This is a genomic window from Streptomyces sp. NPDC002328, from assembly GCF_042890065.1.
Classification (GTDB): Bacteria; Actinomycetota; Actinomycetes; order Streptomycetales; family Streptomycetaceae; genus Streptomyces.
The window spans coordinates 57,672-114,305 of record NZ_JBIARQ010000019.1 but is presented as its reverse complement, the minus strand read 5'-3'; the positions used below and the strand labels follow the sequence as shown (position 1 = coordinate 114,305).

At 72.1% G+C, this 56,634-nt stretch carries 50 protein-coding genes (2 of these 50 running past the window's edge); 21 read left to right on the top strand and 29 right to left on the bottom strand.

Annotated elements, in window-relative coordinates:
- On the top strand, positions 1-478 hold the 3' portion of the coding sequence (locus ACFYX4_RS33865; RefSeq protein WP_389341569.1) for a PH domain-containing protein. Its footprint begins 56 nt before the window's first position; 478 of the gene's 534 nt are visible here — the last part of the coding sequence; its start codon lies beyond the left edge, outside the window; it ends in the stop codon at positions 476-478.
- The gene (locus tag ACFYX4_RS33860; RefSeq protein ID WP_389341566.1) at positions 475-1,824 is read left to right on the top strand and encodes a PH domain-containing protein; all 1,350 of its coding nucleotides are present in this window, start codon (positions 475-477) and stop codon (positions 1,822-1,824) included. The genes ACFYX4_RS33865 and ACFYX4_RS33860 overlap by 4 nt, the downstream gene beginning before the upstream one ends.
- Before the next feature lie 87 nt (positions 1,825-1,911).
- Here ACFYX4_RS33860 and ACFYX4_RS33855 read toward each other — a convergent pair whose 3' ends face one another.
- Both ACFYX4_RS33855 and ACFYX4_RS33850 read right to left on the bottom strand, forming a co-directional pair.
- Positions 1,912-3,456: a hypothetical protein gene (locus tag ACFYX4_RS33855; protein WP_389341563.1), complete on the bottom strand. Its 1,545-nt coding sequence runs from the start codon at positions 3,454-3,456 to the stop codon at positions 1,912-1,914.
- Positions 3,457-3,611: 155 nt separating this feature from the next.
- The gene (locus ACFYX4_RS33850; RefSeq protein WP_389341560.1) at positions 3,612-4,733 is read right to left on the bottom strand and encodes an alpha/beta hydrolase; all 1,122 of its coding nucleotides are present in this window, start codon (positions 4,731-4,733) and stop codon (positions 3,612-3,614) included.
- 231 nt (positions 4,734-4,964) lie between these two features.
- Between ACFYX4_RS33850 and ACFYX4_RS33845 the strand changes: the two genes are divergently transcribed.
- The 6 genes from ACFYX4_RS33845 to ACFYX4_RS33820 all read left to right on the top strand — a co-directional run bounded on the left by ACFYX4_RS33845 (position 4,965) and on the right by ACFYX4_RS33820 (position 10,111).
- Complete coding sequence (locus ACFYX4_RS33845) at positions 4,965-6,788, top strand: phosphatidylglycerol lysyltransferase domain-containing protein (RefSeq protein ID WP_389341557.1); 1,824 nt, start codon at positions 4,965-4,967, stop codon at positions 6,786-6,788.
- 153 nt (positions 6,789-6,941) lie between these two features.
- Positions 6,942-7,835 (top strand): dihydropteroate synthase, encoded by an 894-nt coding sequence (folP, locus tag ACFYX4_RS33840; protein ID WP_389341554.1) that lies wholly within the window; start codon positions 6,942-6,944, stop codon positions 7,833-7,835.
- Positions 7,832-8,335: a nuclear transport factor 2 family protein gene (locus ACFYX4_RS33835; RefSeq protein ID WP_389341551.1), complete on the top strand. Its 504-nt coding sequence runs from the start codon at positions 7,832-7,834 to the stop codon at positions 8,333-8,335. The genes folP and ACFYX4_RS33835 overlap by 4 nt, the downstream gene beginning before the upstream one ends.
- 249 nt (positions 8,336-8,584) lie before the next feature.
- Positions 8,585-8,944, top strand: coding sequence for a dihydroneopterin aldolase (gene folB, locus ACFYX4_RS33830; protein WP_389341548.1), 360 nt, complete (start codon positions 8,585-8,587; stop codon positions 8,942-8,944).
- On the top strand, positions 8,941-9,552 hold the full coding sequence (folK, locus tag ACFYX4_RS33825) for a 2-amino-4-hydroxy-6-hydroxymethyldihydropteridine diphosphokinase (RefSeq protein WP_389341545.1): 612 nt from the start codon (positions 8,941-8,943) through the stop codon (positions 9,550-9,552). The genes folB and folK overlap by 4 nt, the downstream gene beginning before the upstream one ends.
- Before the next feature lie 73 nt (positions 9,553-9,625).
- The gene (locus ACFYX4_RS33820; protein WP_389341542.1) at positions 9,626-10,111 is read left to right on the top strand and encodes a DUF3180 domain-containing protein; all 486 of its coding nucleotides are present in this window, start codon (positions 9,626-9,628) and stop codon (positions 10,109-10,111) included.
- A gap of 35 nt (positions 10,112-10,146) precedes the next feature.
- Here the strand turns inward: ACFYX4_RS33820 and folE are convergent, their stop codons facing one another.
- From folE to dacB, 6 genes are all read right to left on the bottom strand, one after another.
- Positions 10,147-10,752 (bottom strand): GTP cyclohydrolase I FolE, encoded by a 606-nt coding sequence (gene folE, locus ACFYX4_RS33815; protein WP_389341539.1) that lies wholly within the window; start codon positions 10,750-10,752, stop codon positions 10,147-10,149.
- A gap of 122 nt (positions 10,753-10,874) precedes the next feature.
- The gene (ftsH, locus tag ACFYX4_RS33810) at positions 10,875-12,914 is read right to left on the bottom strand and encodes an ATP-dependent zinc metalloprotease FtsH (RefSeq protein ID WP_389341536.1); all 2,040 of its coding nucleotides are present in this window, start codon (positions 12,912-12,914) and stop codon (positions 10,875-10,877) included.
- A gap of 206 nt (positions 12,915-13,120) precedes the next feature.
- Positions 13,121-13,681 carry a hypoxanthine phosphoribosyltransferase gene (gene hpt, locus ACFYX4_RS33805; protein ID WP_389341715.1) on the bottom strand — a complete coding sequence of 187 codons (561 nt, stop codon included), beginning with the start codon at positions 13,679-13,681 and terminating at the stop codon, positions 13,121-13,123.
- A gap of 59 nt (positions 13,682-13,740) precedes the next feature.
- On the bottom strand, positions 13,741-14,799 hold the full coding sequence (gene tilS / locus ACFYX4_RS33800) for a tRNA lysidine(34) synthetase TilS (RefSeq protein ID WP_389341533.1): 1,059 nt from the start codon (positions 14,797-14,799) through the stop codon (positions 13,741-13,743).
- 172 nt (positions 14,800-14,971) lie between these two features.
- Positions 14,972-16,105, bottom strand: a complete 1,134-nt coding sequence (locus tag ACFYX4_RS33795) for a zinc-dependent metalloprotease (protein WP_389341530.1) — start codon at positions 16,103-16,105, stop codon at positions 14,972-14,974.
- Between the two features lie 100 nt (positions 16,106-16,205).
- A complete protein-coding gene (gene dacB / locus ACFYX4_RS33790) occupies positions 16,206-17,897 on the bottom strand; it encodes a D-alanyl-D-alanine carboxypeptidase/D-alanyl-D-alanine-endopeptidase (RefSeq protein WP_389341527.1) in 1,692 nt (563 codons plus the stop codon).
- Positions 17,898-17,976: 79 nt separating this feature from the next.
- Here dacB and ACFYX4_RS33785 point away from each other — a divergent pair, with 79 nt between their 5' ends.
- Together ACFYX4_RS33785 and ACFYX4_RS33780 are read left to right on the top strand one after the other, a co-directional pair.
- Complete coding sequence (locus tag ACFYX4_RS33785) at positions 17,977-18,468, top strand: inorganic diphosphatase (RefSeq protein ID WP_055637912.1); 492 nt, start codon at positions 17,977-17,979, stop codon at positions 18,466-18,468.
- A 147-nt stretch (positions 18,469-18,615) separates the two neighbouring features.
- The gene (locus ACFYX4_RS33780) at positions 18,616-20,280 is read left to right on the top strand and encodes a threonine/serine exporter ThrE family protein (protein WP_389341524.1); all 1,665 of its coding nucleotides are present in this window, start codon (positions 18,616-18,618) and stop codon (positions 20,278-20,280) included.
- 137 nt (positions 20,281-20,417) lie between these two features.
- Here ACFYX4_RS33780 and ACFYX4_RS33775 read toward each other — a convergent pair whose 3' ends face one another.
- Positions 20,418-21,302, bottom strand: coding sequence for a DedA family protein (locus ACFYX4_RS33775; protein WP_389341521.1), 885 nt, complete (start codon positions 21,300-21,302; stop codon positions 20,418-20,420).
- A 143-nt stretch (positions 21,303-21,445) separates the two neighbouring features.
- Between ACFYX4_RS33775 and ACFYX4_RS33770 the strand changes: the two genes are divergently transcribed.
- Positions 21,446-21,811 carry a YbjQ family protein gene (locus tag ACFYX4_RS33770; RefSeq protein WP_389341518.1) on the top strand — a complete coding sequence of 122 codons (366 nt, stop codon included), beginning with the start codon at positions 21,446-21,448 and terminating at the stop codon, positions 21,809-21,811.
- A 15-nt stretch (positions 21,812-21,826) separates the two neighbouring features.
- On the opposite strand, the gene ACFYX4_RS33765 is transcribed toward ACFYX4_RS33770, so the two are convergent.
- A complete protein-coding gene (locus ACFYX4_RS33765) occupies positions 21,827-22,600 on the bottom strand; it encodes a MerR family transcriptional regulator (RefSeq protein WP_389341515.1) in 774 nt (257 codons plus the stop codon).
- Positions 22,601-22,772: 172 nt separating this feature from the next.
- On the opposite strand from ACFYX4_RS33765, the gene ACFYX4_RS33760 reads away from it, so the two are divergent.
- The gene (locus ACFYX4_RS33760; protein ID WP_389341512.1) at positions 22,773-24,059 is read left to right on the top strand and encodes an ion channel protein; all 1,287 of its coding nucleotides are present in this window, start codon (positions 22,773-22,775) and stop codon (positions 24,057-24,059) included.
- A 69-nt stretch (positions 24,060-24,128) separates the two neighbouring features.
- Positions 24,129-25,526, top strand: coding sequence for a glutamate decarboxylase (locus tag ACFYX4_RS33755; protein WP_389341509.1), 1,398 nt, complete (start codon positions 24,129-24,131; stop codon positions 25,524-25,526).
- Positions 25,527-25,561: 35 nt separating this feature from the next.
- On the opposite strand, the gene ACFYX4_RS33750 is transcribed toward ACFYX4_RS33755, so the two are convergent.
- The 5 genes from ACFYX4_RS33750 to ACFYX4_RS33730 form a co-directional block, all read right to left on the bottom strand.
- Positions 25,562-26,323, bottom strand: a complete 762-nt coding sequence (locus ACFYX4_RS33750) for an ABC transporter permease (RefSeq protein ID WP_389341506.1) — start codon at positions 26,321-26,323, stop codon at positions 25,562-25,564.
- The gene (locus tag ACFYX4_RS33745) at positions 26,320-27,300 is read right to left on the bottom strand and encodes an ATP-binding cassette domain-containing protein (RefSeq protein ID WP_389341503.1); all 981 of its coding nucleotides are present in this window, start codon (positions 27,298-27,300) and stop codon (positions 26,320-26,322) included. Before ACFYX4_RS33745 ends, ACFYX4_RS33750 begins: the two co-directional genes overlap by 4 nt.
- 119 nt (positions 27,301-27,419) lie before the next feature.
- Positions 27,420-28,061, bottom strand: coding sequence for a PadR family transcriptional regulator (locus tag ACFYX4_RS33740; RefSeq protein WP_389341500.1), 642 nt, complete (start codon positions 28,059-28,061; stop codon positions 27,420-27,422).
- A 48-nt stretch (positions 28,062-28,109) separates the two neighbouring features.
- A complete protein-coding gene (locus ACFYX4_RS33735) occupies positions 28,110-29,570 on the bottom strand; it encodes an aldehyde dehydrogenase family protein (RefSeq protein ID WP_389341496.1) in 1,461 nt (486 codons plus the stop codon).
- Positions 29,571-29,699: 129 nt separating this feature from the next.
- Positions 29,700-30,524: a helix-turn-helix domain-containing protein gene (locus ACFYX4_RS33730; protein ID WP_389341712.1), complete on the bottom strand. Its 825-nt coding sequence runs from the start codon at positions 30,522-30,524 to the stop codon at positions 29,700-29,702.
- Between the two features lie 374 nt (positions 30,525-30,898).
- Here ACFYX4_RS33730 and ACFYX4_RS33725 point away from each other — a divergent pair, with 374 nt between their 5' ends.
- Positions 30,899-31,396: an ATP-binding protein gene (locus ACFYX4_RS33725; protein ID WP_389341493.1), complete on the top strand. Its 498-nt coding sequence runs from the start codon at positions 30,899-30,901 to the stop codon at positions 31,394-31,396.
- Between the two features lie 90 nt (positions 31,397-31,486).
- Here ACFYX4_RS33725 and ACFYX4_RS33720 read toward each other — a convergent pair whose 3' ends face one another.
- From ACFYX4_RS33720 to rpmG, 5 genes are all read right to left on the bottom strand, one after another.
- A complete protein-coding gene (locus ACFYX4_RS33720) occupies positions 31,487-31,747 on the bottom strand; it encodes a DUF397 domain-containing protein (protein ID WP_389341490.1) in 261 nt (86 codons plus the stop codon).
- 833 nt (positions 31,748-32,580) lie between these two features.
- On the bottom strand, positions 32,581-32,850 hold the full coding sequence (rpsR, locus tag ACFYX4_RS33715; protein WP_389341487.1) for a 30S ribosomal protein S18: 270 nt from the start codon (positions 32,848-32,850) through the stop codon (positions 32,581-32,583).
- 4 nt (positions 32,851-32,854) lie between these two features.
- Positions 32,855-34,159, bottom strand: a complete 1,305-nt coding sequence (locus ACFYX4_RS33710) for a GTP-binding protein (RefSeq protein WP_389341484.1) — start codon at positions 34,157-34,159, stop codon at positions 32,855-32,857.
- A complete protein-coding gene (locus ACFYX4_RS33705) occupies positions 34,156-34,419 on the bottom strand; it encodes a type B 50S ribosomal protein L31 (RefSeq protein WP_389341481.1) in 264 nt (87 codons plus the stop codon). The genes ACFYX4_RS33710 and ACFYX4_RS33705 overlap by 4 nt, the downstream gene beginning before the upstream one ends.
- A gap of 9 nt (positions 34,420-34,428) precedes the next feature.
- Positions 34,429-34,593, bottom strand: a complete 165-nt coding sequence (gene rpmG / locus ACFYX4_RS33700; protein WP_015658813.1) for a 50S ribosomal protein L33 — start codon at positions 34,591-34,593, stop codon at positions 34,429-34,431.
- Between the two features lie 62 nt (positions 34,594-34,655).
- On the opposite strand from rpmG, the gene rpmB reads away from it, so the two are divergent.
- The 4 genes from rpmB (at position 34,656) to ACFYX4_RS33680 (ending at position 36,983) form a co-directional block, all read left to right on the top strand.
- Complete coding sequence (gene rpmB, locus ACFYX4_RS33695) at positions 34,656-34,892, top strand: 50S ribosomal protein L28 (protein WP_389341477.1); 237 nt, start codon at positions 34,656-34,658, stop codon at positions 34,890-34,892.
- Complete coding sequence (gene rpsN / locus ACFYX4_RS33690; protein WP_389341474.1) at positions 34,892-35,197, top strand: 30S ribosomal protein S14; 306 nt, start codon at positions 34,892-34,894, stop codon at positions 35,195-35,197. Before rpmB ends, rpsN begins: the two co-directional genes overlap by 1 nt.
- Positions 35,198-35,795: 598 nt before the next feature.
- A complete protein-coding gene (locus tag ACFYX4_RS33685) occupies positions 35,796-36,359 on the top strand; it encodes a hypothetical protein (RefSeq protein ID WP_389341471.1) in 564 nt (187 codons plus the stop codon).
- An 87-nt stretch (positions 36,360-36,446) separates the two neighbouring features.
- Positions 36,447-36,983 (top strand): DUF4232 domain-containing protein, encoded by a 537-nt coding sequence (locus ACFYX4_RS33680; RefSeq protein WP_389341468.1) that lies wholly within the window; start codon positions 36,447-36,449, stop codon positions 36,981-36,983.
- Between the two features lie 88 nt (positions 36,984-37,071).
- Here ACFYX4_RS33680 and ACFYX4_RS33675 read toward each other — a convergent pair whose 3' ends face one another.
- Complete coding sequence (locus tag ACFYX4_RS33675; RefSeq protein ID WP_389341465.1) at positions 37,072-38,190, bottom strand: DUF2786 domain-containing protein; 1,119 nt, start codon at positions 38,188-38,190, stop codon at positions 37,072-37,074.
- Positions 38,191-38,298: 108 nt separating this feature from the next.
- Between ACFYX4_RS33675 and ACFYX4_RS33670 the strand changes: the two genes are divergently transcribed.
- Positions 38,299-39,033: a Clp protease N-terminal domain-containing protein gene (locus ACFYX4_RS33670; RefSeq protein ID WP_389341462.1), complete on the top strand. Its 735-nt coding sequence runs from the start codon at positions 38,299-38,301 to the stop codon at positions 39,031-39,033.
- Positions 39,034-39,135: 102 nt separating this feature from the next.
- Positions 39,136-40,821 carry a bifunctional 3'-5' exonuclease/DNA polymerase gene (locus ACFYX4_RS33665; RefSeq protein ID WP_389341459.1) on the top strand — a complete coding sequence of 562 codons (1,686 nt, stop codon included), beginning with the start codon at positions 39,136-39,138 and terminating at the stop codon, positions 40,819-40,821.
- A gap of 27 nt (positions 40,822-40,848) precedes the next feature.
- Here ACFYX4_RS33665 and ACFYX4_RS33660 read toward each other — a convergent pair whose 3' ends face one another.
- Positions 40,849-44,559, bottom strand: a complete 3,711-nt coding sequence (locus ACFYX4_RS33660; protein ID WP_389341456.1) for a BTAD domain-containing putative transcriptional regulator — start codon at positions 44,557-44,559, stop codon at positions 40,849-40,851.
- A 416-nt stretch (positions 44,560-44,975) separates the two neighbouring features.
- Positions 44,976-45,869, bottom strand: a complete 894-nt coding sequence (locus tag ACFYX4_RS33655) for a glycosyltransferase family 2 protein (RefSeq protein WP_389341454.1) — start codon at positions 45,867-45,869, stop codon at positions 44,976-44,978.
- A 241-nt stretch (positions 45,870-46,110) separates the two neighbouring features.
- On the opposite strand from ACFYX4_RS33655, the gene ACFYX4_RS33650 reads away from it, so the two are divergent.
- Complete coding sequence (locus tag ACFYX4_RS33650) at positions 46,111-47,076, top strand: D-2-hydroxyacid dehydrogenase family protein (RefSeq protein WP_389341452.1); 966 nt, start codon at positions 46,111-46,113, stop codon at positions 47,074-47,076.
- A gap of 39 nt (positions 47,077-47,115) precedes the next feature.
- Here the strand turns inward: ACFYX4_RS33650 and ACFYX4_RS33645 are convergent, their stop codons facing one another.
- From ACFYX4_RS33645 to ACFYX4_RS33620, 6 genes are all read right to left on the bottom strand, one after another.
- On the bottom strand, positions 47,116-48,375 hold the full coding sequence (locus ACFYX4_RS33645) for a UDP-glucose dehydrogenase family protein (RefSeq protein ID WP_389341709.1): 1,260 nt from the start codon (positions 48,373-48,375) through the stop codon (positions 47,116-47,118).
- Positions 48,376-48,609: 234 nt separating this feature from the next.
- Entirely contained in the window at positions 48,610-50,097 is a 1,488-nt protein-coding gene (locus ACFYX4_RS33640) for a hypothetical protein (protein ID WP_389341449.1), read from the bottom strand.
- A gap of 156 nt (positions 50,098-50,253) precedes the next feature.
- Entirely contained in the window at positions 50,254-52,188 is a 1,935-nt protein-coding gene (locus ACFYX4_RS33635; protein WP_389341446.1) for a right-handed parallel beta-helix repeat-containing protein, read from the bottom strand.
- Positions 52,185-53,531 (bottom strand): glycosyltransferase family 2 protein, encoded by a 1,347-nt coding sequence (locus tag ACFYX4_RS33630; protein WP_389341443.1) that lies wholly within the window; start codon positions 53,529-53,531, stop codon positions 52,185-52,187. Before ACFYX4_RS33630 ends, ACFYX4_RS33635 begins: the two co-directional genes overlap by 4 nt.
- A 453-nt stretch (positions 53,532-53,984) precedes the next feature.
- The gene (locus ACFYX4_RS33625) at positions 53,985-54,734 is read right to left on the bottom strand and encodes a hypothetical protein (RefSeq protein ID WP_389341440.1); all 750 of its coding nucleotides are present in this window, start codon (positions 54,732-54,734) and stop codon (positions 53,985-53,987) included.
- Positions 54,735-55,435: 701 nt separating this feature from the next.
- On the bottom strand, positions 55,436-56,634 hold the 3' portion of the coding sequence (locus tag ACFYX4_RS33620) for an MFS transporter (RefSeq protein WP_389341437.1). Its footprint extends 265 nt past the window's final position; only the last 1,199 of its 1,464 coding nucleotides appear in the window; its start codon lies beyond the right edge, outside the window — the gene reads right to left on this strand; its stop codon occupies positions 55,436-55,438.

Genomic DNA, 56,634 nt, shown 5'->3' with positions numbered 1-56,634 from the left:
CGGGCCGACGGAGACCGGCACGGCGTGGATCGGGCTGCCGCCCGGACTGCTGCGGATGCGACGGCTGTTGCTGGTGGTGTGGCTGGGACTGGCGGCCGTGGGCCTGGGCGTGCTGCTCGGCCTGTTGGCCGGGCCCGCGTGGGCCGCGTTCGCGCTGCTGCCCACGGCGGGGATCGCCTGGGGCTGGGTCATGCTCGGCCGCAACTGGCGCTCCTGGCGCTACGCCGAACGCGCCGACGACCTGCTGATCAGCCGGGGCGTGCTGTGGCGCGAGGAGACGGTCGTGCCGTACGGGCGCATGCAGCTCGTCGAGGTGACCTCCGGCCCCGTCGAGCGGCACTTCGGGCTGGCCAGCGTCCAGCTGCACACCGCGGCCGCCGCGACCGACGCGACGATCCCGGGCCTGGACCCGGACGAGGCGGAACGGCTGCGCGACCGGCTCACCGAGCTCGGCGAGGCCCGATCGGCGGGGCTGTGACGACCCCGCGCGTCGAGGACGGCGTAACCGGCGCCCCGCCCGCGCGGGTCGTCGTCGAGCGCCGGCTGCATCCCGTGACGCCGTTCCGGCGGGCGTGGGCGCCCGTGGCGGTGGTCGCCGGCTGGGCGGTGCACGATCCGAACCAGGCCCAGCAGCAGCTGACGCGGCTCACCACGACGACCCTGCTGATCGCGCTCGCCGTCGTCGTCCCGGCAGCCGCCCTCTACGGCTTTCTGAGCTGGTGGTTCACCCACTTCTCGGTGACGGACAGCGAACTGCGCATACGGACCGGCCTGGTGTTCCGGCGCACCGCGCACATCCGGCTGGAACGCATCCAGGCGATCGACGTCACCCGGCCGCTGCTCGCGCGGATCGCCGGCGTCGCCAAGCTGCGGCTCGACGTCGTCGGCGCCGACAAGAAGGACGAACTCGCCTTCCTCGGCGAGGAAGAGGCCCGCGTGCTGCGGGCCGAACTCCTCGCGCGCGCGGCGGGCTTCGCACCGGAGACGGCGCACGAGGTCGGCGAAGCGCCGGCGCACGAGCTGCTGCGCGTACCGGCGCGCGGGCTGGCGATCGCGCTGCTGCTGACCGGCGCGACCTGGGGCACGCTGATCGCCGCGCTCGTCGTGCTCCCGGTGCTGTGGCTGGTCACGGAGAGCGTGTGGACGGTCCTCGCGACGGGTGTGCCGCTGCTCGGCGCGGCGGGCGCGAGCAGTGTGGGGCGCTTCGTCGCGGAGTTCGACTGGACCGTCGGCGAGTCGCCGGACGGGCTGCGGATCGACCACGGCCTGCTGGACCGCGCGCACGAGACGGTGCCGCCCGGGCGGGTGCAGACGGTCCGGATCGTCGAGCCGCTGCTGTGGCGTCGGCGCGGATGGGTGCGCGTGGAGCTGGACGTGGCCGGCTCGGCCAACTCCGTGCTCGTCCCGGTCGCCCCGCGCGAGGCCGCGGAGGCCGTCATCGCGCGCGTGCTGCCCGGCGTCGCCGTCCCCGCCGCGTCCGCCCTCGCGCGCCCGCCGCGCCGGGCCGGGCGGTGCTTCCCGCTCTGGTGGCGGGGCTACGGCATCGCCGTCGACGACACCGTCTTCGCCTCCCGGCACGGGCTGCTGCGCCGCAGCCTCGCGCTCGTCCCGCACGCCAAGGTGCAGAGCGTGCGGCTCACGCAAGGGCCCTGGCAGCGGCTGTGGCGCGTCGCCGACGTCCATGTGGACACGGGAGCCGACAAGACCGTCACAGCGCGCCTGCGGGACGCCCAGGAGGCCGCGGAACTGCTGCGCGGTCAGGCGGAACGGTCACGCACCGGGCGGCTGGACGCACGGCCCGACCGGTGGATGGCGCAGGCGTAGGAGTGGGAGTGGGCGCACGGCGAGGGCCCGCCCCGACGCCGGTCAGTAGTCGGCGTTCGGAGGGGCGGGCCCTGGCGGATCGGTCGTTCAGGAGACGGCGCTGCGCAGTCGGTGCAGGTCGATCTGCTCGGTCTCGTCGTGCGCGGTCAGGTCGATCACCTGGCCGACGCCGCGCGTCTCCTCGTCGGCGGGCTTGAACTCCGCCTCGGTCTCGGCCTTGTGCAGCGCGAGCGCCTCCTGACCGACGACGTCGGCGAGGTCCTCGTTCTGCACGGCCTCCAGGGCCTCGTCGGACGCCGACGCCTCCTTCGTGCCGAAGAAGTCGAACCCGCCCTCCGCCGTCGGCGGACGCACCGGTTGCGGCGTCGGCGCGACGGCCACGGCGGTCGGCACCGTGAAGTGCCCGGAGGGGTGCCGCACGGGAGCGGAGGCTCGGGGGGTTTCCGCGGCTTCCAGGGTGTCCGGGGCGTTCGAGGCATCCGCGGTGTGCGGGTCCTCCTCCGCCGGGGTCTCGTCCGGATCGGCGTCCAAGTGGGCGGCGGCCACGCGCGTGTGCTCGTCGACCGCCTCGGGCTTCCCCTTCGCCTCGTCCTCCTGCGCGGCCTCCTTGTCGCCGCCGGCCTCCGAGGAGGTGGCCGGCGCGGGCTGCACTTCGGCGGGCTCGGCCGGCTCGGCAGGCTTGAGGAACTCGACGGACTTGAGGGGCTTGACGACGCCGGAAGGCTTCCCGGGCTTCGCGGTATCCGCGAGCTTGACGGGCTTGACGGCCTCGGCGGGCTTCGCGTCCTCGGCGGCGGGCTTCGCGTCCTCGGCCGACTTGTCGGCGGCGGCTGCCTCGGCGGCCCCAGCGGACTCGGCACGCTTGTCGGCGTCGAAGCGAGCGAGCGCGGACAGCGCCCGCAGGAACAGCTTGGAGCCGTCGGGAGAGAAGACGGCGGGAGTCTCGGGCTCGTCCGACTCGGACTCGGACTCGGACTCGGCAGCCTGCGCGCCCTTCACGGCAGCGCCGGCCTCCGAAGCCTCAGCGCCCTCCGCACCGCCGGCGGCGGTCTCCACGTCCTCGGCGATCTCCTCGGCGTCGACAGCCCCCGCCCCGACGGCCTCGGTGCCGGTCGCGGTCTCGGTCCCCGCCTCGCCCTCCGCACCCCGCGCCGGCGGCAGCGCGTTCGCCGGGGGCGCGCTCTCTATCTCCAGCAGGCGGCGGCCCTCCAGGGCGCTCGCCCGCTCGGTCTCGGCGGTGGCGTAGCGGCGCAGCAGGGCCGCGTGCTCGTTGCGCAGGCCGGCGAGTTCGGCGCGCTTGGCGCGCAGCCGCTGCTCCAGCTTGATCCGCAGCTCACGCGATTCGTCGAGGTCGCTCTCCAGCTCGGCGACGCGTTCCTCGAAGCGCCACTCGTCGCCCGCACGCGCGCGCGTGAGGTCGGCGACCTGCTTGCCGGCATGGATGTCCCAGCGGCGCATGACGACCGCGCCGACGATCGCCGTCGCCGCGGCGGCGGCGGCCAGACCTCGGAGCACGTTCGGCTCCGTGAACACCCATGGCCCGAGGGCGCAGACAAGGGAGACGCCTGCGATCGCCGACGGGGGCAGCAGCCTGTGCAATGGCGGTGAATGGCGGTGTCGTCCACGTGGCATGGCCAGAAACTTACCGCGCGTAGACGATTGTTGGCGCCCCGCCCCGTAAAAACTCAGCCGTCCCGAAGTCTTCACAGGGCATCAGCAATCAGAGTCGTCGTCGAATTCGACAACAAACAAGATCATTTCCGCTCGGGGACCGACGTCGCCCGACGTCACCGGCTGCTCAGCCGCCCGCTGACCCACTGCAACGTCGCCGGGATCTCACGCCGCCAGGTGTTGAAGTTGTGCCCGCCGCTTTCGAGGATGATCGACGAGATCCTGGTCTTGTTCGTCGCCTTCACCTCTTCTATGAACTTCAGCGTGGGCTTGTAGTTGGATTCTCCAACCTTGCTGCTGGTGACGAGCAGCGAGGTGTCGGGCGCGGGCCGGTGCTTCAGGAACCAGCGCAGGTCGGCCTCGTTGCGCAGCTTCTTGTCACCGTGGAAGAGGTCGCCGGTCGTCGGGTCGGTCGGCGCCGTGTAGTACGGCGACAGGCCCGCGCCCGCCGCGAAGACCCCGGGGTGGTGCATCGCCAGCTTCAACGCGCAGTAACCGCCGGTGGAGTTGCCGATGACGCCCCAGCTCCCCGGCTTCTTGTTCACCCGGTAGTGCTCCGCCACCGCCGCCGGCAGATCCTTGGCGAAGAACGACTCGGTCTTCGGGCCGCCCGGGATGTCCACGCACTCCGTGTCCCGCGGCGGCGCCACCGTCGGCCGCAGCATCACCAGGATCGTCGGCTCCATACGGCCGTCCTTGGCGAGCTCCCGCGCGGTGCGCGGGTACTGCAACTTGTCGACGAGCGCCTTGGCCGTCCCGGGGTAGCCCGTGAGAATGACGACCGCCGGGAACGTACGCGTGCGCTGCTGCGGGTCGAAGTACTCCGGCGGCAGGTACACGTACGCGGGCGAGTCGATGCCCGTCGTCCGGCCGGCTATGGCGACCTGCTGGATCTGCCCGATGACGCGCGGGTGCCCCGCGCCCGCCAGGCGGGTCGTCTCGACGACTCTCAACGGCCCCGCCGGACGGCCGTCTTCCGCGTGGTCGACGACGACGCCCTGGTCCTTCTCCTGACCGAACAGGTCGGACCAGCTCGCGTAGAAGCCGAACGCCTGGTTGGCGGCGAGCCCGACCGCCGCGAAGAGCGCCAACTGCGTCGCGAACAGCAGGCCTACGCGCCCGCTGACGGCCCGCCAGCCGCGCCCGGCCAGGCGCGGCCACTGCCACACCGTGCCGGCGAACAGCAGTACGGCGGCGAGGACCGCCAACGACAGCGTTGTGTTGCTCGTGAGACCCATGAGGTGTTCCTGCCTGCGCTCTCCGCCCGGGGTTCCCGTGGCTCCGCTCCGTCGCGAAGGCTTGTCCCGGACTTTCCTTGACCTTTTCAGTGGCTTTGAGGAGGCGAGTGAACCTCTCTCCCCGAGACACCGTCCTAGAGGGCGCAATGTCGCCGGATGCCCGATCGGGCCCGGATCTCAATGTCTCTCGCGGAACTACGGGATGCGATGTCTGTCAGGGAAGATGGGGAAATGTCGGGCGGGGTTCCGCGCCGATCGAGCCGGGTGCGCCAGCTGATCCGGGGCCCTCGCCCCGAGTCCGTGCCCCGTCTCGTCGGCAGGGCGTGCGCCCTCGTGGGTCTGCTGGACGTCGCCGCAGGCGTCTTCCCGCGGTTCCGGCACAGCCGGATGCACACCATCGCCGAGGTGCTGCCGGGGGCGTTCGGCCCCTTCGCGGCGGCGCTGTCGCTGAGCGCCGGCGTCCTGCTGCTGCTCCTCGCGCACGGCCTCAAGCGCGGCAAGCGGCGCGCCTGGCGCGCGGCCGTCGTGCTCCTCCCGGCGGGCGCGGTCGCGCAGTTCACCTACCGGCACTCCGTCGTCGGCGTGTTGATCTCCCTGGCGCTGCTGATACCGCTGCTCGTCCACCGCGACCAGTTCGCCGCGCTGCCCGACCCGCGCAGCCGCTGGCGGGCGCTCGCCAACTTCTTCCTCATGGGCGCAGGTTCGCTCATGCTGGGCATGGTCATCGTCAGCGCCCACCCCGGGCGCCTGATCGGCGACCCCAGCCTGGCCGACCGCATCACCCACGTCCTGTACGGCCTGTTCGGATTCGAAGGCCCCGTCGCCTACCAGGGCAACACCTCCTGGACGGTCGCCTTCTCCCTCGGCGCCCTCGGCTGGATCACCGCGGTCACCACCGTCTACCTCGCCTTCCGGCCCGAACACCCCGCCGCCCGCCTCACCGAGGAGGACGAGGCCCGGCTGCGCACCCTGCTCGACCGGCACGGCGCCCGGGACTCCCTCGGCCACTTCGCCCTGCGCCGCGACAAGGCCGTCGTGTTCTCCCCCAGCGGCAAGGCGGCCGTGACCTACCGCGTCGTCTCCGGCGTGATGCTCGCCAGCGGCGACCCCATCGGCGACGTCGAGGCCTGGCCGGGCGCCATCGAGCGGTTCATGGACGAGGCCAAGGCCCACTCCTGGACCCCCGCCGTCATGGGCTGCTCCGAGACGGGCGGCGAGGTGTGGACCCGCGAGACCGGACTGGACGCCCTGGAGCTGGGCGACGAGGCGGTGGTGGACGTCGCGGATTTCTCGCTCACCGGCCGCGCGATGCGCAACGTGCGCCAGATGGTCAAGCGCATCGAGCGCGCCGGTTACGAAACCCGGGTCCGTCGTGTCCGTGACCTCGGCGACGCCGAACTGGAGCGCATCCGGTGCGCCGCCGAGGACTGGCGCGGCACCGACACCGAGCGCGGCTTCTCCATGGCCCTGGGCCGCGTGGGCGACCCCGCCGACGGGGACTGCCTCATCGCCACCGCCCACAAGGCCGACCCCGAGCCCGGCGAGTACGGCGACCTGAAGGCGATCCTGCACTTCGTGCCCTGGGGCACCGACGGCGCCTCCCTCGACCTGATGCGCCGCGACCGCTCGGCCGACCCGGGCATGAACGAACTGCTGATCGTCGCCGCCCTCCAGGCCGCCCCGAAGTTCGGCATCGCGCGCGTGTCCCTCAACTTCGCCATGTTCCGCTCCGCGCTGGCACGCGGCGAGAAGATCGGCGCGGGCCCCGTGCTGCGCGCCTGGCGCGGACTGCTGGTGTTCCTCTCGCGCTGGTTCCAGATCGAGTCGCTGTACAAGTTCAACGCCAAGTTCCAGCCGCGCTGGGAGCCCCGCTTCGTCGTCTACCGGGCCTCCGCCGACCTGCCCCGCATCGGCTTCGCCGCCATGCAGGCCGAGGGCTTCGTCAACCTCGCCCTCCCCCTGCCCCGCTTCCTGCGCCGCCGCACCACCGCCCCGCGCGCGTGCGCGCACGTCGTGCCGGACCGGGTGCGCGAGCGGGACATGCGGGCCGCCTGACCCGGCAGCCCCTCCCGCCATCGGCCCGGCCTGGAGGGCCAGAACAGCCGGGCTGACCGAGACCGGCCCGGGCGGACGCCCCACCCCTCAGCCCAGGGGCGTCCGCCCGGGCCTCACACCGTCCCCGAGCCCTCCTGGGCCTACGCTGAACGTATGAGCAAGCAGAGCGGACGCGGGCACGTCGACGGCCTTCCGGAGTGGGACCGCTGCGCGGTCATGGGCGTCGTCAACGTGACCCCCGACTCCTTCTCCGACGGCGGCCGCTTCTTCGACACGACGACCGCCGTCAAGCACGGCCTCCAGCTGGTCTCCGAGGGCGCGGACCTCGTCGACGTCGGCGGCGAGTCCACCCGCCCCCACGCGGCCCGCGTCGACGAGGCCGAGGAACTGCGCCGCGTCATCCCCGTCGTCCGCGGACTGGCCTCCGAAGGCGTCACCGTCTCCGTCGACACCATGCGCGCCTCCGTCGCCGCCCGCGCCCTCGCCGTCGGCGCCGCCCTCGTCAACGACGTCAGCGGCGGCCTCGCCGACCCCGAGATGATCCCGGTCGTCGCCGACGCCGGCGCCCCCTTCGTCGTCATGCACTGGCGCGGCTTCCTGGAAGGCGGCAACGTCAGGGGCGACTACGACGACGTCGTCCGCGAAGTCGTCGACGAACTCCACGCGCGCGTGGACGCCGTCGTCGCCGGCGGCGTCCACCCCGACCGCGTCGTCCTCGACCCCGGCCTCGGCTTCTCCAAGGAGGCCGACCACGACCTCTCCCTGCTGGCCCGCCTCGACCGACTGCACGTCCTCGGCCGCCCCCTGCTCGTCGCCGCCTCCCGCAAGCGGTTCCTCGGCCGCGTGCTGGCCGGCCCGCAGGGCGCGCCGCCCCCCGCGCGCGAGCGCGACGCCGCCACCGCCGCCGTCTCCGCCCTCGCCGCGCACGCGGGCGCGTGGGCGGTCCGCGTCCACGAGGTGCGGGCGACGGCGGACGCCGTACGGGTCGCGCGCGCCGTCGAGGGAGCACGGACGGACACGCCGAACGGCGCAGAGGGAAACCGGTGAGCGCCCCGCACACCGACGTCGAGCAGGTCGAGGCCGCCAACACCGCTTTCTACGAGGCGCTGGAGCAGGGCGACTTCGAGACGGTGTCCTCGTTCTGGCTCACCCCGTCCGACCTGGGCGTCGACGAGGAGTACCACGACCCGGCGGACACCGGCGTGATCTCCTGCGTGCACCCTGGCTGGCCCGTGCTCACCGGCCGCGGCGAGGTGCTCCGGTCGTACGCGCTGATCATGGCGAACACCGACTACATCCAGTTCTTCCTCACCGACGTGCACGTGTCCGTGACCGGCGACACCGCCCTGGTGACCTGCACCGAGAACATCCTCAGCGGCGGCCCCGCGCCGGAGGCCGGGGAGGAGCTCGGCCCCCTCGTGGGCCAACTGGTCGTCGCCACGAACGTGTTCCGCCGCACCTCCGAGGGCTGGAAGCTGTGGTCGCACCACGCCTCCCCGGTCCTGGCCGAAACCGACGAGGACGAGGACGAGGAGACCCCCACCTGAGTGGGTAGGCGGGCCCACGGGGACCAAGAAGTGGTTGGAATCACGAACCCGCGGGTAAGGGCGGCTATCAGCCCGCGAGCCACCGGGTTCCCCAGGGGAAACGCACGGTGAACCTCTGGCGTCCGGGCCGGCGCCACAGGTCCCCGTGGCCCGGCCCTGACAGTGCTCGCAGGTAGATTCGACCGAGGCCGGTGTGCCGCCCGCACACGGACGGACCGGCCGTCACCGACGATTGCAGGAGTGATTCGCGTGGATCGTGTCGCGCTGCGCGGCCTGAAGGCCCGCGGGTACCACGGCGTGTTCCCCAGGGAACGCGAGGAGGGCCAGACCTTCATTGTGGACATCGCCCTCGGCCTGGACACCCGTCCGGCCGCGGCCGACGACGACCTGGCGAAGACCGTGCACTACGGCATCGTGGCGGAGGAGGTCGTCGCCATCGTCGAGGGCGACCCCGTCGACCTCGTCGAGACGCTCGCCGAGCGCATCGCCCAGGCCTGTCTGAAGCACGAAGGAGTCCAGGAGGTCGAGGTCTGCGTCCACAAGCCGGACGCGCCGATCACGGTCCCCTTCGACGACGTGACCGTCACCATCACCCGGAGCCGAGTATGACCGCATCTTTCACCGAAGGTCACAGCGACCCGACCGTACAGCCGGTGCCCGCCTCCGTCGTCGAGAGGGTCGACGCCGCCGACACCACGCTCCACAACCCGAAACGGGCCGTCGTCGCCATCGGCTCCAACCTGGGCAACCGCCTGGAGACCCTCCAGGGCGCCATCGACGCCCTGGAGGACACCCCGGGCGTGCGCGTGAAGGCCGTCTCCCCCGTGTACGAGACGGAGCCGTGGGGCGTCGAGCCCGGCAGCCAGCCCTCCTACTTCAACGCGGTCGTCGTCCTGAAGACGACCCTCCCGCCGTCCTCCCTGCTGGAGCGGGCGCACGCGGTCGAGGAGGCGTTCCACCGCGTGCGCGACGAGCGCTGGGGCGCGCGCACGCTGGACGTCGACATCGTCGCGTACGCCGACGTCGTCTCCGACGACCCGCACCTGACGCTCCCGCACCCGCGCGCCCACGAACGCGCCTTCGTCCTCGCGCCGTGGCACGACGTGGACCCCGAGGCCCTGGTGCCCGGCCGGGGCGCGGTCGCCGAGCTGCTCGACGTCGTCACACGTGACGGCGTGGAAGCCCGCAAGGACCTGGAACTCAGGCTGCCCGAATAGTCGTTAAGGTCAACGACACGACCACAGTCGCATCACCACAGCCCGTGGGATCCGGGGGAACCGAAGGGACATCGTGACAGAGCTGCGCATCAGGACGCTGGCGGGCGTCTTCGTCGTCGCCGGTGTCCTGTCCTGGGCGGGCGCCCGCCTCTGGAACTCGATCGGGACGCTCCCCAGCGTCCCGCTGGCCGCGCCCATCGTCCTCGCCGTGATCGCCGCGGTCCTGCTGGCCACGGCGCTCTCCCTGCGCGCCCGCCTCAAGGCCCAGCGCGAGCGCCGTCCCGAGGCCAAGGGCGTCGACCCCCTCATGGCGGCGCGCGCGGTCGTCTTCGGCCACGCCAGCGCCCTGGTCGCCGCCCTCGTCGCCGGCATGTACGGCGGCACGGGCGTCTTCCTCCTGGAGTCCCTGGAGATCCCCGCCCGCCGCGACCAGGCCCTCTACGCCGCCTTCTCGGTCCTGGCCGGCCTCGCCGTCATAACGGCGGCCGTCTTCCTGGAACGCGTCTGCAAACTCCCGGAGGACGACGACAACAACACGGGAGCCACGTCGACGGCGTGAGCCGGCGCTGAGTCCGGCGGCCGGGGCCGCGGGGCTCAGCGCGCCATGATCAGGCTCATCGCCTCGTTGCGCGTGGCCGCGTCCCGCAACTGCCCGCGAACCGCCGAGGTGAGGGTCTTCGCGCCCGGCTTGCGGATGCCCCGCATCGACATGCACATGTGCTCGCACTCCACGACGACGATCACACCGCGCGGCTCCAGGATGTCCATCAGGGAGTCCGCTATCTGCGTGGTGAGCCGTTCCTGCACCTGCGGACGCCGGGCGTAGACGTCCACGAGACGGGCCAGCTTCGACAGCCCGGTGATCTTGCCGGTGGTGGCCGGGATGTACCCGACGTGAGCGACGCCCCTGAACGGCACCAGATGATGCTCACAGGTGCTGTAGACCTCGATGTCCTTCACGAGGACCATCTCGTCGTGCCCCAGGTCGAACGTGGTCGTCAGCACGTCCTCCGGCTGCTGCCACAACCCCGCGAAGATCTCCTTGTACGCCCGCGCCACCCGTCCCGGCGTCTCGCGCAGGCCCTCTCGGTCCGGGTCCTCGCCGACCGCGATCAGGAGTTCTCGTACGGCGTTCTCGGCTCGCTTCTCGTCGAACTCGCCGATCGGGCCCTCGCCGGCCAGGGTCACGGGGTCGGTCATGTGGGTGTCTCGTTCCTGTGCGGATCGCGCGTGGGTCACGCGCCTGAACTGCGGGCATACGGAAACGCCGCGCCCCCCAGGCTAGAACCATGGGGGGCGCGGCATCCATTCCGGGCGCAGCGTCAGTTTTCGGGACGCTCCTCGGGGGCCGGCTCGGCCACCGGGGCCGGCTCCGCCGCGGTGGACTTCGCGGTGGTGATCGCGGGCGTCGCGCCGTTCGCGCCGTTGGTCAGTGCGAGCTCCTTGGGGGAGAGCACCGGCGGGCGGGTGGACGGCGTGCGCCGCGAGGAGCCGGTCCAGGCGGGCCGCGGCGGGCGCTTGACGATGGGGGCGAAGATCTCGGCGATCTCCTCCTTGCCCAGCGTCTCGCGCTCCAGCAGCTGGAGCACCAGGTTGTCGAGGACGTCGCGGTTCTCGACCAGGATCTCCCAGGCCTCGTTGTGCGCGTTCTCGATGAGCTTCTTGACTTCCTCGTCCACCAGCGCGGCGACCTCTTCCGAGTAGTCGCGCTGGTGAGCCATCTCACGGCCGAGGAAGGGCTCGGTGTTGTCGCCGCCGAACTTGATGGCGCCGAGCCGCTCGGTCATGCCGTACTGCGTGACCATCGCGCGGGCCGTGGTGGTGGCCTTCTCGATGTCGTTCGCGGCGCCCGTGGTCGGGTCGTGGAAGACCAGTTCCTCGGCCGCCCGGCCGCCCAGCATGTAGGCGAGCTGGTCGAGCATCTCGTTGCGGGTGGTCGAGTACTTGTCCTCGTCCGGGAGCACCATCGTGTAGCCGAGGGCACGCCCGCGGGACAGGATGGTGATCTTGTGGACCGGGTCGGAGTTCGGGGAGGCCGCCGCGACCAGGGCGTGTCCGCCCTCGTGGTACGCGGTGATCTTCTTCTCCTTGTCCGACATGATCCGGGTCCGCTTCTGCGGGCCCGCCACGACGCGGTCGATGGCCTCGTCCAGCATCTGGTTGTCGATGAGCTTCTTGTCGCTGCGCGCGGTGAGGAGCGCGGCTTCGTTCAGCACGTTCGACAGGTCGGCGCCGGTGAAGCCGGGGGTGCGGCGGGCGACGGCCGACAGGTCGACGTCGGGCGCGACCGGCTTGCCCTTCTGGTGGACCTTGAGGATCTCCAGACGGCCCTGCATGTCCGGGCGGTCGACCGCGATCTGGCGGTCGAAGCGGCCGGGGCGCAGGAGGGCCGGGTCGAGGATGTCGGGCCGGTTCGTGGCGGCGATGAGGATCACGCCGCCCTTGACGTCGAAGCCGTCCATCTCGACGAGCAGCTGGTTCAGCGTCTGCTCGCGCTCGTCGTGACCGCCGCCGAGGCCGGCGCCGCGGTGGCGGCCGACCGCGTCGATCTCGTCGACGAAGACGATCGCCGGGGCGTTCGCCTTGGCCTGCTCGAAGAGGTCGCGGACGCGGGAGGCGCCGACGCCGACGAACATCTCGACGAAGTCGGAACCGGAGATCGAGTAGAAGGGGACGCCCGCCTCGCCGGCGACGGCGCGCGCGAGCAGGGTCTTGCCGGTTCCGGGAGGCCCGTAGAGCAGCACGCCCTTGGGGATCTTGGCGCCGACGGCCTGGAACTTCGCCGGTTCCTGGAGGAATTCCTTGATCTCGTGGAGTTCCTCGACGGCCTCGTCCGAGCCGGCGACGTCCGAGAACGTCGTCTTCGGGGTGTCCTTGGTGATGAGCTTCGCCTTGGACTTCCCGAAGTTCATGACCCGGGAGCCGCCGCCCTGCATCTGATTCATCAGGAACAGGAAGACGACCACGATGAGGACGAAGGGGAGCAGCGAGAGCAGGATGCCCACGATCGGGTTCTGCTTGGACGGCGACACGGTGTAGCCGTCGCTGATCTGCTTGTCCTGGTACTTGGTCTGCAGGGTGTTGGCGATGGTCACGCCCTGGTCGCCGATGTAGCTCGCCTGGACCTTCGAGCTGCCCTCGACCTTTTCGCCGTCCTTGAGCGTGATCTTGATGATCTGCTCGTCACCGGTGGTGAGCTTGGCCGACTCGACCTTGTTGTCGTTGATCGCTGCTACGACTTGGCCGGTGTCCACCGTCTTGTAGCCGCCGGACGAGCCGACGACCTGCATCAACACGACCACGGCAAGGACGGCCAGCACGATCCACATGACCGGCCCACGGAAGTATCGCTTCACGTCCATCCATACGGAGCGGTGCCGCCCCGTCCCTCCTGCCATAGTGAGTTTGATAAGACAGTTCTTCTGACGGTACCCCAGCATTGTCGCCCGAAGCCGCACTGGAGAGCTGGCGCTCCCGTCTGCAAGCTCCAACGGTGCGAAACCCGCTGGGGTTCCCGATCGTCTTAGAGGGCTTGGGCCGTCTGGTCATCGGGCCCCGCCCGCACGGCTCAACCGCCGTAGACGTGGGGCGCGAGCGTACCGACGAACGGGAGGTTGCGGTACTTCTCGGCGTAGTCGAGGCCGTAGCCCACGACGAACTCGTTGGGGATGTCGAAGCCGACCCATTCGACGTCGATGGCGACCTTCGCGGCCTCGGGCTTGCGCAGCAGCGTGCACACCTTGAGGGTGGCGGGCTCGCGGGAGCCGAGGTTGGAGAGCAGCCAGGACAGCGTCAGGCCGGAGTCGATGATGTCCTCGACGATCAGGACGTGCTTGCCCTTGATGTCGGTGTCGAGGTCCTTGAGGATCCGCACGACGCCGGAGGACTGGGTGCCCGCGCCGTAGGAGGACACGGCCATCCAGTCCATGGTGACGGGGGTGGACAGCGCCCGCGCGAGGTCGGCCATGACCATCACCGCGCCCTTGAGGACGCCGACGATGAGCAGGTCCTTGCCCGCGTACTCCGCGTCGATCTTCGCCGCCAGCTCGGCCAGCTTGGCGTCGATCTCTTCCTTGGTGATGAGCACCTGCTTGAGGTCGGCACCCATGTCTTTCGCGTCCACCCGCATCACTTTCGGTCGTCCCACCGGCCGGCCGCCCCTCCGCGCAGAGCCGGAGGGGTCCGGATTCAGCCTTGCCGAATCACCAGTCTGCCACCCTGGCGCTGGGCCACGACCCGGCCGGGGAGATTGATGGCGCCCTGTCCGCGCCAGCCGGTGATCAGCCGGTCGATCTCCTCGATGTGCCGGGCGAAGAGCGAGCCGGCCGGCGCGCCCGCGTCGATGGCGGCGCGGCGCAGGACGCGGCGTCGTACGGCGGGCGGCAGGGCGTAGAGCTTGGCGCACTCCAGGAGGCCCGTGGCGTCCCGTACGGCGGTCTCGGCCTGGCCGGCCCAGGCGTCGAGGGCGTCGGCGTCGTCGCGGGAGAGCTGGGCCGTCCGGGCGAGCGCTTCGACGACGCCCTTGCCGAGGGCCTTCTCCAGGGCGGGCAGGCCTTCGTGGCGCAGCCGGGAGCGGGTGTAGGCCGGGTCGGCGTTGTGGGGGTCGTCCCAGACCGGCAGGGACTGGGCCATGCAGGCCTTGCGGGCGGTCTGCCGGTCGAGGGCGAGGAAGGGGCGCCGGTAACGGCCGCCGGCCCCCGAGACCGCGGCCATCCCGGACAGGGAGCGGATGCCGGAGCCGCGGGCGAGGCCGAGGAGGACGGTCTCCGCCTGGTCGTCGCGGGTGTGGCCGAGGAGGACCGCGGTGGCGCCGTGGCGTTCGGCGACGGCGTCCAGGGCGGCGTAGCGGGCGTCGCGGGCGGCGGCTTCGGGGCCGCCCTGGCGGCCGACGGTGACGGCCATGGACTCCACGGGGTCGAGGCCGAGTTCGCGCAGGCGCTGGACGACTTCGTCGGCGCGCTGGTCGGAGCCGGTCTGGAGGCCGTGGTCGACGGTGACGCCGCCGGCGCGGATGCCGAGCTTGGGGGCTTCGAAGGCGAGGGCGGAGGCGAGCGCCATGGAGTCGGCGCCGCCGGAGCACGCCACGAGCACGAGCGGCGGGGGCGGGCGCTCGTGCGAGGGGACGCCGGGGACGCCGGGGGTGGCGGTGGCCGCCGGGACGTCGGGGGCGGTGTGTTCGTTGAGGAGGTCGTGGAGGACGCGGCGGACCGCCAGGCGTATCGCCGCGACCGCAGGATGGGGACCCATGTCCGGTTCCCTTCAATGAAGTTGTCGGGGGTGAGCCCGAGGTCGGTCACGCAGAGTGTGTAGATGGTGACAGAACCGGGCCGCTCCCCGAGCATTGCACGCCTGCGCGAGGCTCACGGTCCCTCGGACGGGTGATTGGAGGGGCGTTCGCCTGCCGTCCGGCGATTTCGGGTCACGCCGGGTCGGCTTTGCGGTGCACCCGTGCGACCCAGTCCGCCGGTTTGGCGATCTCGGCCTTGGTCGGGAGCGTGTTGGGGGAGGTCCACACGCGGTTGAAGCCGTCCATGCCGACCTGGTCGACGACGGCGCTGACGAAGCGTTCGCCGTCCTTGTACTGGCGGAGTTTGGCGTCCAGGCCGAGCAGCTTGCGCAGGGCCACGTCCAGGCGGGAGGCGCCCTTGGCGCGGCGCTGCTGGAACTTCTCGCGGATCTCGGCGACGGTCGGCACGACGTCGGGGCCGACGCCGTCCATGACGAAGTCGGCGTGGCCCTCCAGGAGGGACATCACGGCGGTGAGGCGGGCGAGGATCTCCCGCTGGGCGGGGCTCTGGACGAGTTCGACGAGGGAGTGGCCGCCGTCGTCCTCCTCGCCCTCGGGCCGGCCGCCGGCGAGGGACTGGGCGGCCTCGCGAATGCGTTCGAGGAAGGTCATGGGGTCGACGTCGGTCTCGGCGAGGAACGACTGGATCTCGCCCTCGAGGTGGTCGCGCAGCCAGGGCACCGAGGAGAACTGGGTGCGGTGGGTCTCCTCGTGGAGGCACACCCAGAGGCGGAAGTCGTGGGGGTCGACGTCGAGTTCGCGTTCGACGTGCACGATGTTCGGCGCGACGAGGAGGAGCCGGCCGGAGCCGTCGCCGCCGGCGGGGAGGTCGCGGGCGGCGGGCGCGAAGGTCTCGTACTGGCCGAGGACGCGGGAGGCCAGGAACGACAGGAGCATGCCGAGTTCGACGCCGGTGACCTTGCCGCCGACGGCGCTGAGGACTGCGCCGCCGGTGCTGCCGCCGCGGCGTTCCTGCATCTTGTCGAGGAGGGGCTTGAGGATCTCGCGGAAGCCGGCGACGTTCGCCCGGACCCAGCCGGGGCGGTCGACGACGAGGACGGGGGTGTCGTGGGTCTCCTCGGTGCCCAGCCGGGTGAAGCCGCGGACGTGTCCCTCCGAGGCCTTGGCGTGCCGGCGCAGCTCGGCGACCACGGCGCGGGCCTCGTCCCGGCTCACGTCGGGGCCCGGCCGCACGAGCCGGGTCGCGGTCGCGACCGCGAGATTCCAGTCGACCATCCCGGAAGAGGCACCACCGAAGCTCGTCATGTGTCAACCGTACGTGAGGGGTACGGCTTGGGGCAGAGCGCGGAAGACCGCACGGCGGACGGCGTCCCCCGCGACGCGCGGCGCGGGGCGGGGCGACTGCTCAGGTGCAGCCGCAGGTCGTCAGGGCCGTGGCTGTGCGGTCCAGGGCCGTCTGGGCGGCTGTGGGGTCCGTGGTGTCCGAGGTGAGGACGGCGAAGGCGAGGAGGCGGCCGTTGCGGTCGACGGCGGTGCCGGCGAGGGTGTTGACACCGGTGAGGGTGCCGGTCTTGGCGCGGACGATGCCGGCCGCGCCGTCGGTGTAGCGGGTGCTGAGGGTGCCGGTGAAGCCGGCGACGGGCAGGCCGGTGAGGGCGGGGCGCAGGTCGGGGCGGTCGGGGTCGCCGGCCTTGGCGAGGAGGGCGGTCAGCAGGTTCGCGGTGAGGCGGTTCTCGCGGTTCAGGCCGCTGCCGTCCTTGAACACGGCTCCGGCCAGGGGCAGTCCGAGCTCGGCGAGCTGGGCGTGGACGGCCTTGCCGGCGCCGGCGAAGTCGGGGCGGGCGCCGGTCGCGACGGCGGTCTGGCGGGCGAGGGCCTCGGCGATGTCGTTGTCGCTGTTGGTCAGCATGCGTTCGACGAGGGCGGCGAGGGGCGGCGAGGAGACCGAGGCGAGGGTGACCGCGCGCTTCGTCGCCTTGGAGGGGCCGGGGGCGGTGGTGCCGACGCCGTGGGCGCGCAGGAGTTCGGCGAACGTGCGGGTGGCTTCGGCCGCGGGGTCGGGGACGCGGGCCGCAGGGCCGCTCGTGGAGCCGTCGGTGCGGCCCTCGTCGACGGTGAGGGCGGTGACACGGGCGAGGTTGGGGTTGACCCCGATGGGGTGAACTTCGGACCCGGCGTACAGGGTGGTGTCGTAGGAGAGCGTCGCGCGGGTGATGCCACGTTTCTTCAACGCGGCGGCGGTCGCGTCGGCGAGGGTGCGCAGGTCGGCCCAGCCCTCGGCGGTGCGGCGGCCGGTGAGGGTGGGGTCGCCGCCGCCGACTAGGACGACCTCGCCGGTGCCGGGTTCCAGGGCGACGCGGGTGGTGAGGCGGTGGTCGGCGCCCATCGCGGAGAGCGCGGCGACCGCGGTGGCGATCTTCGTGGTGGAGGCCGGGGTGAACGCCCGGTCGGCGCCGACGCCGTACAGGCGCTTGCCGGTGGCCACGTCGACGACGGCGGCGGCGCGGCCGGCGCCGAGGGCAGGGTCGGCGAGGAGGGGGTCCAGGACGCGGGCGAGGGCGGTGGAGCTCGGGGCGGACTTCACTGGGGTCTTGCCGCCGCCGAGGCCGGTGAGGACGGACGCGGCGCTGGGGGCCGGCCGCGGGGCGCCGGCCGCGGTGTCGGACGCACCGGAGCGACCGGACCCGCCGGAGCCACCGGACCCGCCGGACCCGGGGGACGTATCGTCCGAACGACCGTGATCTGCGCCACCCGTCCGGTCCAGTGCGACTGCCCGGTCCCGCTCGGCCGTACGCTGACCGGTGGAGTCCCAGGGGCCGGCGGCCGTCACCACGCCGACGGCCAGCGCCAGTCCGGCGGTCGCCGCGCCCGCGGTGTACTGAAGGGTCCGGCCGGCCTTCGGCCTCGTGATCCGCGCGAGCTGCGGTTTCGCCGCCTGCGTGAGCCGTACGACCTGCGGCTTCGCGGCTGCCGCCGCGCGCGCGAGACGGGGCCGTACGACCTCTGCGGCCCGTGCCAGACGCGGTCGAACGGCGTCCACGGCCCGCACCACGTGCGGTCTCGCGGCGCGCCAAGGCCTCAGCTCGGGCACGATCACCAGCCCCTTTCGCGATCACACACCTGCGTGAGGGACACTTAACCACCAGAACTATGTGCTGATCATGGAGGAGCCACCGGTGGAGTTCGACGTCACGATCGAGATCCCGAAGGGTTCGCGGAACAAGTACGAGGTGGACCACGAGACCGGTCGGATCCGCCTGGACCGTCGACTCTTCACCTCGACCGCCTACCCGACCGACTACGGATTCGTCGAGAACACGCTCGGCGAGGACGGCGACCCGCTGGACGCGCTGGTCATCCTGGACGAGCCGACCTTCCCGGGCTGCCTCATCCGCTGCCGCGCGATCGGCATGTTCCGGATGACGGACGAGGCCGGCGGCGACGACAAGCTGCTGTGCGTCCCGGCGACCGACCCGCGTGTGGAGCACCTGCGTGACATCCACCACGTCTCGGAGTTCGACCGCCTGGAGATCCAGCACTTCTTCGAGGTCTACAAGGACCTGGAGCCCGGCAAGTCCGTCGAGGGCGCCGACTGGGTCGGCCGTACGGACGCCGAGGCGGAGATCGAGCGGTCCTACAAGCGCTTCAAGGACCAGGGCGGTCACTGACCTCTCGTAACGCAGGGGCCGCACGCGTGCGCGTGCGGCCCTTTCGTATGCCCGGGTCGCGCGCCCGATCGCGTTCTGAAGGCATACGTGTGGCGCGTCCGCGCATACTGAGGCGTACGGAATGTGTCGTTCAGGGAGCGTTGCTCAGTGACGGAGGCGGAGGACCGCAAGCCGCAGTCGGACGAGTCGAGGAGCGCGTTCGACTCCGAGATCACCTCGGAGTTCGCGATCCCGCGGGGGCTGGCGGTGTCGCGGGTCGGGGGCGAGTCGGAGACCACGTCGGAGTTCGCGGTTCCGCGGGGGATGGACGTCCCGCAGACGGTCTCGGGCGAGCCCGAGGGGTCGGCGTTCAGCCGGCCGAGAACGTACAGCGCGCGGCACGCCCCGGCCGCGTTCACGCCCGCCGAGGGCTTCCCCGTGGTCAGTCTGACCAAGGACGTGCCCTGGCAGGACCGGATGCGCACGATGCTGCGCATGCCGGTGGCCGAGCGGCCCGCGCCGGAACGGGTGCCGAAGGCCGAGGAGGACGAGGGCCCGGCCGTCCCGCGCGTGCTCGACCTGACGCTGCGTATCGGGGAGCTGCTGCTGGCGGGCGGCGAGGGCGCCGAGGACGTGGAGGCCGCGATGTTCGCGGTCTGCCGCTCCTACGGGCTCGACCGCTGCGAGCCGAACGTCACCTTCACGCTGCTGTCGATCTCCTACCAGCCGTCGCTGGTGGAGGACCCGGTGACGGCCTCGCGGACCGTGCGGCGCCGCGGCACCGACTACACGCGGCTGGCGGCCGTCTTCCAGCTCGTCGACGACCTCAGCGACCCGGAGACGCACATCTCGCTGGAGGACGCCTACCGGCGCCTGGCGGAGATACGGCGCAACCGGCACCCCTACCCGACCTGGGTGCTGACCTCGGCGAGCGGGCTGCTCGCGGGCGCGGCCTCGGTGCTGGTCGGCGGCGATCTGATCGTGTTCCTGGCGGCGGCGGTCGGCGCGATGCTCGGCGACCGGCTGGCCTGGCTGTGCGCGGGGCGTGGGCTGCCGGAGTTCTACCAGTTCCTGGTGGCCGCGATGCCGCCCGCCGCGATCGGCGTCGCGCTGACGCTGACGCACGTCGACGTGAAGGCGTCCGCGGTGATCACCGGTGGGCTGTTCGCGCTGCTGCCCGGACGGGCGCTGGTGGCGGGCGTGCAGGACGGTCTGACCGGCTTCTACATCACCGCCGCCGCGCGTCTGCTGGAGGTCATGTACTTCTTCGTCGGCATCGTCGTCGGCGTGCTGGTGATGCTGTACGTGGGCGTGCAGCTCGGCGCGCATCTCAACCCCGACGCGGCCCTGGGCATCAGCGAGCGGCCGCTGTGGTCGATCGGCGCGTCGATGCTGCTGTCGCTGACCTTCGCGGTGCTGCTCCAGCAGGAGCGGGCCACCGTGCTGGCCGTGACGCTGAACGGGGGCGTCGCCTGGTCGGTGTTCGGCGCGATGCACTACGCCGGCGACATCTCCCCCGTCGCGTCCACGGCGGTCGCGGCGGGGGTGGTGGGGCTCTTCGGGCAGCTGCTGGCGCGCTACCGGTTCGCTTCGGCGCTGCCGTACACGACGGCGGCGATCGGACCGCTGCTGCCCGGTTCGGCCACCTACTTCGGACTGCTGGCGTTCGCTCAGAACGAGGCGGACGCGGGGCTGGTGTCGCTGACGAAGGCCGCGGCGCTGGCGATGGCCATCGCCATCGGGGTGAACCTCGGTTCGGAGATCTCGCGGTTGTTCCTGCGGATCGGGTCGGCGGAGAAGCGGCGGGCCGCCAAGCGGACGCGGGGTTTTTGAGCGGGGGGCGCCTTCTGACTCGGTGAGTCTCGTTGTGTGGCGGCTGCCGGTTCGTTGTGGCTGGGCGCGCCCGCGCGGCGGAGCCGCACATCCTTACAGCCCCGCGCCCCTGGGGGCTGCGCCCCCAGGGGTCGGGCTCAGTAGCCGCCGTTGTACGGGTACTGGCCGTTCTGGTTCTGGGGGTTCTGGGGGGCGCCGTAGGGCTGCTGCTGGGGCTGCCAGTCCTGTTGGGGGTACTGCTGCTGCTGGCCGCCGGCGTAGTAGTCGTTCTGGTGGTTGCCCTGGTTGCCCTGGTGGCCGTACGGCTCGGTCTGGTCGATGCGGCGGAGCTGGGTGGTGGCGTCGTCCATGACGTGGGCCTGGGGCTGCTGCTGCGCGGGGGCGGGCTGTTGGGCCGCCGCGCGCTTCTTCTTGGCGCGCTCGCGCATGAACTCGACGATGATCGGGACGACGGAGGCGAACACGATGAGGATGAGGATCGCCTCGACGTTCGTCTTGATGAAGCTGATCTGGCCGAGCCAGTACCCCGCGAGCGTGACGCCCGTGCCCCAGGCGATGCCGCCGATGATGTTGTAGGCGAGGAACGTGCGGTACTTCATGCTGCCCGCGCCGGCCACGATGGGCGCGAACGTGCGGACGATGGGCACGAAGCGGGCCAGGACGATCGCCTTGGGGCCGTACTTCTCCATGAACTCGTGGGCCTTCTCCAGGTTCTCCTGTTTGAAGAGCTTGGAGTTGGGACGGTTGAAGAGCTTGGGACCGAGGAACTTGCCGATCATGTAGCCCACTTGGTCGCCGACGACGGCGGCGATCACGATGAGCGTGCAGACGAGCCACAGGGGCTGGGTGATGTACTGGCCCTCGGCCACGAACAGGCCCGCCGTGAACAGCAGGGAGTCTCCGGGGAGGAAGGCGAAGAGACCGGACTCCGCGAAGACGATCAGCAGGATGCCGGGCAGGCTGAAGGTCTCGATCAGGTAGTCCGGGCTGAGCCACTCGGGGCCTAGCGCAAGCGTGGTCACGGGGATGTGGCTCCTGCTGTGGGGAACGGGCTGGGGGTACTGGCGGGGGCTGGCTGCCCAAACGTATCAACGCAACCGGCCTCGCCCAGGTTCCAAGGGGTTCCCAGGATGCACTGTGCCTCCGCTTGGGCAAACCTGTGAGCATGGGCATCGAGGACTACGGCGGCGGCCAGGGGCCCCAGCCGGACGTACTGGTCGTCACCACGAACGACGTTCCCGGGCGCCGGGTCGAGCGGGTCATCGGCGAGGTCTTCGGGCTGACGGTGCGCTCGCGGCACCTGGGCACGCAGATCGGCGCGGGTCTGAAGTCGATGGTCGGCGGTGAGCTGAAGGGCCTCACCAAGACGCTCGTCGAGACCCGCAACCAGGCCATGGAGCGGCTCGTCGAGCAGGCACGCGTGCGGGGCGCGAACGCCGTGCTGGCGTTCCGCTTCGACGTGACGGAGGCCGCGGACGTGGGCACCGAGGTGTGCGCGTACGGGACGGCGGTGGTCCTGGCCCGGGAGTGACCCCGGGCCAGGACGCTACGACGCCGTGCGCCGCGCCGCGTTGGCGGTGATGGCCTCCTTGAGGTGCTCGGCGAGGCCCGGGCGCATGGAGTCGTAGAACGCCTTGAAGCGCTCGTCGGCGACGTACATCTCGGCCAGGGACCGGTGCATGTCGTACGGGCACTCGTAGAACCAGCGGCAGATGTGCTGCCGGTGCTCCTCGGCCAGGTCCATGGCCGTCTCGCCGGCCGGCGGTTCGCCTGCGGCCATCAGGGCGTCGTAGCGCTCGCCCCAGGCGGCCACCTCGGCCTGCATGCGTTTCCAGTCGTCCTTGGTGTAGCGGGCGGCCCGGCGCTGCGACTCGGCGTAGGCCTCGGTGCCGCCCCAGCGCTGTTCGGCCTCCTCGGCGTACTGTTCCGGATCCTTGTCGCCGAAGACCTCGAAGCGTTCCTCCGGCGTGAGGTCGATTCCCATTCTGCGTGCCTCCATGGCGTGCTCCACGGCCGCGGCCATCTCGCGCAGCTTCTCGATCCGGGCGGTCAGCAGTTCGTGCTGGCGGCGCAGATGCGCGCGCGGGTCTGCTTTTCCGGTTGCCTGGTCGTCGAGCAGGGCCGCGACCTCGTCGAGCGGGAAGCCGAGCTCCCGGTAGAACAGGATCTGCTGCAACCGGTCGAGGTCGGCGTCGCTGTAGCGCCGGTGCCCCGCGTGGCTGCGCTCGCTCGGGGCGAGCAGGCCGATGTCGTCGTAGTGATGCAGGGTGCGCACCGTGACCCCGGCGAAGCCGGCCACCTGTCCTACGGAGTAGCTCACTTCGTCCGCTCCCTTCTCGGTACGCGCTCCACGGTGGGGCCTCACGCGACGTGAGGTGCAAGTTCGCTTTTCCGCATGCCTTTCCGCACGCCTTCCGCACGCTTTTCCGCGGGCGCGCCTCAACGGCCCATCCCCGGATGTTCGGTCCCTTTTGCCCCCTTATGGTGAGCCCGTGGCCCAGGACACCGCACGGCAGGCGCAGCCCCCCGCTCCGGCGACCCCGGCTCGCGCGCTGCTGCCGTTGATCCTGCCCGCCCTGGTCGTCGGCGTGGTCTCGAGTCTGCTCCTCGTCGGCGTGAGCGGGCTGGCCGAACGCTTGCAGGACGTGCTCTGGGGGACCCTGCCGGACGCGCTGGGCGTGGGCCGCTACTCGGTGCTGTGGATGCTGGTCATGCTCACCTCGACCGGGATCCTGGTGGGGCTGGTGGTCTGGAAGGCGCCGGGTCACGCCGGGCCGGATCCCGCGACGACGGGCCTGAACGCGCCCGTGCTGCCGCCCGTGGTGCTGCCGGGCCTGCTGGTGGCGACCGTGCTGATGCTGGCGGGCGGGCCGAGCCTGGGCCCCGAGAACCCGATCATCGCCGTGAACATCGGCCTCGCCTACTGGCTGGGCCGGCGGCTGATCCCCCGGATGCCGGGCGCGGTGTGGCCCGTGCTGGCCGAGGCGGCGACGATCGGCGCGCTGTTCGGCACGCCGGTGGCGGCGGCGCTGATGATCTCCGAGGCGATGGCGGGGCGGCAGACGAAGGGGCCGCTGTGGGACAGCGTCTTCGCGCCCCTCGTCGCGGCGGCGGCCGGTTCGATGACGACCAGCCTGGTGTCCCGGCCGAGCTTCGACCTGAACCTGCCCCCGATCGACCAGCCGGACTGGGGCGATCTGCTCGGCGCGGTCGTGATCGCGTCCGTGGGCGCGCTGCTCGCCCTGTGCGCCGTGCGCGCCTTCCCCTACGTCCACGCCGCGTTCGGGCGGCTGGGGCACCCGATGCTGACGCTGCCGGTCGGCGGGCTCGTGCTGGGGCTGCTGGCGGCCGTGGGCGGCGAGCTGACGCTCTTCAAGGGGCTGGAGGAGATCGGGGAGCTGGCGAGCGATCCCGAGGGCTGGACGGCCGGGCAGTTCGCCACGATGACGGTGGTGAAGCTGGCGGCGATGCTCGTGGCCGCGTCCTGCGGCTTCCGGGGCGGGCGGATCTTCCCGTCCGTGTTCGTCGGCACCGCCCTCGGTCTCACCGCCCACGCGCTCGTGCCCGGGGTGCATCCCGCGGTGGGGGTGGCCGCCGGTGTGCTCGGCGTGCTGCTCGCCATCACCCGGCAGGGCTGGGTGAGCCTCTTCGTCGCCGCCGTCCTGGTCGCCTCCCCCGCGATCGTCACCCTCCTGTGCGTCGCGTCGCTGCCGGCCTGGCTGCTGGTCACGGGGCGTCCGCAGATGCAGTTGCGCGACGACGGGAAGCCGGTCCGTTGAGCGCCGCCGAACCCCCTCTGAACTCCCCCTCTCCCCCGTCCCGTTCCCGTCTCCCGAGGAGTGACGTCCATGCCGCTGCACAAGGGGTCCCGTCCCGACGAGCGCTCGCTGTCCGTCAACCCGTTCTACGGTGTCGCCGATCCGGTCGGCGGCATGACCGAGTCGCCGCCCAAGCACCGGCTGCCGGACACGCCGACGCCGCCCTCGACCGCGTACCAGCTCGTCCACGACGAGCTGATGCTGGACGGCAACTCCCGGCTGAACCTGGCCACGTTCGTCACCACCTGGATGGAGCCGGAGGCCGGGGTGCTGATGGCGGAGTGCCGCGACAAGAACATGATCGACAAGGACGAGTACCCGCGCACCGCCGAGCTGGAGCGGCGCTGTGTGGCGATGCTCGCCGACCTGTGGAACGCGCCCGAGCCGTCGGCCGCCGTGGGCTGTTCGACGACCGGTTCGAGCGAGGCGTGCATGCTCGCCGGAATGGCCCTCAAACGGCGCTGGAGCAAGCGCGGTCCGGCCTCGGGCGCCCGGCCGAACCTGGTCATGGGCGTCAACGTGCAGGTGTGCTGGGAGAAGTTCTGCGCCTTCTGGGAGGTGGAGCCGCGTCTGGTCCCCATGGAGGGGGACCGCTTCCATCTCGACCCGCGGGCCGCCGCCGAGCTGTGCGACGAGAACACCATCGGGGTCGTCGGCGTCCTCGGCTCCACCTTCGACGGCTCCTACGAGCCGATCGCGGACCTGTGCGCCGCCCTGGACGCCCTCCAGGAGCGCACCGGCCTCGACGTCCCGGTGCACGTCGACGGGGCGTCCGGGGCGATGGTCGCGCCCTTCCTCGACGAGGACCTGGTGTGGGACTTCCGCCTCCCGCGCGTGGCGTCGATCAACACCTCGGGGCACAAGTACGGGCTGGTCTACCCCGGGGTCGGCTGGGCGCTGTGGCGCGACGGCGCCGCCCTGCCCGAGGAGCTCGTCTTCCGCGTCAACTACCTGGGCGGCGACATGCCGACCTTCGCACTGAACTTCTCACGGCCGGGCGCCCAGGTCGTCGCGCAGTACTACACGTTCCTGCGGCTCGGCCGTGAGGGCTACCGGGCCGTGCAGCACTCCGCGCGCGAGGTCGCCCGGGGCATCGCCGACCGGGTGGCGGAACTGGGCGACTTCGAGTTGCTGACCCGGGGCGACGAGCTGCCCGTCTTCGCCTTCACCACCGCCCCGGGCGTGGAGTCCTACGACGTCTTCGACGTCTCGCGGCGGCTGCGGGAGAGCGGCTGGCTGGTGCCCGCGTACACCTTCCCGCCGAACCGCGAGGACCTCTCCGTCCTGCGCGTGGTCTGCCGCAACGGCTTCTCGACCGACCTGGCCGACCTGTTCGTGGACGACCTGACCCGGCTCCTGCCGGAACTGCGCCGCCAGCCCCACCCGCTGACCCGGGACAAGGCGGCGGCGACCGGGTTCCATCACTAGGGCCCGTCCGGCGGGCGGGGCTTTCGGCGCGCGTCCTAGCGGCTCAGGCGGTTGAACCTGCGTACCGCCAGCGGGAAGAAGACCGCCAGCAGGGCCAGGGGCCACAGGGTGGCCGGCCAGATGTGGCCGGCCGCTCCGCCGGGGGCGCCGAAGAGGTCGCGTACCGCGGTCGCCGTGTGGGACATGGGGTTCCACTCGACGAGCGCGCCCAGCCAGGCGGGCATGGAGTCGGGGGCGGCGAAGGCGTTGGAGAGGAAGCCGACCGGCCAGACCAGGATCTGCACGGCCTGGACCATCTCCGGCTTGCCGGCCACCAGCGCCAGATGGATGCCGATCCACAGCATCGCGAAGCGGAACAGGAGCAGCAGCCCCACGGCGCCCAGGAAGCCCCCGAAGCCGCCGTGCGTGCGCCAGCCTAGCGCGAACGCGACGGCGATCAGGACGGCCAGGCCCACCGCCGACTGGAGCATGTCGGCCGCCGAACGGCCCACCAGGACCGCGCCGTCGGCCATGGGCAGCGAGCGGAAGCGGTCGATCACGCCCTTGTTGAGATCCTGGGTGACGGAGAGCATCGTGCCCTCCAGACCGAAGGCCATGGTGAGCGCGAGCATGCCGGGGACCAGGTAGTCGAGGTACTCGCCGCTCACCCCGCGACCGCCGCCGACCAGGTAGCCGAACATCAGCAGCAGCATCACCGGGAAGACCAGGCCGACGATCAGCCGGCCTGGCTGCCGTGCCCAGTGGGCGAGTTCGCGCCGGGTCATGGTCCAGGAATCGGTCAGCGCGTACGTGCTCACACGGCCTCCTTCGTACGGTCGTCCACGCGGGTGTTCGAACGGTCGTGCGCTCCGGTCAGGTGCAGGAACACCTCGTCGAGCGTGGGGCGGCGCAGGGCCACGTCCTCCGCCTCGATGCCGGCCTCCTCCAGCGCGCGGACGACGCCCGAGAGGGCGGCCATCCGGTCGGGGACGGGGGCGCTGAGCAGACGGCGGTCGGCGTCGACCGTGACGGCGTCCTTGGGCACCGGCAGCAGGGCGAGCGCGGCGCCCAGGTGGCCCTCGTCGCGCAGGACGACGTCGATGCGGTCGCCGCCCGTCAGCGACTTCAGCTCGTCGGCGGTGCCGTCGGCGATGACGCCGCCGCGGTCCACGACGCTGATGCGGTCGGCGAGCTGGTCCGCCTCCTCCAGGTACTGGGTCGTCAGGACGACCGTGGTGCCGCCGCCGACCAGGGAGCGCACCGCGGACCACACCTCGGCGCGTCCGCGCGGGTCGAGGCCGGTGGTCGGCTCGTCCAGGAAGAGCACCTCCGGGTCCCGGATCAGGGAGGCGGCCAGGTCCAGCCGGCGCCGCATGCCGCCGCTGTAGTCGCGGACCGGCTTGCGGCCGGTGTCGGTGAGCTCGAAGCGCTCCAGGAGCTCGTCGGCCCGCACGCGCGCGTGGCGTGCCCCCAGGTGGTGGAGGCGGCCGAACATCTCCAGGTTCTGCCGGCCGCCCAGCCCCTCGTCGAGCGCCGCGTGCTGGCCGAGGAGCCCGATGCGCAGCCGGACCTCCCTGGCCTGCCGCACGACGTCGTGGCCGGCCACCTCGACCCGGCCGCTGTCGGGCCGCAGCAGCGTGGAAAGGATCCTGACCAGGGTGGTCTTGCCCGCGCCGTTCGGGCCGAGCACCCCGTGGACCGTGCCGCGCGCGACCGAGAGGTCGATCCCGTCCAGCGCTTGCGTGTCCCCGTACCTCTTGCGTACGTCCTCGACGGTGATCGCCGTGTCGGCCATGCCGAGCCCCCATTCGTCGCCCTGCCGGTCAAGCCCCTGCTAGTCAAACTTGACTACAGCTTCAACGTAATGCCCGCGCCCACAGCTCGTCAAACTTGATTAGCTGAACTCCCGCTCGATCAGCGGGCGTCCTCCGGATGCCGCTCCCGCGTCGCGTACGGGTTCTCCTCGTCCTCCGCGAGGACGCCGACGAACGGCTCGCCCTCGCCGGCGAAGGTGTAGGCCCCGCCCTGGATGCGGGCGATCAGGCCCTGGGTCCACTCGGCCTCGGCGTCGGCGGTGTGGACCCAGAGGTTCATGATCTCGCCGATGTGGCCGAGCTGCTCCGGGCCCTGCTCGGGCGCGTAGTGCTGGGTGACGGCGGAGCGCCACTCCTCGATGCGCCGGATCCGCTCCTCCAGCAGGCCTACGGCCTCGGCGCGCGGCAGGTCGACGATGAAGCCGATGGCCGCCGACTTGACGTCCATCTTCTGGTCGTACGAGGTCAGCGCCTCGCGGACCAGGCGGAAGTACTCCTCGACGCCCTGGTCGGTGATCTCGTACTCGGTGCGGGGCGGGCCGCCGGCGGTGGACGGCGCGACCTCGTGCTCGTGCAGCAGGCCCTGTTTCGCCATCTGCTTGAGCGCGTGGTAGATCGAGCCCGGCTTGGCGGTGGACCACTCGTGCGCGCCCCAGTACTCCAGGTCGTTGCGCACCTGGTAGCCGTGGGCCCGCCCGTGCTGCCGCACCGCGCCGAGCACGAGGAGACGGATCGCTGACATGCCGTCCAGAGTAGGCGGCGCCGGAATCATCCCGACGCCGCCCGTCGGTCAGAAGGGGAAGCGGCTGCGGCCGTGCTGCACCGAGATCCACTTGGTGGTGGTGAAGGCCTCCACGGTCGTCTCGCCGTTGAGGCGGCCGACGCCGGAGCTCTTCTCGCCGCCGAAGGGGACGATCGGCTCGTCGGCGACGGTGGCGTCGTTGACGTGGAACATGCCGGTGACGATCTGCTTGGCGAAGGCCACGCCCCGCTCGATGTCGCCGGTGTGGACGGCGCCGCTCAGGCCGTACGGCGTGTCGTTGGCGATGCGCAGCGCCTCCTCCTCGCCGTCGAAGGTGTTGATGAAGGCGACCGGTCCGAACACCTCCTGCTGGAGCAGGGCGGAGTCGAGGGGCAGGCCGGCGAGGACGGACGGCTCGACGAGGTTCTCGGCGGTCGTGCCGTGCAGCAGGGCGGTCGCGCCCTCGGCGAGCGCCTGCTCGACGGCGCCGGACACCGCCTCCGCCTGCTGGGAGTTGATCACCGGGCCGATGAGGGTCTGCGGGTCGCGCGGGTCGCCGGCCTTGAGCGTCCTCACCTTGGCGACGAACTTCTCGGTGAACTCGTCGGCGATCGAGCGGTCGACCAAAATGCGGTTGGCGGCCATGCAGACCTGGCCCTGGTGGACGTAGCGGCTGAAGACGGCGGCGTCGACCGCGTAGTCGACGTCGGCGTCGTCCAGGACCACGAAGGCGCTGTTGCCGCCGAGTTCGATGATGGACCGCTTGAAGTGCGAGGCGGCGACCGTGGCGACATGGCGGCCGACCTTGTCGGAGCCGGTGAAGGAGATGACCCGCGGGACCGGGTGCTCCAGGAAGGCGTCGCCGATCTCGGCGATGTCGGTGACGACGACGTTCAGCAGGCCCGGCGGCAGGCCGGCGTCCTCGAAGAGCTTGGCGATCACGGTGCCGCCGGCGATCGGGGTGTTCTGGTGCGGCTTGAGCACCACGGCGTTGCCGAGGGCCAGCGCGGGGGCGACGGACTTCAGCGACAGCAGGAAGGGCACGTTGAAGGGGCTGATCACACCGACGACGCCGACCGGCTCGCGGTAGACGCGGTTCTCCTTGCCGTCGACCGGCGAAGGCAGGATGCGGCCCTCGGGGCGCAGCGAGAGGTGGATCGACTCGCGCAGGAACTCCTTGGCGAGGTGCAGTTCGAAGGCCGCCTTGCCGAACGTGCCGCCGGCCTCGGCGACGAGGATCTCGCTGATCTCCGCCTCGCGCTCCTCGACCAGCCGCAGCACCTTCTCGAAGACCGAGCGGCGGGCGTAGGCGTTGGTGGCGGCCCACTCCTTCTGCGCGCGGGCGGCGGCCCGGTAGGCCTGATCCACCTCATCGACGGTGGCTATGGTGATCGAGGCCAGCTTCTCGCCGTCGTAGGGATTGAAGTCGATGATGTCCCAGGAGCCTGTCCCCGGGCGCCACTCGCCGTCGATGTACTGCTGGGCCAGGTCGGTGAAGTAGGACGACATGTGATCCCTCAATCCCCTGATGTGATCGGTTCTGATCGACTGCGCTCGGCAATCACGATCTGATCACACGTCATCGTACGTGTGTCGTAAGGGAGTTGAAGCCCGCGTGGGTGACTCGAGGGGAAACCCTCAGGACAGTTGCAGCAGACCCCGCAGCAGATCCCGGCTCTCGTCCGGCCCCGGGCTGTCCTGCTGGAGCTCCTTCAGCGCCTGCTCGTACTGGGCGACGTCCTCGTGTTTGTCCAGGTAGAGGGCGCTGCTGAGCTGCTCCAGATAGACCACGTCCGACAGATCGGACTCCGGGAAGCTCAGGATCGTGAAGGCGCCGCTCTCGCCCGCGTGCCCGCCGAAGCTGAACGGCATGATCTGGATCCGCACGTTGGGGCGCTCGGAGATCTCGATCAGGTGCTGGAGCTGCCCGCGCATCACCTCGCGGTCGCCGTACGGCCGACGCAGGGCCGCCTCGTCGAGGACGATGTGGAGGTCGGGGGCGTTCTCGGCGACGAGGTACTTCTGCCGCTCCAGCCGCAGGGCCACGCGCCGGTCGATGTCGGCGGCGCTCGCGCCCCTCATCCCGCGCCGCACGACCGCGTGCGCGTACGCCTCCGTCTGCAACAGCCCGTGCACGAACTGCACCTCGTACGCCCGGATCAGCGCGGCCGCGCCCTCCAGACCGACGTACGTGGGGAACCAGTTGGGCAGCACGTCCGAGTAACTGTGCCACCAGCCCGCCACGTTGGCCTCGCGGGCGAGTCCGACCAGCGCCTGGCGCTCCGCGTCGTCCGTGATCCCGTACAGCGTCAACAGGTCTTCGACGTCCCGCGTCTTGAAGCTCACCCGGCCCAGTTCCATCCGGCTGATCTTCGACTCCGATGCCCGGATCGAGTACCCGGCCGCCTCGCGCGTGATGCCGCGCGCCTCACGCAGTCGCCGTAGTTGCGAACCGAGCAGCATGCGCCGCACCACCGATCCGGGCTCTCCCGCGCTCACCTTCGCCAGCCTCCCCAGCCGTCCTCAGGGCCCGCAGTCTGCCACTAAAACACTTCGAGCAGTACTCGTCCGGTTACAGAGATGAAAGAAGGCAAAGGATACGCACAGAGCGGCGCGAGGGAAGAGTGAGGAGAAAGCAAGGGAAGCGCCGATGAACAGAGAGAAGATGGCGGAAAAAATGGCCAAGAAGCGGTACGGGCGGGTCCAATTCGGTCAGGTGCACGTGCATCTGCCCTTGCATCTGCTCTACGCATCGGAAACCATGGTCCCGCGCCACCGCTGCATCGCAACGACCGCGAATCCCGGGAGTGCCTCGCATGGGGACGAATGGATCGACCATGCTCGAGCCGTTACGGCAGGGCCTTCCGCCGCTTGATCCCGCGGCCGTGTCCAACGCGGCCTCCTGCGCACTGCCCGCCCGCTTCGAAGCGGTCCGCGAGGCACGGCAGTTCACCCGGAGAACCCTGGGCCAGTGGGATGTCGGCGACCACTTCGACGACGTCTGTCTCGTCGTCTCGGAACTGGTGACCAACGCGCTGCGGCACGGGCTGTCGCACGAGGACTCCCCGCGCGTGCCCGAACCCCGCCGACCCGAGCAGAGCCCGCCGGTGCGGCTGCATCTGATGCGGTGGACCGGGCGGCTGGTGTGCGCGGTGCGCGACCCCAGCCGCGAGAGTCCCCTGCCGCGCGAGGCGGACGACTTCTCGGCGGAGTCGGGGCGCGGCCTCTTCCTCGTCGACTCCTTCGCCGACGGCTGGGGCTGGCACCCGCTCTCCGGCAACCTGGGCGGCAAGGTCGTCTGGGCGCTGTTCCGGCTGCGGACGCCCGCCGAATGACGAACCGCGGCGCCTTCTGGCGTCGCGGTTCTACGCGCGTTGCCCCGTCGTCACCATGGAGGACGGCCGCCACTCGCGCGGGGACGGTCGTCAGCTCGCGATCAGGTGGTCGAACTCGCCGTCCTTGATGCCCAGCAGCATGGCCTCGATCTCGGCCCGCGTGTAGACGAGCGCGGGACCGTCCGGGAAACGCGAGTTGCGCACGGCCACGTCGCCGCCCGGCAGTCGCGCGAACTCCACGCACGAACCCTGTGAGTTGCTGTGCCGGCTCTTCTGCCAGGCAACCCCGTACAACTGTGTTGCGGTCATGCCGTTGTACACGTCGTACCCCCCGTCAACGTCGTGGTCCACAGGTCGCTCCCTGGTGGTGCGCTGGCTCGTGTGTGGCTGTAGCGCTGTGTGGCGCGTGTGGCGTGTGCCTCATGTGACTGATGTGGCGTTTGATGCCGTAGTCAACTGTCTCGGATCATAGCCCCGTTCACGTGCAGATGCATGAGCAGATGCACGTGCACGAGGGGTGCTTGCGCGGTTACAGCTTTGACGCTCACTTGACCGATCGTTCGGCTGTCCGAGTCCTTCGCGCGTGTGCCCCAGGGCCTGCGGCGCATGCGACCACCGGTTTCCCGTGGGCGGCCCTCGGCGTCGTGGGCCGCATGAAGTAGTTCGGATCGAACCACTCGTGCAGAGGAAGAGACGCATCGGGTCCCCTTCCTGTTCCGTCCGCGCGGCCCCGGTTCGGCCGGCGGGGAGCGACGCGGGCCGCCGGACCGTGCCGGAACGCCTCCCGCCTGGGCGGACGCCCGCCGTCCACTCGGCGCGACGGCCGCGGCGCCGACCCTGCCCCGGTGGGTCTCGTTCCGGCGGCGGAACCCGAGCACCCTTCGAAGCGCCCCCGGCACGAGCAGGCCGGGACAACTCCCCGTCGACGCCGGGCCACGGAACGCGCTCGCCCCCGTGGACGACGGGGAGATCGTCCACGGGGGCGAGCGGGGTCCGCCTCCGCTGGGGGCGCGGAGCCGGTCGGATGACGGAGATGCGGTCGGTATCACCGTCCGGGACAGCGGGACGGGTGACGTGCTTCTTCTCATACGAACGGTGTCTACGGCGTACGTCGTCGAGGGGTGCGGGGTCTACGACGGTGGCCGAAGTCTTTCGGGTGGGTGGTCAGCCGTGGGGCGGCTGTGTCAGCGGACGGTGTAGGGGAGGAGGGCCAGTTCCCGGGCGGTCTTGATCGCTCGGGCCAGTTGCCGTTGCTGCTGGGCGGAGACGCGGGTGACGCGGCGGCTGCGGATCTTGCCTCGGTCGGAGATGAACTTCCGCAGCAGGTCGGTGTCCTTGTAGTCGACGTACTCGATCCCCGCCTGGTCGAGCGGGTTGGGGCGGCTCTTGGCGGACTTGCGGTCGGGCTTGCGGTCGGGCTTGCGGTCGGGCTTGCGGTCGGGCTTGCGGGGCACGGGGTCAGACCTCCAGGAAGGCGTCGAAGGCGGGCGGCAGCCGCTTCCAGGCGTCGCGACCGGCGGCGTACTCGGCGTCGGTGAGCAGGCAGGACTCCAGCAGCCGTTCGAGCCCGTCCCGGTCAAGGCCGGGTGAGGTGAAGACGAGGTGCTGGCAGCGGTCGCCGTGCTCGGGCTGCCAGTCCAGCGCGGCGGCGGCGCGGCGCACCGGCGGGACCATGTCCCAGGCGGCGTCCGGCAGGGAGGCGAGCCAGGGCCCGGCCGACTCCACGCACAGGGCTCCCCCGGCGGCGTCCCAGTGGAGCAGGACGTCCGGCTTGTCCGCCAGCCAGAACCGGCCCCGGCTGCGGGCGGCGGCGCAGGTCAGGTCCTCCAGGGCCGTGTACAGCCGCTCCGGGTGGAACGGCCGGCGCCGGTGCCAGACCAGGGTGGTGACGCCGTGCGCGTCGGCGTCGATGGGCAGCAGCGCGCAGGCGGGGTGCTGGGCGGCGGCGGCCGCCTCGACGTCGAAGCCGGCGAGGGCCGCGGCGGCGAGGGGGCTCAGGGGGGTGAGGGGCGAGGTCGGTGCGGCGGGTTCGGCGGGCTCGGCGGGCGTGAGTGCGGCTGGTGTGGCAGGTGCAGGTGTGGCAGGTGCAGGTGTGGCAGGTGCAGGTGTGGCAGGTGCATCTGCACGTGCGGATGAGGTGATCGTCGGGTCCCCTGGGTGGCCGCCGTTCGGGACCGGCACCGGGATCCGACGGGCCGTCGGGTGGAGCTGGGCCAGCAGCTCGCGGTCCTCGTCGTCGGCCTCCGGGGAGTCGACGACCGCCAGGACCGGGGCGTACTCCAGCTGCCGTGCGAAGGTGTCGGCGACGGTCCGCTGGTCGGTGGCCGCCGCCGCGAGTCCCCGCTCGGCGAGGTCGTCGCCGTCGCCGAGACAGGGCAGGAGCAGCGCCGGGTCGACGGCGGTGATGACGCCGGTGACGGTCAGCCCGCCGGCGACGACCACCTCCGTCATCGCCTTGGGCTCGACCGAGTCCCACAGCTCGACGACGGCGAGCCGGGTGGTTCCGTCGCCGGCGAGACGGCGCAGTTCCGGCACGAGGTCCTCGCGCAGGGCGCAGCACGCGCAGTCGTTGACCAGCGGCGTCTCCCCGACGGCGAGGACGCCGCGGGCGTCGCGGACGGTGCGCACGACCGTGCCGGCGGGGGCGGTGGCCAGGTCGTGGTGGAGGACGACGCTGCCGGGGACGTCGGCGAGCAGGCGCGCGACGGTCGCCCGGCGGGCGTCGGCGTGCAGCCCGCCCACGACGACCACCGACAGGCTCACGCCCCGCCCCGCTTCCCGTACCGGCGCTCGAAGCGCTCGACGCGGCCGGCCTGGTCCAGGACGCGGGCGGTGCCGGTGTAGAAGGGGTGGCTGACGTTCGAGATCTCGACGTCCACGACGGGGTACGTGCGGCCGTCCTCCCACTCGACGGTCTTGCCGCTGTCGGTGGCGGACAGCGTCGAGCGGGTGAGGAAGGCGTGGCCCGCGGCCCGGTCGCGGAAGACGACGGGGCCGTAGGCGGGGTGGATTCCCTTGCGCATGGCGGTGGTTCAGCGCTCCTCTCGGAAGTCGACGTGACGGCCGGCGACGGGGTCGTACTTGCGCAGGGTCATGCGGTCCGGGTCGTTGCGGCGGTTCTTGCGGGTGACGTAGGTGAAGCCGGTTCCCGCCGTGGAGCGGAGCTTGATGACCGGGCGCAGTTCGTTGCGTGCCATGCTGCTACCTTACTGAAAATGAATCCCATTAGCATCACGGCTTCGAGGAGAGGTACGTCACCGTGTCCGCACACTGCATGCTGACCGGGGCCCGGCCCGGCTTCGGCAACCGCATCTCGCACTCCCACCGGCGCACTCCGCGCCGCTTCGACCCGAACATCCAGTCCAAGCGCTACTGGCTGCCGAGCGAAAGCCGCTTCGTGCGGCTGCGGCTGAGCACGAAGGGGATCCGGACCGTCGACGCGATCGGCGTCGAGGCGGCGGTGGCCCGGATCCGGGCGCGGGGGGTGCGGGTCTGATGGCGAAGAAGAGCAAGATCGCGAAGGACGGGAAGCGGCGGGAGATCGTCGCTCGGTACGCCGAGCGGCGGGCCGAGTTGAAGGAGATCGTCCGGCGTCCGTCGTCCACGGAGACGGAACGGCTGGCCGCGCAGCGGGAACTGCGCCGACAGCCGCGCGACGCCAGCGCGACGCGCGTCCGCAACCGGGACCAGGTCGACGGGAGGCCGCGCGGGTACTTCCGCACGTTCGGCCTGTCCCGCGTGAGCCTGCGGGAGCAGGCGCACGCGGGGTATCTGCCGGGGGTGCGCAAGTCGTCCTGGTAGGGCGGTGGTGGTCTTCGTGGTCGGGCGGTGAGGGGGCCTGCTGCCGTCGGGCGGTGAGGGTGCTCCTGGTCGGGAGGTGAGGGTGCTCCTGGTCGGGCGGTGGTGGGGGCTGCGCTCCGTCGCCGCGGGGCCGGCGGGGACGGGGGGACGACGAGGTCGGGGGGCTCACCCGGCGCGATGTCTCCGGGTCGACTCCGCGGGGCCGGCCGGGACGGGGGGCGCTCACCCGGAGCGACGCCTGCGGGCCGACTCCACGGGGGCCGGCCAGGGCGGGGGCCGATCACACGAGGCGACGCCTGCGGGCCGACCCCGCGGGGCCAGCCGGGACGGGGGCCGATCACACGAGGCGACGCCTGCGGGCCGACCCCGCGGGGCCAGCCGGGACGGGGGCCGATCACACGGGGCGACGCCTGCGGGGCGACTCCGCGGGGCCAGCCGGGACGGCGGGGCGCTCACCTGGGACGACGCCGGCGGGCTGACTCCGCAGGGCCGGCCAGGACGGGGGCACCCGGGGCCACGCCTGCGGGGTGGGCGGTGCTGGTAGCTTGCTGCGGTCCTCGGTTGATACAGGTCGGTCGGCTACCGCTTGGGAGTTCCAGTGACTTCGGCGATCTTCTCGGGCTCCGCGCCCGCCTCGCACACGACTGTTCCGCGTCCCGCGCGCGGGGCGGCCCGTCGGCCGGCGCGGGCGACCGCCGCGGTCGCGGCGCTGGTGGGCGCGTTCGCGTTGAGCGCGTGCGGCGGGGGCGGCGGCGCGGACGACTCCTCCTCCTCAGCCACGCCCAGCGCGACCGCCACGGCGGACACGGGGGGCGGCACCGGCGGGTCGAGTCCCACGTCCGCCCCCGGTCGCCTGGAGGGCAGTTGGCTCACCACGAAGGACGGCCAGGCCGTCGCGCTCGTGATCACCGGCGAGAAGGCCGCGCTGTTCGTGACCGGCGGGACCCTGTGCGACGGGACCGCCAAGGAGGAGTCGGACATGCAGATGATCCGCCTCAAGTGCGCGAGCGGGAAGAGCGACCGCACGACCGGCATGGTCGACTCCGTCGACAAGAACTCCCTCAAGGTCACCTGGGAGGGCGGGATCGGCACGGAGACCTACACCAAGGCGGAGGGCGGCCAACTCCCCTCGGGACTGCCGACGGCGGGCCTGGGGTCGTAGCCCCGTACGGGGGTTGTGGAGCGGAGGCCGGGGTTCATGCGTGATGATCCTTCGAGCACCGTCACGTCATCCGAAGGAACCCCACACATGCGCGCCGTTCCGATCACCGTCACCGCTCTCGCCACCGCCCTGCTCCTCACCGCCTGCGGCGGCGGGGACGACAGCGCCTCGGACGACACGAAGAGCACGGCCCCGACCGGCTCCGCCGCCGCCGGCTCCACCTGCGACCTGTCCGCGGAGCTCGGCCCGGTCAACGCCGCTCCGGCCGCCGGCGACAGCGGCAACGTCACCGTCACGCTCACCAACAAGGGCTCCGACTGCACCCTGGACGGCTTCCCCACGGTCGAGCTGGAGGCCGACGGCACCAAGGTCGCCGTCCCCGCGGACGCCGCCGCCGAGCCGCAGAAGCTGACGCTGGCGGCGCAGGCCACCACCTCCTTCACGATCACGTACGTCCGGGGCGAGGACGGCGGCGAGAAGAGCCTCGCCGCGAAGACGATGAAGTACGGCCTGCCCGGCGCTTCGGCCACGGAGAGCATCGCGTGGTCGTACGGCGCGGTGACCCTGAAGGACGAGAAGACGCCGGACGCGTCGGTGAGCGGGTTCCAGCAGGCTGGGGACTAGTCGGGGCAGTCCCTGGCCGGGGGCAGTCCCTGGCCAGGGCTGGGACGGGCCAGGGCGGCCGGGGGCCGGTCCCCGGCCTTCCGTCGTGTCAGGGCAGGGGCGGGCGGGAGTGTACTCGGGCGTGGTCTGCTGCTTTTGTGCCCTGGGTCCAGCCTGCTTCGTCGGTGATGCCGCGTAGGCGGGTGGTGGTCGTTTCCGGGAACATGCGGTCCGTCGCCGCCGTGACCGCGACCTCGCGGGTGGCCAGGACCGGCAGCAGGTCGTCGGTCACCTGGGTCTCGGCGGCGGCCGTCAGCCGGGCTCCGATGCGGTGGGCGTAGGCGGCGAGGAAAGACTGCCGGAAGGTCTTGGTCCGCTTGCGGCCGCCGGCGCGCTGCGCCGCCTCCGCCTTCGTCATCGCGGACTGCGCCTGCACCAGGAGCGAGGTGTAGAGCAGCTCCACCGCGTCCAGATCGGCTTCGAAGCCGACGACCGTGGAGAAGCAGAAAGGTTCGTTCCACACCGCCCGGCAGTGGTTCGCTTCGGCCACCGCGTCCAGCAGCACCGCCTTGGCCTGCTCGTACGGCGGTTCGACGCCGATACGGCAGGCGCCGGGCGCGTCCGGGGCCGGCGCCTGGGCGTCGAGCAGTGCCTCGTCGACGCTGTGCCGGGCCATCAGCTCCTGCGCCTTCGCGGTGAGCGCCTCCGCCTCCTCCGGGTAGCCCGTCGCCTCCGCCTTCGCGAGCAGCGCGCGGATGCGGGTGAGCATGCGGGAGTGGGTGTCGGAACGGGGCTGCCGCCGGGGCGCCTGTTCGTGCAGCGGTTCGAGGGTGGGCAGGCGCAGCAGCAGGCGGTAGAGCTCCAGGACCGCGCCGGCGTGCGAGAAGCGGTCCGCCCGGGGCGGGGCCTCGTCGGTGACCTCCTCCAGCTGGGCCGCCCAACGCCGGCCGCGCGGGCGGTCGTCCGGGGCCTGCGCGCGGATCAGCGCCGACACCAGGCGTACGTGGACGTCGTCCAGGTCGCGCCCGACGATCCGTACGACGTCCGCCGGCTGCCAGCCCCGACGCCAGGCCGCTGCCACGAACTCCTCGCCGCGCCGGGCCAGTTCGGCGTCCGCCGCGGGGTCGGCGGCGAGGAGGGAGGCGGCGGTGTCCAGGGCGTCGTCGTCGGCTTCGTAGAGGGCTGCGCTGAAGGCGCGGTCGACGGTGGTGGGCGTACTGCTGCTCATCCGGCGATGGTGCCACGCGCGCGCGGGCCGTCCTCCGGTGCCCGCCCCCTCCCGCCCGGGTGTCAACTCACGGTTGACGGTTCGAAGGTGTCAACCTAGGGTTGACACATGACTTCGCGACAGGATCCCACGGCGTCCATCCGTCTCGACGACCTCATCCACGCCATCAAGAAGGTCCACCCCGAGCCCCTCGACCAGCTCCAGGACGCGGTCATCGCGGCCGAGCACCTCGGCGACGTCGCCGACCACCTGATCGGCCACTTCGTCGACCAGGCCCGCCGCTCCGGGGCCTCCTGGACGGACATCGGCAAGAGCATGGGCGTGACGCGGCAGGCGGCGCAGAAGCGGTTCGTGCCGAAGGAGTCGGCCGACCTCGACCCGAGCCAGGGCTTCAGCCGGTACACCCCGCGCGCGCGGAACGTCGTCATGGTCGCGCACAGCGAGTCCAGGGCGGCCGGCAACTCCGAGGGGCTGCCCGCCCACCTGGTCCTCGGCCTCCTCGCCGAGCCCGAGGGCCTCGCGGCGAAGGCGCTCGCCGAGCAGGGCGTCTCCCCGGACGCCGTGCGGGAGGCGGCGGCCGCCGCGCTGCCGGCGGCCGTGGAGGAGGTCCCCGAGCTGGTGCCCTACGGCTCGGACGCCAAGAAGGTCCTGGAACTCACCTTCCGCGAGGCGCTCCGCCTCGGCCACAACTACATCGGCACCGAGCACATCCTGCTGGCGCTCCTGGAGTTCGAGAACGGCGAGGGCGTCCTCAGCGACCTCGGCGTGGAGAAGCCCGCCACCGAGCGGTACGTGGCACAGGCCCTGGAGAAGATCGCGGTGTTCCAGGGGGAGGAGGAGTGAGACCGGACGAGGGCCGGGCGTGGCTGCGAGGCAGGCGAGCAGCCGGCTGCGGTTGAGGGGAGTTGGAGGGGCGTTGTCAGACCCCCCTGGCAGACTCGCTGTATGGCCGGCCGGTGGGTTCTTGCTGCGGCCGGGGGCGGGGGCGTCGAGCTCGTAGCCCTCGGTCCGGACGGGGTGCCCGTCGGGCCGGTGTCGTGGGAGGCGGACCTGGCGCGGGCCGTGCGGGAGCGGCCGGAGGTCAGCCGGTGGGTCTGGCGGTCCACGGCCGAGGTGTATCCGCGTCTGCTCGCCGCGGGGGTGCGAGTCGAGCGGTGCTACGACGTGGAGGACGCCGAGACGCTCCTCCTCGGCCACGAGGGGCGGTCGGGCGAGCCCCGATCGGCCGCCGCCGCGCTGGCCCGGCTGCGCGGCGGGCCCGTGCCGCCGGACCCGCCGCAGCGCTCCGCCGAGCCCGGCGCGCAGTCCTCGCTGTTCGAACCGGAGGAGTCCGCGCTGCCGCTCGCCGACCTCCTCGCCGTCTACGCCGAGCAGCAGCGGCGGCACGACCGCGCGGAGCACCCGGAGCGGATGCGGCTGCTGACGGCGGCCGAGTCGGCGGGGATGCTGGTGGCCGCCGAGATGAACCGGTCGGGGCTGCCGTGGAGCGCCGACGTGCACCGCGCGGTGCTGCACGACCTGCTCGGCGAGCGGTACGCGGGCGGGGGCGAGCCCCGGCGGCTGGCCGAGCTCGCGGACGAGGTGTCCGCCGCGTTCGGGCGGCGGGTGCGGCCCGACCTGCCCGCTGACGTCGTCAAAGCCTTCGCGCAGGCCGGCATCAGGGTCAAATCCACTCGGCGCTGGGAGATCGAGTCCGTCGACCACCCGGCCGTGAAGCCGCTGATCGAGTACAAGAAGCTCTACCGCATCTGGGTGGCCCACGGCTGGTCCTGGCTGCACGACTGGGTCCGGGACGGCCGGTTCCGGCCCGAGTTCCTCGCGGGCGGGACCGTCACCGGGCGCTGGGTGACCAACGGCGGGGGCGCGTTGCAGATCCCCAAGGTCATCCGGCGGGCCGTCGTCGCCGACCCGGGCTGGCGGCTCGTCGTCGCCGACGCCGACCAGATGGAACCGCGCGTCCTCGCGGCGATCTCCCGCGACCCCGGGCTGATGGAGGTGGCGGGCCGGGAGAGCGACCTGTACCAGTCCGTCTCCGACCGCGCCTTCTCCGGCGACCGCGACCAGGCCAAGCTGGCGGTGCTCGGCGCGGTCTACGGCCAGACCTCCGGCGACGGCCTGAAGAACCTCGCCGCGCTCCGCCGCCGCTTCCCGCGCGCGGTGGCCTATGTCGACGACGCGGCACGGGCCGGCGAGGAGGGACGCCTCGTGCGCACCTGGCTCGGGCGGACCTGTCCCCCGGCGGCGGAAGCGGGCGACGGCGCGGAGGAGGCCGGCATCCCCGTGGGCGACGCGGACGACTCCGACGGCCGGCAGTGGGTGCCGGGGCACACCTCCTCCGACGCCCGCGCCCGCGGCCGGTTCGCCCGCAACTTCGTCGTCCAGGGCAGCGCCGCCGACTGGACCCTGCTCCTGCTCGCCGCGCTCCGCCGCACCTGTGCGGACATGGCGGCCGAGCTGGTCTTCTTCCAGCACGACGAGGTGATCGTGCACTGTCCCGAGGAGGAGGCGGAGGCGGTCGTCGCCGCGATCCGCGAGGCGGCGGACCTGGCCGGCCGGCTGACGTTCGGCGAGACGCCGGTGCGGTTCCCGTTCACCACGGCGGTGGTGGAGTGCTACGCCGACGCGAAGTGACCGACGGCGGCGGGGCGTCGGCCGAGGTCAGTCGGTGGTCTCGGTGAGCAGGTCCCTCAACTCCCCCACGATTTCCCGCTCGTCCGTGCCGTCCAGCGCGGCCAGGGCCCCGCGCCACTCCTCGTACGCCTGCGCCGTCCGGCCCGACTCCCGCAGCAGAAGGCCGTGTTGGTGCCGGGCCAGCCCGCCCGTGTAGGGGTCGGCGCGGTCGTCGGCGCGGCGCAGGAGTTCCGCGCACTCCTCCAGGGCGTGCGCGGTACGGCCCAGCAGGCGCAGGGTGCGGACCAGACCCAGGCGGGTCTGGGACTCGCCGTGCCAGTCGCCGTGGCCGCCGAGGATGCGCCGGCTCTCCTCGAAGTGCGGCAGGGCGGCGGCCGGTTCGCCGAGGGTGAGGTGGGCGTAGCCGATGTTGCAGTGCGCGGAGTGCTGGACGATCACGGCTCCGATCTCCACGCCGATGGCGAGCGAGCGCCGGTGCTGCTCGATCGCGGCGCGCGGGTCGGTGTGCTCGTAGAGGTTGCCGAGGTGGCTGTGGGTGACGGCCTCGCCGTGCGGGTCGTCGAGCCGGCGGGAGTACTCCAGGCTCTGCCGCAGCGCGGCCCCCGACTCCTCGTGCCGGCCGAGGCTCTCAAGGAGCAGCCCACGGTTGTTGAGGCAGCGCCGGATCCAGGAGGGCCGGTCGAGCCGCCGCCAGATCGTCAGGGCGCGGTCGGTGAGGGCGAGCGCCCGCTGCTGGCGACCGGTCAGGAAGTGCAGCCCGGCGAGGTCGCTCAGGGCGTACGCCTCGGCCGCGTCGTCCCCGAGCCGCCGCGCCAACCGCAGGGCGGTCCGCCCCAGCACCTCCATCTCGGCGACGCGACCGCTGCGGTGGAGGTAGGGGAAGAGGAGACGGAGGAGGGTGGAGACGAGGGCGGCGGCCTCGTCTCCCGGGGGCTGGTCTCCGGGGGTCTCGTGAGCGGCGGTGGGCTCGTCTCCGATGGGGTGCTCGTAAGCGGCGGCAGGCTCGTCTCCGGCAGCGTGCTCGTAAGCGGCGGCAGGCTCGTCTCCGGCAGCGTGCTCGTAAGCGGCGGCAGGCTCGTCTCCGGCAGCGTGCTCGTAAGCGGCGGCAGGCTCGTCTCCGGCAGCGTGCTCGTGAGCGGCGGCAGGCTCGTCTCCGGCGGGGTGCTCGTGAGCGGCGGCGGGATGCTCGCTGACGGCTACGGTCCTGTCGGCGGCGGCGTGCTCGCCGGCAGCCACGGCCTCGGCGGCAGCGTGCTCGCCGGCAGCCACGGCCTCGGCGGCGGCGGCGTGGCCATCCCCGGCGTTGCGGCCTGCGCGGCAGCCGGCCTTCTCGCTCCCGTGGCTGTCGTCGTTTCCGGTGCCGACGCCACCGGTGTCCGAGCCTCGGCAGGTCGCCAGCGCGAGGACGTTCTCCAGTTCCGCGTCGCCCCAAGCGAAGGCCGCTTCTGGGGCGGCGAAGGGCGGGACCTCGTTCACGTGCGCGGAGTGGGAGGGCGGCTGGGCGGCGGTCGGTCGGCGGCGGTCGTCATGATCGAGGCCGGGCTCGACGATGACGGCGAGGGCCCGTTCGGCCACGGCGGCGTACCAGCGCAGGGCGTGCGCGGTCATGTCGGCCGCGCCCTCGGCCTCCGCGAGTTCGCGGGCGAAGTCACGGACGAGGTCGTGCGGGGCGTAACGGCCGTACGACGTCTCCTCCAGGAGCGCCACGTCGACGAGCCGGTCGAGGGCGGCCTCGGCGCGCCGCTCGTCGGTGCCGGTGAGCCGGGCCAGCAGCGGCGCGCCGTACGTGGGCAGGTCCAGGGCACCGATGCGGCGCAGGGCGAGGGCCGCGTCCCGGTCCGCCTCGCGCCCGGAGGCGGCGAGCGCGTCGTGGGCGACGGCGAGGGAGCGGCGGACGCTGAGGTCGTCGTACTCCAGGTGGTGCAACCTGCTTCCGGTGTCGGCCAGTTGGCGGGCCAGGGTGTCCGGGGTGAGGACACCGCGGGCGGCCAGCCGAGCGGCGACGACGCGCAGGGCGAGGGGGAGGCGACCGGTGAGTTCGACGAGGGGGTGCGAGGCGGTGAGACCCTGCCCTCGGGGGTCGGGTTCGGCGGCGGGACCGGTGTGGGGCGAGCGGCCCGAGGCGGCCCGGAGGAGTTCCGCGCTCTCCTCGGCCGTGAGCGGGGTGAGGGGGAAGCGGTGCGCGCCGTCGAGGGCGGTGAGCGGGGAGCGGCTGGTGACGATGACCGCGCAGCCCGGCCCGGCCGGCAGCAGCGGGCGCACCTGGGCGGCGTGCGCGGCGTCGTCCAGGACGAGGAGCGTGCGGGTCGGAGCGAGCAGGGTGCGCAGCAACGCGGCTGCCGCGTCCGGGAGTTCGGGGATGCGGCGGGGGTCGACGCCGAGGTCGCGGAGGAGGGCGGTGAGCGCCTGGGCCGCGGTGAGCGGGGCCATGCCCGGGGTCGCGCCGTGCAGGTTGAGATAGAGCTGCCCGTCGGCGAAACGTTCCTTCAGCTGGTGTCCGACCTGGAGCGCGAGGGCGCTCTTGCCCACGCCGGCCATACCGCTGACGACCAGGGGGCCTGCCGACGGCTCGACGGCGAGGGCGGCGCGCATACGGCGGATCAGTGCGGCGCGGCCGGTGAAGTGGGCCGGGGGTGGGGGGAGTTGAGCGGGGCGGGGTGAGGCCGACGGCGGTGGGGTGTCGCGGGCCTGGGAGGTGCCGTCGGCCGGGGGCGTGCCGTACTCGACGCGCTGGACGCCCCCGACGCCCCCGACGCACTCGACGCACTCGACGCCGATGCGCGGAGAGTCGGCCTCCGCGTCACCGCCGCTGTCGCCCCCGGCGCGGCCCGCGGAGTCGTCCCCCTCCCCCGTCGCCGGATCCGGATCCCGCAGCACCTCCACGTGTGCCTCGCGCACCGTCGGCCCCGGTTCGACGCCGAGCTCCTCGACCAGGTGGGTGCGCAGATCGCGGTGGACGGCGAGGGCCTCGGCACGCCGTCCGGCCCGGTGCAGGGCGAGCATCAGCTGACGGTGGTAGGCCTCGCGCAGCGGATGCCGGGCGGCGAGTTCCGTCAGCTCCGGAATGAGCTGCTCCGACCCGGCTTCACCGAGGGCCAGTTCGGCGTCGTAGCGCCACTCCAGCAGCAGGAGCCGGGCCTCCTTCAGGCGCTGCACGAGGGCGTAGCCGCCGAGTTCGGCGGGGAGGCCGCTGAGCGGCGCGCCCCGCCACAGGGCGAGGGCGGCGGTGCATTCGCCGACGACGCGTTCCCAGTTCCGGGCGGCGTGCGCGCCGCGCGCCGCGGCGAGGCGGCGTTCGAAGACGTAAACGTCGAGCTCTCCGGGCTCCACCCGGAGCCGGTACCCCGGCGGGGCCGCCCGCAGCCGTTCGGGATCGTCGAGCAGCCGGCGCAGCCGGGACACGTGGTTGTGCAGCGAGGCGTGGGCCGACGCCGGCGGGGCGCCGCCCCACAGCGCCTCCTTGAGCGACTCGACCGGGACGATCCGTCCGGCGTCGAGCAGCAGGGCGGCCAGCAGGGCCCGCGCCTTGGGGCTGCGGACGGTGCGGACACCGGGGAGGGCGACGCCGTACGGAGTGCCGTCATCGCCGTACGAACGGCGAAACGTGTCGGTGCCGGTGCCCGTGCCAGTACCTGCGTCCGTCTCGGTGCCGGTGCCGGTACCTGCGTCCGTCTCGGTGCCGGTGTCGTACAGGACCGGCGGTCCCAGCAGTCCGAACCGCAGCTCGTACCGCCGCATCACGCCGATCTTCGCCCTTCCGCGCCGCGCCCGTGCCGGGTCGCGCTCCCTGTGTGAACCACCGGCGTGTTGGCGGGTTCTCGCCCCGGCGCCGGCGGTGTCACGCCATCCTGTCCCTGTCGGTCCTCACCGGAACCGGCTGCCGTTCCGGCCGTTCCGCCTTGCTCGACGGGCGAGTTCAGGCCGGACGACCAGCGGCGATACGGAGAACCGTTGGCGACATGTTAGCCATTCGTTGGTGCGACCTGATGTGATCACAACATCGGCTCCGGCCCGACGGCGCGCGCGTAGAACGCGTTGCTCGGGGGAGTGTCGCCGCCGCGGCCGGATCCGGGGGCGCGTCCGGGCCCGGTCGGCAGAGGTGAACGACCGGGGCCCGCGCCCCGTTTCGCACGGGCGAGTCGCGTCCGGAGACGTCAGATGACGGGGGGCCGGCCCAGCCGGGTCAGGCGCCACACCGTCCGCCACCGCATGGGCCGCCGCTCACCGGCCGGCTGGCGCACGCCCTCCGCGAAGCCGCCGAACCAGGCCTTCAGCCCGCCGAGCGAGCGCGTGCGCAGCAGCGTGACGGCGATCCACACGCCCAGGTGCACCGGGATGAGCGGCAGCGGAAGGTTGCGGCGGACCAGCCAGACGCGGTTGCGGGCGGTGACGCGGTGGTAGATGGCGTGCCGGGCGGGCGAGGTCTTGGGGTGCTGGAGCAGCAGCTCGGGCGCGTAGAGGATCTTCCAGCCGGCGTCGGTGGCGCGCCAGGCGAGGTCGGTCTCCTCGTGGGCGAAGAAGAACTCGGCGGGCCAGTCGCCGGTCTGGTCGAGCATGGCCATGCTCAGGGCGTGGCCGCCGCCGAGGAAGCCGGTGACGTATCCGCCCTCCATCGGGTCGGAGGCGCCGACGCGCGGCACGTGCCGGCGCTGCGTCTCGCCGTTCTCGTCGGCGATGCGGAAGCCGACGATGCCGAGGCGGGCGTCGGCGGCGTACAGGTCCCGGACGCGGCGCAGGACGTCGGCGTCCACCAGCAGTCCGTCGTCGTCCAGTTCGACGACGACGTCGACGTCGCCGTACTCGCGCAGGCGGGCGAGGGCGACGTTGCGGCCGCCGGGGCAGCCGAGGTTGTCGTCGACCTCGATCGGGGTGACCTCGCCGGGCAGGGAGAGGCGGTCGGCGAACTCGGGGAGGCGGCAGCCGTTGCCGACGATCACGATGCGGGCGGGTGCGAGGTCCTGCTTGGCCACGGACTCCAGCAGGGCGTCGACCTCGGCGGGCCGGTTGCCCATCGTCACCACGGCAACGGCGATCCTCGGCTCCACCACGTCCCTCACTCCGTCCGACCCGCGAGGGCGACCGCGTCCCGTGCGCGCGGTGCCCGTCGTTCACCTAGATGTTGCCTCAGGTGGCGACGTTGCTCTGACGGCGGTTCATTTTGCCTTCTTTTTCCGCCTCGGCGGGCTGCCGCGCGGACGCTTCGACGCCGGGAATCCGGACGAGGCACGATGATCACATCCGCACCGAAACTCTGGCCCCTGCCCCTCCCCCACCCCCGGAGGAACCGACATGCCCTTCCGCTGCGCCGTACTCGACGACTACCAGAACGTCGCTACGACCATCGCCGACTGGTCCCCGCTGGGCGACCGGGTCGAGGTGGTCGCCTTCACCGAGCACTTCGGCACCGAGGACGAACTCGCCCTCGCCCTGGCCGACTTCGACTGCGCGGTCACCCTGCGCGAACGCGTCGCCTTCCCCGCCTCGCTCCTGGACCGCCTCCCCCGGCTGAAGCTGCTGATCGCCTCCGGCATGCGCAACACGGTGATCGACTATGCCGCGGCGCGGGCCAACGGCGTGACGGTGTGCGGTACTCAGAGCTCCTCCACCCCGCCGGTCGAGCTCACCTGGGCGCTGCTGCTGGGTCTGGCCCGGGGACTCGTCCAGGAGAGCACCGCCCTGCGCGAGGGCGGCCCCTGGCAGTCCACGATCGGCGCCGACCTGCACGGACGCCGGCTCGGCCTGCTGGGCCTGGGGAAGATCGGGAGCCTGGTCGCCCGGGTGGGGCAGGCCTTCGGCATGGAGGTCAGCGCCTGGAGCCAGAACCTCGGCAAGGAGCGCGCGGACGAGGTCGGCGTCCGCCTGGCCGGCTCGAAGGAGGAGCTGCTGGCCGAGAGCGACTTCGTCTCCGTCCACCTCGCCCTGAGCGACCGCACCCGCGGCCTGCTCGGCCCCGCCGAACTCGCCCTCCTCAAGCCGACCGCCTACCTGGTCAACACCTCCCGCGCCGCGATCGTCGACCAGGACGCCCTGCTCGCCGCCCTCCACGAGGGCCGTATCGCCGGCGCGGGCCTCGACGTCTTCGACACCGAACCCCTCCCCACCGACCACCCCCTACGCACAGCCCCCCGCCTCCTGGCCACCCCCCACCTCGGCTACGTCTCCCGAACGAACTACGAGCACTACTACGGCCAGACGGTGGAGAACATCCAGGCGTTCCTCACAGGCTCTCCGGTGCGGGTACTGGGCGCGGGGTGAGGAGGGGGCTGTCAGGCGTCCAGACGAGTCGCCGTGCGGTCAGGGGCGGCCCAGGGCTCGGTATTCCCAACCTGCGGCGCGCCACTGGGTCGGGTCGAGGGCGTGGCGGCCGTCGACTATTCGGCGGTGGGCGACGACCGCGCCCATCGCGTCCGGTTCGATCTGGCGGAACTCGGCCCACTCGGTGAGCAGCACCACCACGTCCGCGCCGCGGGCCGCCGTCAGGACGTCCATGCCGTAGTTCAGGTCCGGGTACGCCCGGCGCGCGTTCTCCGTGGCCGCCGGGTCGATGACCGTCACCTCGGCGCCCGCCTGGTGCAGCGTCCGGGCCACGTCCAGGGCCGGGGCGTCACGGATGTCGTCGGAGTTGGGCTTGAACGCCGCCCCCAGCGCGGTCACCCGCACCCCGGCCAGCTCCCCGCCGGCCAGCTCACGGACCAGGTCCACCGTGCGGGCCCGGCGCCGCTGGTTGATGGCGTCGACCTCGCGCAGGAAGGACACGGCCTGGCCCACGCCCAGCTCCTCCGCGCGGTGGCTGAACGCCCTGATGTCCTTGGGCAGGCAGCCCCCGCCGAAGCCGAGGCCCGGCTTGAGGAACCGGCCGCCGATCCGGTCGTCGTACGCCAGCGCCTCGGCGAGACCCGTGACGTCCGCGCCGGTCGCCTCGCACACCTCCGCCATGGCGTTGATGTAGGAGATCTTGGTGGCGAGGAAGGAGTTCGCGGCGACCTTCACCAGCTCCGCAGTGGGCAGATCGGTGACGACCACCGGCGTCCCCTGCGCGATCACCGGCGCGAACGCGGCGCGCAGCTGCTCCTCCGCCCACTCCGACTCCGTGCCGAAGACCAGCCGGTCCGGCCGCAGGGTGTCGTCGACGGCGTACCCCTCACGCAGGAACTCCGGGTTCCAGGCGAGTTCGACGTCCGCCCCGGCCGGCGCCGTCCGCCGGACGACCTCCGTCAGCCGGGCCGCGGTGCCCACCGGGACGGTCGACTTGCCGACCACCAGCGCACGCCGGTGCAGATGCCGCGCGAGCTCCTCCACCGCGCTGTCGACGTACCGCATGTCGGCCGCGTACGAACCCTTCTGCTGCGGCGTTCCCACGCAGACGAAGTGGACGTCGCCGAACTCGCCGGCCTCGGCGAAGCTCGTCGAGAACCGCAGCCGCCCGCTGTCGAGCGCCTTCGCGAGCAGCTCCGGCAGGCCGGGCTCGAAGAAGGGCACCTCGCCCGAGTTCAGCCGCTCGATCTTGTCCGGGTCGACGTCCACGCCGAGCACGTCGAAGCCGAGGACGGCCATGCAGATGGCGTGGGTGGCGCCGAGGTAGCCGGTGCCTATGACGGTCAGTCGGGGAGCGTTGCTGTGCGCGTCGTCCGTAAGGGTCACGGTGGTCTCCAGAGGTGTGTCCGGGCATGTCGGCCCGCCGCACGAGCCGATCAGGGATGACGGTCTGCGGGAGCGACGGGGGGAGAGGAACTGAGGAAGGGGACGGGAGGGGCGGGAGAGGCGGGAGGAGCCGGAGGAGCGGAGGCGTCAGCCGCAGTCGACGTTGGCGAGGCCCTCGTCCGCGCCGTTCGCCTTGTTGTCGCAGGTGACCTTGTTGCCGTCGGACGTGAGATGGAAGCCGTAGCCCGGCCCGTCCACGTTCGCGGTGTTGCCCTGGAAGGTGTTGCCGGTGCCCCAGCCGTTGACGATCTGATGGGTCTGGAAGCCGTCCAGCGGGGTGTGGCTACCGGTGTTGCCCTGGAGCAGCCAGCCGTTGCCCTTCACATCGACCCAGGAGTCGTTGTTGTGCGAGCCGCTCAGCTTCGATCCGTCGAACGTGTTGTCGATGACCTTGCCGTCGCTCGTCCCCTCCTTGATGTCGATGGACTCGGCGGTGGTGTCGCTGATGTGGTTGCCGAGCACCACGTTGCGGTCGCTGGTGTCCGTCTTGCAGTCGGTCACCGTGCACCAGTTGGACTTGGCCGTGCCGATGTAGATGCCCTCGCCGTACTTCTCGCGGCGCAGCCCGGTGGTGCGGATGGTGTTGTCCCGGACCATGTTGTCCGAGCTGAAGTCGCGCAGGTGGACGGCCTCGTCACCGATCTGCTCGACGGTCAGGCCCTGGATGACGCTGCCCACCACGCCGTCCGCCATCACGCCCTTCTGGGCGTTGCGGACGGTGAAGCCCACCAGCCGCCAGTAGCTGACGTTCTTCAGGTGGAAGCCGTAGCCGTCGTCCGTGTCGCCGCCGTCGATGACCGCTCCGGCACCGCCGCACAGGAAGATCGGCTTGGCCTCGGTGCCGGACACCTCGGCGACGAAGTTGCCCGCGTAGGTGCCGTTGCCGAGGGCGATGCTGTCCCCGGGTTGCGCCTGGGAGAGGGCCTGTTCGAGCGTGGCGGTGTCGTTCACCTTGACGGAGGCGGTCGGGCAGCTGACGGCCTCCGACGGCACCGAGCCCTTGGTGGGCTGCGCCGTCGTCGGGGCCTTCGGGGTGACCGACCGGGACGGCAGCGCCGACGGGGTCTCCTCCGCCGGGAGCAGTCCGGGCGGCGACAGGCTGGGGCCCGCGGTGCTGGCCCCGGCCGTCACCGTCGGCTCCGCGTCGCCGTCCCGCGCCACCACCACGATGAGCGCCGTCAGCGCGAGCAGGAACGCACCCCCGGCCAGCCAGACGGCCGGCTGCCGGGAGGGCGGGGTGCCCGCCACGGGGGCCGCCGGCGGGTAGGCGGGCTTGGGCGGCCCGGACGACGTCGACGACGGCCCGGAGATCTCGGAGGCCGCGGAGGCCGCGGAGGCCGCGGAGATCTCTGAGGCCGCGGAGGCATCGGGGGCCGGGGAGGCCTCGGGGGCCTGGGAGACATGTGAGGCCCGGGAGGCCTCGGGGGCCTCGGGGGCCTGGGAGGCTACCGGCGGCTCGGGAGTCGCGGACGACCGGGCCGGCTCGGTGGATCCCGACGCCTCGGAGGACCCCGTCGCCGTCTCGGCGGGCTCTGCCGGCCGCCCGGCAGGCCCGGACGACCCCTCAGACGTCACAGAAGGCCGGGCGACCTCATGCGACTCAGACGGCGTGGAGGACCCGGAGGTCTCTGCGGGCTCGGAAGGCTCAGAAGGCACGGGCGACTCGGGGGGTACGGAAGGCGGTTCAGCGGGCATGGGCGGCAACTCCGGCTGCTCGGCGGGAAGGCGACGTCATCGGGGCGAGCGGGCGGCCGGCGCGGACGCGGACGCGGACTGGGCGGCCCAGACGCGCAGACCGGTCGTCCGCTGATCCTCCTCGGAGAACCACTCCCGCTTCTTCGGCGCCTGCCGGACGGCCACCTCGATCGCGGGCGCGCTCGGCAGCGGCTTCTTGTCCTCGTACGGGTGCGCGCCCACACGCCGGCGGCGTGCCCCGCGCTCACGGCCGCCAAGGATCGCCGAGATCAGGATGAGCAGCAGGATGAACGTCCAGAGCAGCGTCATCGGGCTGGCGTAATGCCGGAACTTGATCCAGAAGGAACTGGTGTCGTGCCAGGCGAACGACTGGTTCTGCTTGACGGTGATGTCGCCGTGGGCGCGGGTGGTGTCGACCGCGCTCGGGCCGACGCCGGAGATGACGTTGTACGTGATCATCGACTCGTCGACGCCGCCGACGAGGGTGATCCCGTGGTTTCTGCCGTCCTGGACGGTGTTGCCGCGGATCTCGGCCACCGAGTCGCGGACGTAGATGCCGGTCTCGGTGCTCTCGACGATGTTGCCGGTGATCGTGGCGGCGGTCACGCCGTCGCGGACCGAGATGCCCTGCCGGGACTGGCCGCTGAGGTGGTTGCCGGTGATGGCCACGTCGGTGGCGTCCTTGCGGGCCACGATCCCCATGTCGCCGCCCTCGACACGGTTGTTCTGCACGCCGACGTCCGCGCCGCCGAAGATCTCGATGCCGTAGTGGCCGTTGTCCGTGGCGACGGAGTTGGAGACGGAGTTGGAGCCGTAGCTGCTGATGGACTCGCCGGAGGCGGACGGGCCGCTGGCGAGCGGACGGCCGCTCAGCGTGAAGCCGTTGCCGCCGTTGCCCTTGGCGGTGGAACCGCTGACCCGGACCTGCTCGGTGGCGCGGGCGAGGACGAAGCCGTCGCCGCCGTTGTTGCGGGACACCGTCCGCTCGACGACGGCGTTGGTGACGAACCGGTGCAGCACCACGCCGTGTTCGAGGCTGCCCTGCACGGTGGTGTCGCTGATGCTGACCCCGGTGGCGCCCGAGATGAACAGGCCGAAGGCGTTGCCCGTGACCGTGGAGTGCCCGATCTCCGCCGAGACGTACGACAGGCTGGGCACCGAGAAGCGGGTGTCGGGCGTGGTCAGCGAGCCGGAGGGCTGGGCGATCACGCCGCTGCTGCCGGCCTTGGAGCCGGAGGTCGCCGGCGAGTCGTCGATGTTGCCGGTGTCGGGCCGGTCGGTGCCGGTGAGGCTCACGCCGCCGGTGCGTCCGCTCCAGAAGCCCAGGTCGGTGACACTGGCGTAGTTCATGGCGTACTGGCCGCCGATGGCGCGGATGTAGGCGCGGCCGTCCCGCGTGTCCGTGTCCGGCTTGTTCTTCTTGTCGTCCCAGCTGGTAATGCGCATGGGCGCCTGGGGGGTGCCCTCCAGGTTCAGCCGGCCGCCGAAGGACACGATGCTCACGAAGCCCTTGTTGCTGCTGGCCATCCGCAGCGTCAGCCCGCCCGGGTTGGACAGCTTCAGCTTGGCCCCGGCGTTCAGGTAGATGTTCTCGGTGAGCAGATAGGAGCCGTCCCGCATGCGGACGAACGTCTGCGGCGCGAGTTCGAGCAGGTCGGAGACGGTGTAGGCGTTGCTGCGCTGGGTGAGGACGAGCGTGTAGCCGCTGCCGGTGTCCAGGCGGTACGGCGCCTTCCACTGGCCGCCCTTCAGGGGGGCGACGGCGGCGACGGCGCGGACCTGGTCGAGACGGTGGTCCTCGGCGGCGACGAGCGCGGTCTCGTTCTCCGCGTCGGCGGCGTTGACCTGCGGCTTGTCGTCCTCGTCGGCCGTGGCGGCGGTGACGGAGGCGGCGAGCAGTCCGGCGGCGAGCGGCAGCACGAGGGCGGCCCGCAGCACCGGCAGCAAGGAAGAAAAGTGACGTTGTGTCATGACTGCTGAGCCTCCGCCCACGAGGGTGCGGCGACGCGTGTCCCGCCCCCGGTCCCGTTGCCGCCTCCGGTACCAATGCCGGTACCGCTCGTGCCCCCGCCGGCGAGGGAGGCCGAGTTCTGCCCCTCGCCGCCGATGCGGTTGCTGGTGCGGGTCAGCCAGCCCTGCTTGTTCATGGTGATGAAGGCGAACAGCTTGATCGGCAGCGAGATCATGATGACGACGAGGGCGAGCAGCGGCAGCAGCAGGATCTCCTGCGGGTGCCTGCGCAGGTGGGAGTACCCGCGGATGCCGCGCCCGACGAGCAGCCAGATCAGCACCAGGATGACGCCCCGGCCGGTCAGCTCCAGCCGGCTGAACAGCAGGTAGGCGAGCGCCATGCCCATCGTCACCGGCGTCAGCAGGATCTGGAACACGGTGATCTTGGTGACGAGGGGGACGCGCCAGAGCCAGCCCTTGTACAGGGCGGTCAGATAGCACCGGTAGGAGTTCCGGCTCCAGCGCACACGCTGCTTGACGAAGGCGCGGAAGGACGAGGGGAACATCGACATGGCCCGCGCGGACGACTGGTGCACGGTCTTGTAGCCGGAGGCCAGCACCAGCCAGGTCAGCCGTCCGTCGTCGCCGGCGACGCAGCGCCGGCCGAGGAAGAACTCGTCCTCCAGGTTCTCCAGGACGGGCTCGATCGCGGCCCGGCGGTAGGCCGCCGTACGACCCGAGAGGCAGGCCACCGCGCCCGCGCGGCCCATGGCCGGGACGTAGTCGTAGTAGCGCAGGTTGACCAGCCAGTCGGCGATGCGCCGCCAGACGCTGGTGCGGCGCTGGTAGACGTTCTGCTGGGTGCCGACGCCGCCGACGGCGGGGTCGACGAAGGGCATCTGCACAGCGGCGAGCAGCCCCGGCTCCCAGCGGGTGTCCGAGTCGACCAGCACCACGAGCTCGCTCTTCGCGGCGCGGATGCCGACGCCCAGCGCCGACCGCTTGCCCCGGTGCTCGAAGGCGAGCACCCGCACGCGCGGGTCCTGCACCTGCGCCAGCCGCTGGAGGACTTCCTTGTCCTCCACGTCCGGGACGATGATGACCTCGGCGGGATCCTGGGCCAGCCAGGTGTCGAGGCAGTCCAGCAGGATGCTCGCGTCCTCGCGGTACGCCGGGACCACCACGGACACCGTCGTCCGGTAGTCGTTCACCACAGGCTTGGCGAACCGGGAGAGCACCGCCCGATAGAGCCACAGACCCCAGACGAAGGCGCCGGCGATGCCGAGCGGCATCAGCTCACGCCATGACGTCTCGGCGGCCGCCGTGACTATCCATGACCAGAAATCGTCGAAGAAACCCGACACGAACCCAGAACCCCCCAGCCGGAGCGCAGCCCACCGCATGGGCCATATGTGCGACGTTCGCGGTCTACGCCGGGAAATCTAGGGCCGAATCGAGCTCTCTCGACACACGATCAACACAAATTTCACCTGAGGCAGGCACGAAATCTTCACAACACGATCACTCCATGAGTGAACGGCATACCCCACCGGCCTCGATTTCCAGCCATCCGCGCACTATCTGACGAGTCGTCACATGAACTGCACCGCAGGCGACTTGAGTTCTGCACATGACATACTTCCATCCCCTGCCCCATCTCGACCAGACGTGCACCACATCATTCACATAAGCAAATCACATGTGATGCAGCTCACATGCCTTATGTCCGACCGATGGACACATATGACGCAGTCGTCACGGGAACGACATCGCACGGCAACTCCCGCGCCGCGCCCTCGCAAAGCGCACGGCGCCGCTCACGGAAGCGGGCGGGCGAAGAGGCTTCCGTGAGGGGATGCGGGGGTGGTCTCGGGGGCGGTCTCGGGGGCGGTCTCCGGTGCGGCATGGCGCAGGCCGTACCAGAGGACCGCCTGGTTCGAGGTGATGACCGGAACGCCCAGCTCCTGTTCCAGCGGGACGACGGCGGCCCGGGACGGGAAGCCGCTGCCCGGCACCAGGACGCCGTCGGGGCGCGGATGGTCCGGGTCGTGGAACGCCTCGACGACCTGCCGGTACACCTCGGCGGGGTCGATCGTCCAATGGGCGCCCTCGTCGAAGGCGTTGTAGCGGACGACGCCCTCCCACTCGGCCCCGAGCCGGAACTGGACCAACCGGGTCCGCTCGACGCCGACCTCGCTCAGGTACTCCTCCGTGGCCCGGAACGTCGGCTCGGTGAACCAGGGCGGCATGACCAGCAGCGGGCGTCGTACCCCGGACGCCCGCAGGGCGGCCGTGATGGCCGTCGCCGCCGTGTACACGGGCAGGCCGTGGGCGTGCGCGGCGGCTTCCGCGATGAACTCGGCGTCGAAGGAAGGCCCTCCGAAGAAACTGCTCGACCCGAAGCAGAGCGCGACGCTGTGCGCGCCCAGCCGACCCAGCTGATCGAGCCCCCGGACGACGTCGGGCGCGTTGGCGAGGGCCCCGGCGGGGCTGCCGACGTACTCGGTGTCGGCGGGCCGTGGGCACTCGAAGCGGGCGGTGTGCACGGAGACGCCCTCAGGGGCCATACGCCAGATCTCGGTCTCGGGAACAGGATCGTTGTGAATAACGAGAATGCCCAACCGAGCGGCAGTCCCGGCCATCGGCCGTGCGGTCAACGGCGCTTCGGTCGCCGGCACTTCACTCATCGGCGCTTCGGCCACCGGCCCTGCGGCCACCGGCGCTCCGGTCACCAGCGCTTCGGCCACCGGCTGTGCAGCCACCGGCTCTCCGGTCGCCGGCACTCCGGTCGCCGGCGCTTCGGCCACCGGCCCTGCGGCCACCGGTGCTTGGGCCACCGGCTCTCCGGTCGCCGGCACTCCGGTCCCTGGCACTTCGGCCACCGGCCGTGCGGCCAAAGGCGCTTCGGTCACCGACCCTGCGGCCACCGGCCCTGCGGCCACCGGCACTCCGGTCAACGGCGCTTCCGCCACCGGCCCTGCGGCCACCGGTGCTTGGGCCACCGGCTCTCCTGTCGCCTGCACTCCGGTCCCTGGCACTTCGGCCACCGGCCGTGCGGCCAAAGGCGCTTCGGTCACCGGCCCTGCGGCCACCGGCACTCCGGTCAACGGCGCTTCCGCCACCGGCTCTCCGGTCGCCGGCACTCCGGTCGCCGTCGCTTCGGCCAACGGCCCTGCGGCCAACGGCGCTTCGGTCGCCGACCGTGCGGTCAACGGTGCTTCGGTCGCCGGCTGTTCAGTCGTCGGTCGTGTGGAGATCCGCCCCGCGGTCATCGGGCCTCACCCGCCGCCGCTGTGGCCGGGACGCCGTCCGCTGATGTGGCTTTTCGGTCCGGTGCGGGCTTCGTGTCGCGTGCGAAGCCGAGCCAGGCGAGGGCCGCGCCGGCCACCGCGATGCCGCCGGCCAGCAGGAAGCCGGTGCGGAACGCCCCGTCGCCGGGGTCCGTGCCCAGGACGAGGATCAGGGCCGCCACACCGAACGCGCCTCCCGCGTACTGGGTGGTGGTCATCAGCGCCCCGGCCACGCCCTGGTTGCGGTCGTCCACGTCACGGGTGCCGCCGACGAACATCGAGGTGTAGATCATGCCGTGCCCGAGTCCGCTGACGATCAGACCGGGCAACATCCCCACGACGTAGTCGTGTTGGCGCGCGGAGAGGCCCAGCAGCAGGAGTCCGGCCGCGCCGACCGCGAACGCCAGCGTCAGGCAGCGGCGCACGCCGAGGACGCCCACCAGCTTCCCGGCGATCATGTTCCCGAAGGTGATGCACGCGGCGAGCGGCAGGAACGCCATGCCCGCGGCGAGCGGCTCGAAGCCGCGGCCGTCCTGGAGCAGCAGCGTCACCAGGTAGAACTCCACACCCGCCACGCTCGCCATGTACAGCGCGGAGGAGCAGCAGCCCATGACGAGGCTGCGGGTGCGCCGCAGCGCAGGATCGACCAGCGGCTGCCCGCTGCCCCGTTCCCGCAGGGTGAACAGCACCAGCAGAACGGCCCCCGCGAGGAAGCTGGACAGCGTCAGCGGCGCGGTCCAGCCGATGTCGGCGGCCAGGGTGAGACCGAGGACGGAGACGAGCACCAGGGCGGTGCACAGCACGGCGTTGAGCACGTTGAGGGCGGCGGTGCGGCCCTGCTCCGCCTTCTCCGGCCTCCCGGGCAGGAACCGGGGCGCGGCCAGCGCGCACAGCACGGCGAAGGGCAGGTTCACGAAGAACGTCCAGCGCCAGGACAGGGTGGTCAGCAGTCCGCCGATGACCACGCCCGCGGCGAGTCCGCTGGCGCCGACCGTCCCCCAGACCGCGAGCGCCCGGGTGCGCTCCCGGCCCGCCGGGAACGTGGTGTTCACCAGGGCCAGGATCGACGGCTGGAGGCAGGCCGCGGCGACGCCCTGGGCGCCGCGGGCGATCAGCAGCAGCGCGGCGTTCGCCGCGAGGCCGCCGAGCAGCGAGGCGACGCCGAAGAGCACCAGCG

What these genes read in the sequence shown, in the direction of transcription:
- ACFYX4_RS33855 (WP_389341563.1), bottom strand. Translation starts at nt 3,456, where the DNA reads ATGCCACGTGGACGACACCGCCATTCACCGCCATTGCACAGGCTGCTG.
- ACFYX4_RS33850 (WP_389341560.1), bottom strand. Translation starts at nt 4,733, where the DNA reads ATGGGTCTCACGAGCAACACAACGCTGTCGTTGGCGGTCCTCGCCGCC.
- ACFYX4_RS33845 (WP_389341557.1), top strand. Translation starts at nt 4,965, where the DNA reads ATGTCGGGCGGGGTTCCGCGCCGATCGAGCCGGGTGCGCCAGCTGATC.
- folP (WP_389341554.1), top strand. Translation starts at nt 6,942, where the DNA reads ATGAGCAAGCAGAGCGGACGCGGGCACGTCGACGGCCTTCCGGAGTGG.
- folK (WP_389341545.1), top strand. Translation starts at nt 8,941, where the DNA reads ATGACCGCATCTTTCACCGAAGGTCACAGCGACCCGACCGTACAGCCG.
- folE (WP_389341539.1), bottom strand. Translation starts at nt 10,752, where the DNA reads ATGACCGACCCCGTGACCCTGGCCGGCGAGGGCCCGATCGGCGAGTTC.
- ftsH (WP_389341536.1), bottom strand. Translation starts at nt 12,914, where the DNA reads ATGGACGTGAAGCGATACTTCCGTGGGCCGGTCATGTGGATCGTGCTG.
- hpt (WP_389341715.1), bottom strand. Translation starts at nt 13,681, where the DNA reads ATGCGGGTGGACGCGAAAGACATGGGTGCCGACCTCAAGCAGGTGCTC.
- tilS (WP_389341533.1), bottom strand. Translation starts at nt 14,799, where the DNA reads ATGGGTCCCCATCCTGCGGTCGCGGCGATACGCCTGGCGGTCCGCCGC.
- ACFYX4_RS33795 (WP_389341530.1), bottom strand. Translation starts at nt 16,105, where the DNA reads ATGACGAGCTTCGGTGGTGCCTCTTCCGGGATGGTCGACTGGAATCTC.
- ACFYX4_RS33770 (WP_389341518.1), top strand. Translation starts at nt 21,446, where the DNA reads ATGGGCATCGAGGACTACGGCGGCGGCCAGGGGCCCCAGCCGGACGTA.
- ACFYX4_RS33755 (WP_389341509.1), top strand. Translation starts at nt 24,129, where the DNA reads ATGCCGCTGCACAAGGGGTCCCGTCCCGACGAGCGCTCGCTGTCCGTC.
- ACFYX4_RS33745 (WP_389341503.1), bottom strand. Translation starts at nt 27,300, where the DNA reads ATGGCCGACACGGCGATCACCGTCGAGGACGTACGCAAGAGGTACGGG.
- ACFYX4_RS33740 (WP_389341500.1), bottom strand. Translation starts at nt 28,061, where the DNA reads ATGTCAGCGATCCGTCTCCTCGTGCTCGGCGCGGTGCGGCAGCACGGG.
- ACFYX4_RS33735 (WP_389341496.1), bottom strand. Translation starts at nt 29,570, where the DNA reads ATGTCGTCCTACTTCACCGACCTGGCCCAGCAGTACATCGACGGCGAG.
- ACFYX4_RS33730 (WP_389341712.1), bottom strand. Translation starts at nt 30,524, where the DNA reads ATGCTGCTCGGTTCGCAACTACGGCGACTGCGTGAGGCGCGCGGCATC.
- ACFYX4_RS33725 (WP_389341493.1), top strand. Translation starts at nt 30,899, where the DNA reads ATGCTCGAGCCGTTACGGCAGGGCCTTCCGCCGCTTGATCCCGCGGCC.
- ACFYX4_RS33705 (WP_389341481.1), bottom strand. Translation starts at nt 34,419, where the DNA reads ATGCGCAAGGGAATCCACCCCGCCTACGGCCCCGTCGTCTTCCGCGAC.
- rpmG (WP_015658813.1), bottom strand. Translation starts at nt 34,593, where the DNA reads ATGGCACGCAACGAACTGCGCCCGGTCATCAAGCTCCGCTCCACGGCG.
- rpsN (WP_389341474.1), top strand. Translation starts at nt 34,892, where the DNA reads ATGGCGAAGAAGAGCAAGATCGCGAAGGACGGGAAGCGGCGGGAGATC.
- ACFYX4_RS33680 (WP_389341468.1), top strand. Translation starts at nt 36,447, where the DNA reads ATGCGCGCCGTTCCGATCACCGTCACCGCTCTCGCCACCGCCCTGCTC.
- ACFYX4_RS33675 (WP_389341465.1), bottom strand. Translation starts at nt 38,190, where the DNA reads ATGAGCAGCAGTACGCCCACCACCGTCGACCGCGCCTTCAGCGCAGCC.
- ACFYX4_RS33670 (WP_389341462.1), top strand. Translation starts at nt 38,299, where the DNA reads ATGACTTCGCGACAGGATCCCACGGCGTCCATCCGTCTCGACGACCTC.
- ACFYX4_RS33665 (WP_389341459.1), top strand. Translation starts at nt 39,136, where the DNA reads ATGGCCGGCCGGTGGGTTCTTGCTGCGGCCGGGGGCGGGGGCGTCGAG.
- ACFYX4_RS33660 (WP_389341456.1), bottom strand. Translation starts at nt 44,559, where the DNA reads ATGCGGCGGTACGAGCTGCGGTTCGGACTGCTGGGACCGCCGGTCCTG.
- ACFYX4_RS33650 (WP_389341452.1), top strand. Translation starts at nt 46,111, where the DNA reads ATGCCCTTCCGCTGCGCCGTACTCGACGACTACCAGAACGTCGCTACG.
- ACFYX4_RS33645 (WP_389341709.1), bottom strand. Translation starts at nt 48,375, where the DNA reads ATGGCCGTCCTCGGCTTCGACGTGCTCGGCGTGGACGTCGACCCGGAC.
- ACFYX4_RS33635 (WP_389341446.1), bottom strand. Translation starts at nt 52,188, where the DNA reads ATGACACAACGTCACTTTTCTTCCTTGCTGCCGGTGCTGCGGGCCGCC.
- ACFYX4_RS33625 (WP_389341440.1), bottom strand. Translation starts at nt 54,734, where the DNA reads ATGGCCCCTGAGGGCGTCTCCGTGCACACCGCCCGCTTCGAGTGCCCA.